General features: G+C 72.3%; 52 protein-coding genes, 3 tRNA genes and 1 pseudogene (1 of these 56 only partly in view). 26 read left to right on the top strand and 30 right to left on the bottom strand.

Annotated features, from left to right (window positions below):
* From ACFWRO_RS31070 to ACFWRO_RS31060, 3 genes are all read left to right on the top strand, one after another.
* Positions 1–914 carry the 3' portion of an AMP-binding protein gene (locus ACFWRO_RS31070; protein WP_384516054.1) on the top strand. It extends 778 nt beyond the left edge of the window, so 914 of the gene's 1,692 nt are visible here — the last part of the coding sequence; the start codon falls outside the window, past its left edge; its stop codon occupies positions 912–914.
* Positions 915–985: 71 nt separating this feature from the next.
* A complete protein-coding gene (locus ACFWRO_RS31065) occupies positions 986–2,329 on the top strand; it encodes a sensor histidine kinase (protein ID WP_384516051.1) in 1,344 nt (447 codons plus the stop codon).
* On the top strand, positions 2,218–2,922 hold the full coding sequence (locus tag ACFWRO_RS31060) for a response regulator (protein ID WP_384516049.1): 705 nt from the start codon (positions 2,218–2,220) through the stop codon (positions 2,920–2,922). The genes ACFWRO_RS31065 and ACFWRO_RS31060 overlap by 112 nt, the downstream gene beginning before the upstream one ends.
* A gap of 55 nt (positions 2,923–2,977) precedes the next feature.
* On the opposite strand, the gene ACFWRO_RS31055 is transcribed toward ACFWRO_RS31060, so the two are convergent.
* The 6 genes from ACFWRO_RS31055 to ehuB all read right to left on the bottom strand — a co-directional run bounded on the left by ACFWRO_RS31055 (position 2,978) and on the right by ehuB (position 7,003).
* Positions 2,978–3,051, bottom strand: a tRNA-Lys gene (locus tag ACFWRO_RS31055).
* A 105-nt stretch (positions 3,052–3,156) separates the two neighbouring features.
* Complete coding sequence (locus tag ACFWRO_RS31050) at positions 3,157–3,915, bottom strand: IclR family transcriptional regulator (protein WP_384516046.1); 759 nt, start codon at positions 3,913–3,915, stop codon at positions 3,157–3,159.
* Between the two features lie 167 nt (positions 3,916–4,082).
* The gene (gene ehuA / locus ACFWRO_RS31045) at positions 4,083–4,844 is read right to left on the bottom strand and encodes an ectoine/hydroxyectoine ABC transporter ATP-binding protein EhuA (protein WP_384516044.1); all 762 of its coding nucleotides are present in this window, start codon (positions 4,842–4,844) and stop codon (positions 4,083–4,085) included.
* The gene (gene ehuD / locus ACFWRO_RS31040; protein WP_384516041.1) at positions 4,834–5,484 is read right to left on the bottom strand and encodes an ectoine/hydroxyectoine ABC transporter permease subunit EhuD; all 651 of its coding nucleotides are present in this window, start codon (positions 5,482–5,484) and stop codon (positions 4,834–4,836) included. The genes ehuA and ehuD overlap by 11 nt, the downstream gene beginning before the upstream one ends.
* Positions 5,481–6,140 carry an ectoine/hydroxyectoine ABC transporter permease subunit EhuC gene (gene ehuC / locus ACFWRO_RS31035; protein WP_384516039.1) on the bottom strand — a complete coding sequence of 220 codons (660 nt, stop codon included), beginning with the start codon at positions 6,138–6,140 and terminating at the stop codon, positions 5,481–5,483. Before ehuC ends, ehuD begins: the two co-directional genes overlap by 4 nt.
* Positions 6,137–7,003 carry an ectoine/hydroxyectoine ABC transporter substrate-binding protein EhuB gene (gene ehuB, locus ACFWRO_RS31030; protein WP_384516037.1) on the bottom strand — a complete coding sequence of 289 codons (867 nt, stop codon included), beginning with the start codon at positions 7,001–7,003 and terminating at the stop codon, positions 6,137–6,139. The genes ehuC and ehuB overlap by 4 nt, the downstream gene beginning before the upstream one ends.
* 121 nt (positions 7,004–7,124) lie before the next feature.
* On the opposite strand from ehuB, the gene ACFWRO_RS31025 reads away from it, so the two are divergent.
* Both ACFWRO_RS31025 and ACFWRO_RS31020 read left to right on the top strand, forming a co-directional pair.
* Positions 7,125–8,192, top strand: a complete 1,068-nt coding sequence (locus tag ACFWRO_RS31025; RefSeq protein WP_384516034.1) for an LLM class flavin-dependent oxidoreductase — start codon at positions 7,125–7,127, stop codon at positions 8,190–8,192.
* Positions 8,193–8,473: 281 nt separating this feature from the next.
* Positions 8,474–10,177 carry a glycosyl hydrolase family 18 protein gene (locus tag ACFWRO_RS31020; RefSeq protein ID WP_384516032.1) on the top strand — a complete coding sequence of 568 codons (1,704 nt, stop codon included), beginning with the start codon at positions 8,474–8,476 and terminating at the stop codon, positions 10,175–10,177.
* Between the two features lie 120 nt (positions 10,178–10,297).
* On the opposite strand, the gene ACFWRO_RS31015 is transcribed toward ACFWRO_RS31020, so the two are convergent.
* Positions 10,298–12,229, bottom strand: coding sequence for a putative bifunctional diguanylate cyclase/phosphodiesterase (locus ACFWRO_RS31015; protein WP_384516030.1), 1,932 nt, complete (start codon positions 12,227–12,229; stop codon positions 10,298–10,300).
* A gap of 354 nt (positions 12,230–12,583) precedes the next feature.
* Here ACFWRO_RS31015 and ACFWRO_RS31010 point away from each other — a divergent pair, with 354 nt between their 5' ends.
* Complete coding sequence (locus ACFWRO_RS31010) at positions 12,584–13,837, top strand: M6 family metalloprotease domain-containing protein (protein ID WP_384516068.1); 1,254 nt, start codon at positions 12,584–12,586, stop codon at positions 13,835–13,837.
* A gap of 57 nt (positions 13,838–13,894) precedes the next feature.
* On the opposite strand, the gene ACFWRO_RS31005 is transcribed toward ACFWRO_RS31010, so the two are convergent.
* The 4 genes from ACFWRO_RS31005 to ACFWRO_RS30990 form a co-directional block, all read right to left on the bottom strand.
* Positions 13,895–13,968, bottom strand: a tRNA-Lys gene (locus ACFWRO_RS31005).
* Positions 13,959–14,630 carry a bifunctional DNA primase/polymerase gene (locus tag ACFWRO_RS31000; RefSeq protein ID WP_384516027.1) on the bottom strand — a complete coding sequence of 224 codons (672 nt, stop codon included), beginning with the start codon at positions 14,628–14,630 and terminating at the stop codon, positions 13,959–13,961. Before ACFWRO_RS31000 ends, ACFWRO_RS31005 begins: the two co-directional genes overlap by 10 nt.
* Before the next feature lie 155 nt (positions 14,631–14,785).
* On the bottom strand, positions 14,786–15,142 hold the full coding sequence (locus ACFWRO_RS30995; RefSeq protein ID WP_384516025.1) for a hypothetical protein: 357 nt from the start codon (positions 15,140–15,142) through the stop codon (positions 14,786–14,788).
* 118 nt (positions 15,143–15,260) lie between these two features.
* Positions 15,261–15,875, bottom strand: coding sequence for a TetR/AcrR family transcriptional regulator (locus ACFWRO_RS30990; protein ID WP_384516022.1), 615 nt, complete (start codon positions 15,873–15,875; stop codon positions 15,261–15,263).
* 97 nt (positions 15,876–15,972) lie between these two features.
* Here ACFWRO_RS30990 and ACFWRO_RS30985 point away from each other — a divergent pair, with 97 nt between their 5' ends.
* Positions 15,973–16,551 carry a peroxiredoxin-like family protein gene (locus ACFWRO_RS30985; protein WP_384516019.1) on the top strand — a complete coding sequence of 193 codons (579 nt, stop codon included), beginning with the start codon at positions 15,973–15,975 and terminating at the stop codon, positions 16,549–16,551.
* Positions 16,552–16,561: 10 nt separating this feature from the next.
* Here ACFWRO_RS30985 and ACFWRO_RS30980 read toward each other — a convergent pair whose 3' ends face one another.
* Genes ACFWRO_RS30980 through ACFWRO_RS30970 form a run of 3 tightly spaced genes read right to left on the bottom strand, consistent with a single transcriptional unit; the run spans position 16,562 to position 20,615 of the window.
* Complete coding sequence (locus ACFWRO_RS30980) at positions 16,562–17,890, bottom strand: AAA domain-containing protein (protein WP_384516017.1); 1,329 nt, start codon at positions 17,888–17,890, stop codon at positions 16,562–16,564.
* The gene (locus ACFWRO_RS30975; RefSeq protein WP_384516014.1) at positions 17,887–19,476 is read right to left on the bottom strand and encodes a hypothetical protein; all 1,590 of its coding nucleotides are present in this window, start codon (positions 19,474–19,476) and stop codon (positions 17,887–17,889) included. The genes ACFWRO_RS30980 and ACFWRO_RS30975 overlap by 4 nt, the downstream gene beginning before the upstream one ends.
* Entirely contained in the window at positions 19,467–20,615 is a 1,149-nt protein-coding gene (locus tag ACFWRO_RS30970) for a hypothetical protein (protein WP_384516012.1), read from the bottom strand. Before ACFWRO_RS30970 ends, ACFWRO_RS30975 begins: the two co-directional genes overlap by 10 nt.
* A 198-nt stretch (positions 20,616–20,813) precedes the next feature.
* Here ACFWRO_RS30970 and ACFWRO_RS30965 point away from each other — a divergent pair, with 198 nt between their 5' ends.
* Complete coding sequence (locus ACFWRO_RS30965) at positions 20,814–21,407, top strand: histidine phosphatase family protein (RefSeq protein WP_384516009.1); 594 nt, start codon at positions 20,814–20,816, stop codon at positions 21,405–21,407.
* Positions 21,408–21,436: 29 nt separating this feature from the next.
* On the opposite strand, the gene ACFWRO_RS30960 is transcribed toward ACFWRO_RS30965, so the two are convergent.
* Positions 21,437–22,729, bottom strand: coding sequence for a tetratricopeptide repeat protein (locus tag ACFWRO_RS30960; RefSeq protein WP_384516006.1), 1,293 nt, complete (start codon positions 22,727–22,729; stop codon positions 21,437–21,439).
* 222 nt (positions 22,730–22,951) lie between these two features.
* Between ACFWRO_RS30960 and ACFWRO_RS30955 the strand changes: the two genes are divergently transcribed.
* Together ACFWRO_RS30955 and ACFWRO_RS30950 are read left to right on the top strand one after the other, a co-directional pair.
* On the top strand, positions 22,952–23,389 hold the full coding sequence (locus ACFWRO_RS30955) for a hypothetical protein (RefSeq protein WP_384516003.1): 438 nt from the start codon (positions 22,952–22,954) through the stop codon (positions 23,387–23,389).
* 55 nt (positions 23,390–23,444) lie between these two features.
* Positions 23,445–24,320, top strand: a complete 876-nt coding sequence (locus ACFWRO_RS30950) for a spermidine synthase (protein ID WP_384516000.1) — start codon at positions 23,445–23,447, stop codon at positions 24,318–24,320.
* A gap of 6 nt (positions 24,321–24,326) precedes the next feature.
* Here the strand turns inward: ACFWRO_RS30950 and ACFWRO_RS30945 are convergent, their stop codons facing one another.
* Positions 24,327–24,863, bottom strand: a complete 537-nt coding sequence (locus ACFWRO_RS30945) for a hypothetical protein (protein WP_384515997.1) — start codon at positions 24,861–24,863, stop codon at positions 24,327–24,329.
* Positions 24,864–24,941: 78 nt separating this feature from the next.
* On the opposite strand from ACFWRO_RS30945, the gene ACFWRO_RS30940 reads away from it, so the two are divergent.
* A complete protein-coding gene (locus ACFWRO_RS30940) occupies positions 24,942–25,643 on the top strand; it encodes a response regulator transcription factor (RefSeq protein WP_362011615.1) in 702 nt (233 codons plus the stop codon).
* Positions 25,640–27,037 carry an ATP-binding protein gene (locus ACFWRO_RS30935; RefSeq protein WP_384515994.1) on the top strand — a complete coding sequence of 466 codons (1,398 nt, stop codon included), beginning with the start codon at positions 25,640–25,642 and terminating at the stop codon, positions 27,035–27,037. Before ACFWRO_RS30940 ends, ACFWRO_RS30935 begins: the two co-directional genes overlap by 4 nt.
* A gap of 104 nt (positions 27,038–27,141) precedes the next feature.
* Here ACFWRO_RS30935 and ACFWRO_RS30930 read toward each other — a convergent pair whose 3' ends face one another.
* Entirely contained in the window at positions 27,142–28,143 is a 1,002-nt protein-coding gene (locus ACFWRO_RS30930) for a transcriptional regulator (protein ID WP_384515991.1), read from the bottom strand.
* Positions 28,144–28,350: 207 nt separating this feature from the next.
* Between ACFWRO_RS30930 and ACFWRO_RS30925 the strand changes: the two genes are divergently transcribed.
* Positions 28,351–28,977, top strand: a complete 627-nt coding sequence (locus ACFWRO_RS30925) for a TetR family transcriptional regulator (protein ID WP_384515988.1) — start codon at positions 28,351–28,353, stop codon at positions 28,975–28,977.
* Positions 28,978–28,983: 6 nt separating this feature from the next.
* On the opposite strand, the gene ACFWRO_RS30920 is transcribed toward ACFWRO_RS30925, so the two are convergent.
* The 5 genes from ACFWRO_RS30920 to ACFWRO_RS30900 all read right to left on the bottom strand — a co-directional run bounded on the left by ACFWRO_RS30920 (position 28,984) and on the right by ACFWRO_RS30900 (position 33,485).
* A complete protein-coding gene (locus ACFWRO_RS30920) occupies positions 28,984–29,757 on the bottom strand; it encodes an SDR family NAD(P)-dependent oxidoreductase (protein WP_384515985.1) in 774 nt (257 codons plus the stop codon).
* A gap of 55 nt (positions 29,758–29,812) precedes the next feature.
* Entirely contained in the window at positions 29,813–30,718 is a 906-nt protein-coding gene (locus tag ACFWRO_RS30915) for an NAD(P)H-binding protein (protein ID WP_384515983.1), read from the bottom strand.
* A complete protein-coding gene (locus tag ACFWRO_RS30910; RefSeq protein WP_384515980.1) occupies positions 30,715–31,335 on the bottom strand; it encodes a ScbR family autoregulator-binding transcription factor in 621 nt (206 codons plus the stop codon). The genes ACFWRO_RS30915 and ACFWRO_RS30910 overlap by 4 nt, the downstream gene beginning before the upstream one ends.
* Positions 31,336–31,448: 113 nt before the next feature.
* Positions 31,449–32,018 (bottom strand): nitroreductase family protein, encoded by a 570-nt coding sequence (locus ACFWRO_RS30905; protein WP_384516065.1) that lies wholly within the window; start codon positions 32,016–32,018, stop codon positions 31,449–31,451.
* Positions 32,019–32,153: 135 nt separating this feature from the next.
* Positions 32,154–33,485, bottom strand: a complete 1,332-nt coding sequence (locus ACFWRO_RS30900; RefSeq protein WP_384515977.1) for an aminotransferase class V-fold PLP-dependent enzyme — start codon at positions 33,483–33,485, stop codon at positions 32,154–32,156.
* Positions 33,486–33,870: 385 nt separating this feature from the next.
* Between ACFWRO_RS30900 and ACFWRO_RS30895 the strand changes: the two genes are divergently transcribed.
* The 8 genes from ACFWRO_RS30895 to ACFWRO_RS30860 all read left to right on the top strand — a co-directional run bounded on the left by ACFWRO_RS30895 (position 33,871) and on the right by ACFWRO_RS30860 (position 42,650).
* Complete coding sequence (locus ACFWRO_RS30895; protein ID WP_384515974.1) at positions 33,871–34,911, top strand: NAD(P)/FAD-dependent oxidoreductase; 1,041 nt, start codon at positions 33,871–33,873, stop codon at positions 34,909–34,911.
* Entirely contained in the window at positions 34,908–35,207 is a 300-nt protein-coding gene (locus tag ACFWRO_RS30890) for a 2Fe-2S iron-sulfur cluster-binding protein (protein WP_384515971.1), read from the top strand. The genes ACFWRO_RS30895 and ACFWRO_RS30890 overlap by 4 nt, the downstream gene beginning before the upstream one ends.
* Positions 35,208–35,278: 71 nt before the next feature.
* Positions 35,279–36,031, top strand: coding sequence for a hypothetical protein (locus tag ACFWRO_RS30885; RefSeq protein WP_384515968.1), 753 nt, complete (start codon positions 35,279–35,281; stop codon positions 36,029–36,031).
* Positions 36,032–36,102: 71 nt separating this feature from the next.
* Positions 36,103–37,458, top strand: a complete 1,356-nt coding sequence (locus tag ACFWRO_RS30880) for an acetyl-CoA carboxylase biotin carboxylase subunit family protein (RefSeq protein ID WP_384515965.1) — start codon at positions 36,103–36,105, stop codon at positions 37,456–37,458.
* A complete protein-coding gene (locus tag ACFWRO_RS30875) occupies positions 37,455–38,795 on the top strand; it encodes an acetyl-CoA carboxylase biotin carboxylase subunit family protein (RefSeq protein WP_384515962.1) in 1,341 nt (446 codons plus the stop codon). The genes ACFWRO_RS30880 and ACFWRO_RS30875 overlap by 4 nt, the downstream gene beginning before the upstream one ends.
* Complete coding sequence (locus tag ACFWRO_RS30870) at positions 38,792–40,099, top strand: acetyl-CoA carboxylase biotin carboxylase subunit family protein (RefSeq protein ID WP_384515959.1); 1,308 nt, start codon at positions 38,792–38,794, stop codon at positions 40,097–40,099. Before ACFWRO_RS30875 ends, ACFWRO_RS30870 begins: the two co-directional genes overlap by 4 nt.
* Positions 40,096–40,995 (top strand): EamA family transporter, encoded by a 900-nt coding sequence (locus ACFWRO_RS30865; protein WP_384515956.1) that lies wholly within the window; start codon positions 40,096–40,098, stop codon positions 40,993–40,995. Before ACFWRO_RS30870 ends, ACFWRO_RS30865 begins: the two co-directional genes overlap by 4 nt.
* A complete protein-coding gene (locus ACFWRO_RS30860; protein ID WP_384515953.1) occupies positions 40,995–42,650 on the top strand; it encodes a DUF885 domain-containing protein in 1,656 nt (551 codons plus the stop codon). Before ACFWRO_RS30865 ends, ACFWRO_RS30860 begins: the two co-directional genes overlap by 1 nt.
* A gap of 4 nt (positions 42,651–42,654) precedes the next feature.
* On the opposite strand, the gene ACFWRO_RS30855 is transcribed toward ACFWRO_RS30860, so the two are convergent.
* Entirely contained in the window at positions 42,655–43,116 is a 462-nt protein-coding gene (locus ACFWRO_RS30855; RefSeq protein WP_384515950.1) for a winged helix-turn-helix transcriptional regulator, read from the bottom strand.
* Positions 43,117–43,203: 87 nt separating this feature from the next.
* Between ACFWRO_RS30855 and ACFWRO_RS30850 the strand changes: the two genes are divergently transcribed.
* Both ACFWRO_RS30850 and ACFWRO_RS30845 read left to right on the top strand, forming a co-directional pair.
* Positions 43,204–44,424, top strand: coding sequence for an MFS transporter (locus tag ACFWRO_RS30850; protein ID WP_384515947.1), 1,221 nt, complete (start codon positions 43,204–43,206; stop codon positions 44,422–44,424).
* A gap of 309 nt (positions 44,425–44,733) precedes the next feature.
* Positions 44,734–46,227, top strand: a complete 1,494-nt coding sequence (locus ACFWRO_RS30845; RefSeq protein ID WP_384515944.1) for a cellulose binding domain-containing protein — start codon at positions 44,734–44,736, stop codon at positions 46,225–46,227.
* A gap of 286 nt (positions 46,228–46,513) precedes the next feature.
* On the opposite strand, the gene ACFWRO_RS30840 is transcribed toward ACFWRO_RS30845, so the two are convergent.
* From ACFWRO_RS30840 to ACFWRO_RS30820, 5 genes and pseudogenes are all read right to left on the bottom strand, one after another.
* A tRNA-His gene (locus ACFWRO_RS30840) sits at positions 46,514–46,586 on the bottom strand.
* A 142-nt stretch (positions 46,587–46,728) separates the two neighbouring features.
* On the bottom strand, positions 46,729–47,331 hold the full coding sequence (gene orn, locus ACFWRO_RS30835) for an oligoribonuclease (RefSeq protein ID WP_384515941.1): 603 nt from the start codon (positions 47,329–47,331) through the stop codon (positions 46,729–46,731).
* A 126-nt stretch (positions 47,332–47,457) separates the two neighbouring features.
* A complete protein-coding gene (locus ACFWRO_RS30830) occupies positions 47,458–47,856 on the bottom strand; it encodes a helix-turn-helix domain-containing protein (RefSeq protein WP_384516063.1) in 399 nt (132 codons plus the stop codon).
* 261 nt (positions 47,857–48,117) lie between these two features.
* Positions 48,118–48,288 (bottom strand): annotated as a pseudogene (locus ACFWRO_RS30825) (DJ-1/PfpI family protein); the annotation flags it as partial.
* 737 nt (positions 48,289–49,025) lie between these two features.
* Entirely contained in the window at positions 49,026–49,382 is a 357-nt protein-coding gene (locus ACFWRO_RS30820; protein ID WP_384515938.1) for a hypothetical protein, read from the bottom strand.
* Positions 49,383–49,803: 421 nt separating this feature from the next.
* On the opposite strand from ACFWRO_RS30820, the gene ACFWRO_RS30815 reads away from it, so the two are divergent.
* Positions 49,804–50,325 carry a universal stress protein gene (locus ACFWRO_RS30815; protein WP_329120266.1) on the top strand — a complete coding sequence of 174 codons (522 nt, stop codon included), beginning with the start codon at positions 49,804–49,806 and terminating at the stop codon, positions 50,323–50,325.
* A 174-nt stretch (positions 50,326–50,499) separates the two neighbouring features.
* Positions 50,500–51,063 (top strand): GPR1/FUN34/YaaH family transporter, encoded by a 564-nt coding sequence (locus ACFWRO_RS30810; RefSeq protein ID WP_384515935.1) that lies wholly within the window; start codon positions 50,500–50,502, stop codon positions 51,061–51,063.
* A gap of 207 nt (positions 51,064–51,270) precedes the next feature.
* Here ACFWRO_RS30810 and glmS read toward each other — a convergent pair whose 3' ends face one another.
* Both glmS and ACFWRO_RS30800 read right to left on the bottom strand, forming a co-directional pair.
* Entirely contained in the window at positions 51,271–53,088 is a 1,818-nt protein-coding gene (gene glmS / locus ACFWRO_RS30805) for a glutamine--fructose-6-phosphate transaminase (isomerizing) (protein ID WP_384515932.1), read from the bottom strand.
* Between the two features lie 54 nt (positions 53,089–53,142).
* The gene (locus tag ACFWRO_RS30800) at positions 53,143–53,418 is read right to left on the bottom strand and encodes a hypothetical protein (RefSeq protein WP_384515929.1); all 276 of its coding nucleotides are present in this window, start codon (positions 53,416–53,418) and stop codon (positions 53,143–53,145) included.
* A 227-nt stretch (positions 53,419–53,645) separates the two neighbouring features.
* Between ACFWRO_RS30800 and ACFWRO_RS30795 the strand changes: the two genes are divergently transcribed.
* Complete coding sequence (locus ACFWRO_RS30795) at positions 53,646–55,268, top strand: beta-N-acetylhexosaminidase (RefSeq protein WP_384515926.1); 1,623 nt, start codon at positions 53,646–53,648, stop codon at positions 55,266–55,268.
* The last annotated feature ends 31 nt before the right edge of the window (positions 55,269–55,299 follow it).

Here is a 55,299-nt window from a genome sequence, read left to right as displayed (position 1 = left end):
CCGTCCAGTACCTGCTGGCCACCCCGCCCCACCCGGACGACCGCGCGCACCCGCTGCGGCTCGGCTTCGGTACGGAGGCGGGGGCGGTGGACGCGGCCCGGTTCGAGGCCCGCTTCGGGGCCCGGCTCGTCGAGGGCTACGGCTCCTCGGAGGGCGGCGCGGCGATCCCGCGGACCCCGTCGACCCCGGCAGGCGCGATCGGGCGGGCCGCGCCGGGCGACGACCTGGCGGTGGTGGACCCGGCGACGGGGGAGGAGTGCGCGCCCGCCGTCCTCTCGCCCGAGGGCCGGCTCCTCAACGCCTCCGCCGCGATCGGCGAGCTCGTCAACCGGGGCCGGAACCCCTTCGAGGGCTACTGGCGCAACCCCGAGGCGGAGGCCGCGCGGCTGCGCGACGGCTGGTACTGGACCGGCGACCTCTTCTACCGGGACGCCGACGGCTTCCTCTACTTCGCGGGGCGCACCGACGACCGGCTGCGGGTCGACAGCGAGAACCTCGCGGCGGCCGTGATCGAGCAGATCCTCTCCCGCTGGGAGCGGGCGGCGGGCGTCGCCGTCTACGCGATACCCGACCCCGTCGCGGGGGACCAGGTGATGACGGCCATCGCCCTGCGCGAGGGCGCTGCCTTCGACCCGGCGGCGTTCGCGGAGTTCCTCGCCGCCCAGCCGGACCTGGGCACGAAGATGCCGCCCCGCTTCGTACGGATCGTCCCGAGGCTTCCGCTGACCGCCACCAACAAGATCCACCGCGTGGGCCTGCGCCGGGAGTCCTTCCTCTGTACGGACCCGGTCTGGTGGCGCCCGGCGCCGGGCGACCCGTACACGCCCCTGACCCCGGAGGCGCTCACCGGCCTCCGGGCCGCGTACGAGTCCCATGACCGCTCGCCCCAAGGCCCCGGCGGCAGCGGGGGGTAGGGCCAGGCCTACCTCCGTACACCCACCAGACCGATGGCCGCGCCCGGTGGCCCCCGCCTACCGTGAACCCCATGACGCCCCGAACCCCCTGGCAGGCCCTCACCCGGGCCCGGTATCCGCGGACCGGCTGGCCCTGGCGGTCCGCCGGTTACCTGGCGACCGGGGTGGCGACCGGCGTGGCCGCGCTGCTCGTCCTCGTGGTGCTCGTCGCCTTCTCGCTGGTCCTGGTCGGGCTTCCGCTGCTGCTCCTCGCCGGGGTCGCCCTCGGCGGCCTCGAACGCCGGCGGCTCCGGCTCGTCGATCTCGATCCGGCCGCCGACCCGCACCGGGTCCCCGACGCCCCCGGGCTCGGGGCCTGGCTCCGGGTCCGCGTCCGGGAGCAGGCGACCTGGCGGGAGTTCGCGTACGCCGTCCTGCACGCCACCGTCCTGTGGCCGCTCGACCTGATCGTCCTCGCGGTCGCCCTCGGGCTGCCCGCCGCGCTCATGGCCACGCCCCTCCAGCTCGCCGCCGACGGCCACGAGGCCAAGGTCGTCAAGACCGTCCTGGTCACCTCGTATCCGCAGGCCTTCGCCGCCGCCCTTCTCGGGGCGGTGCTCCTCGTTGCCCTCCTCTACCCGCTGGGCGCGCTCGCCGGGGCCCGCGCCGCGCTGAGCCGGGCCCTGCTCGCGCCCCGCGAGGCCGAGCTGCGCGAGCGGATCGGCGAGGTCACCGCCTCCCGGGCCCGGCTCGTCGACGCCTTCGAGGCCGAGCGGCGACGGATCGAACGCGACCTCCACGACGGCGCCCAGCAGCGCCTGGTCGCCCTCGCCATGACCCTGGGGATCGCCCGGCTCGACGTCCCGCCCGGGCCGCTCGCCGACCAGCTCGCCAGGGCCCACGACGAGGCCGGCCGGGTCCTGACCGAGCTGCGCGAGCTCATCCACGGCATCCACCCGCAGGTCCTCGCCGACTACGGCCTCGGCGCGGCCCTCACCGACGCCGCCGACCGCTCGGCCGTCCCCGTCACCACCGACGTCGACCTGCCCCGGCTGCCCACGGCCGTGGAGAGCGCCGGCTACTTCGCCGTCTGCGAGGCCCTCGCCAACGTCGGCCGGCACAGCGGCGCCACCCGCGCGACCGTCACCGCCCGGTACGGAGACGGCTCGCTGATCGTGAGCGTCGAGGACGACGGGCGCGGCGGGGCCGACCCGGGCCGCGGCACCGGGCTCACCGGACTCGCCGACCGGCTCGCCGTCCTCGATGGCACACTGACGATCATGAGCCCCCCGGGTGGGCCGACCGTCCTACGAGTGGAGATCCCGTGCCGACCGCTGCCCGAGACGGAGACAGGGACCGAGACAGGGGCCGAGACCGAGACCGGGCCCTCCGGGTCGTCCTCGCCGAGGACAGCGTCCTCCTCCGCGAGGGCCTGATCGGGCTGCTCGCCCGTTTCGGCCACGAGGTCGTCGCCGCCGTCGGCGACGCGGACGGCCTGCGCGCGGCGGTCACCGCGCACGATCCGGACATCGTCGTCACCGACGTCCGGATGCCGCCCGGCTTCCAGGACGAGGGGCTCCGCGCCGCCGTCGCCCTGCGCGCCGAACGCCCGGGCCTGCCCGTCCTCGTCCTGAGCCAGTACGTGCAGCGGACCTACGCCGCCGACCTCTTGGACGCGGGCGACGGCACCGGGGTCGGCTATCTCCTCAAGGACCGGGTCGGCCAGGTCGAGGAGTTCCTGGACGCCCTGGTCCGGGTCGCCGACGGCGGCACGGTCGTGGACCCGGAGGTCGTACGGCAGCTGCTGCGCCGCCGCCGCGATCCGCTGGCGGCGCTGACCCCGCGCGAGCGCGAGGTCCTCGGACTGGTCGCCGAGGGGCTTTCCAACGGGGAGATCGCCCGCCGGCTCGTCGTCACGGAGGCGGCCGTGGGCAAGCACATCGGCAACATCCTGGGGAAGCTGGACCTGCCGCCCGCGCAGGAGACCCACCGCCGGGTCCTGGCGGTCCTCACCTACCTCAGGGCGTGAGATTCCTCGGGACACGAAGAAGCCCCCCGCTTCCGCGAGGGGCTTCTTCCGTCTGTGCGCCGCCAGGGACTCGAACCCCGGACCCGCTGATTAAGAGTCAGCTGCTCTAACCAACTGAGCTAGCGGCGCCTGCTGACAGAGAAAATACTACCTGGTCCTCGGGGATGGTTCTGACCACCGCTCCTGAGGACCGGGTCACCCGGCTCCGATCCGCTCTGTCCGGCGCTGACCTGCTCAGATCGCCAGGGAGAGCACCACCGGAGCCGCTCTGCGGTTCAGCGTGTCGGCCGCCGAGCGCAACCGGTGGGCGTGCTCGATCGGCAGCGAGAGAGCCAGGCAGCCCACGGCCGCGCCGGCCGTCAGCGGCACCGCCGCGCAGACCGTGCCCACCGCGTACTCCTGGAGGTCGAGCATCGGGACCGTCGGCGGCTGGCTGTCCAGCTTGGAGAAGAGCACCTTCTCGTTGGTGATCGTCCGGGAGGTGAGCCGGGCGATCTTGTGGCGCGAGAGGTGGTCCCTGCGGCCGTTCTGGTCCAGCTGGGTCAGCAGGCACTTGCCGACCGCGCTGGCGTGCGCGGCCGAGCGGAAGTCCACCCACTCGTTGACCTTGGGCGTGTGCGGCCCGTCGGCGAACTGGGTGATCTTCACCTCGCCGTCGATGTACCGGCTGATGTACACCGCCGCGCCGACGGAGTCGCGCAGTTCGGTCAGCGTCTCCTGGAGCTTGCCCTCCAGTGCCTCGCGGCGGGTGAGGCCGGAGCCCAGGAGGACCAGGGAGTCGCCGATCACATAGGCGCCGTCGGCGACCTGCTCGACGTACCCCTCGCGTCGGAGCATGAGCAGCAGAGAGGACAGATGGGCGACGGGCAGACCGGTCTCACGAGCGATCTGGACGTCCGTCACCCCGCCACCGTGCCGTGAGACCGTCTCAAGGACGCGCAGGGCGTATTGCACCGAGTGGAACGGCGCAGTGGGCTCGGGCTTCAGCGCCACGGTTTCCCCCTACCAGGTTGTGACCGCAAGCTTCCGTACCACGATAGCCGTCAAGCTCCCTTTTCGGGGCGGCTGTTGGCGAGATTGATGCGGCGCCCCAGCGCCGTACGCTGGGGCGCATCACCTTGGCATATGCCATAGTCAAAGAACCTTACGAGAGCCTCAGGTCAGAGCACCGCGCCGAGAAACTCGCGAGTACGCGCGTGCTCCGGAGCCGAGAAGATTTTTTCCGGAGAACCGGACTCGATCACCCGTCCCGCGTCGAACATCAGGACCTCGTCCGAGATGTCCCGGGCGAAATTCATCTCGTGCGTCACACAGATCATGGTGATGTCCGTCGTCGACGCGATCTCCCGGAGCAGATCGAGGACGCCGGCCACCAGCTCCGGGTCGAGCGCGGACGTCACCTCGTCGAGCAGGAGCACCTTCGGCTCCATCGCGAGCGCCCGCGCGATCGCGACCCGCTGCTGCTGCCCGCCGGACAACTGCGCGGGCCTGGCCTCGCACTTGTCCGCCAGACCCACCATGTCGAGCAGCTCCCGGCCGCGCGCCTCGGCCTCCTCGCGGCTCTTCCCGAGCGTCCGGACCGGCGCCTCGGTGATGTTGCGCAGGACGGACATGTGGGGGAAGAGGTTGAAGTGCTGGAAGACCATCCCGATCTTCTTCCGCACCTCGCGCCGGTGCTTCTCGTCGGCCGGGTAGAGCTTCCCGCCGTTGACCCGGACGGTCCCGGCGTCGGGCTTCTCCAAGGTCATCAGGAGCCGCAGGATCGTCGTCTTACCGGAACCGGAGGGTCCGATCAGCGTGACGTGCTTGCCCGTACGGACCGAGAAGTTGAGATCGTCGAGGACCGTCTGGTCCCCGAATCGCTTGGTGACGTTCTCGAAGCGGATGAGGTCGTGAGCGGGTTCGTTGGCTTCAGTGGGCAAGGCGGCGCTCCAGAGTGCGGACGAGGAGGGAAGCGGGATACGCGATCAGGACAAAGGCCACCCCGACCACCGTGAGCGGCTCGGTGTACTGGAAGGTGGCGGCGGACTCGAGCCGGGTCTGCTGGAGGAGTTCGAGGACACCGATTCCGGCCAGGATCGGGGTGTCCTTCAGCATCGCGATGACGTAGTTGCCGAGCGCGGGCGTGATCCGGCGCAGGGCCTGCGGCAGGATCACCGTCAGCCAGGTCCGGTGGCGCGGCAGGCTCAGCGCCTTCGCCGCCTCCCACTGCCCGGCCGGTACGGCGTCGATGCCGGCCCGGTAGACCTGCGCGGTGTACGTCGAGTAGTGCAGCCCGATCGCGAGCGTGCCCGTGGTCAGCGCGGAGAACTGCACGCCCCACTCGGGCAGTACGAAGAAGAGGAAGAAGAGCTGCACGAGCAGGGGAGTCGTACGGACGAACTCGGTCACCGCGTGCACCGGCCAGCGCACGAACCGGCTGCGGGCCCGGAAGCCGAGCGCCCAGACCAGGCCGAGCGAGAACGAGATCAGCGAGCCGAGCACCAGGACCTGCAGGGTGACGAGCACCCCGTCCCAGAAGCGCGGCAGGAAGTCCACCACCGCGGACCAGTCCCAGTTCACTTGACCACCACCCCCAGGTTCGCCTTGGTGCGCCGCTCCAGCGCCTTCATGGAGCGGGTGATCGCGAGCGCGATCACGAAGTACACGAGCAGGGTGACCGTGTAGATCCCGCCGCTCTCCTGGGTCGCGAGCCGCACCAGGTACGCGGCGAAGGAGACGTCCCCGACGCCGAGCAGCGAGACCAGGGCGGTGCCCTTGAGCAGCTCGACCAGCAGGTTGCAGAAGGACGGGATCATCTCGGGCACGGCCTGCGGGAGCAGCACGAGCCGGAGCCGCTGCCAGGGCGTGAGGCTGAGCGCGACCCCCGCCTCGCGCTGCGCGTCGGGTACGGCGTTCAGGGCGCCGCGCACGATCTCGGCGCCGTACGCCCCGTAGGAGAGGCCGAGCGCGAGGATCGCCGCCCACATCGGGACGAGCTGCCAGCCGACCAGCGGCGGCAGGACGAAGAACAGCCAGAACATCAGGATCAGCGCGGACGTGCCGCGGAAGACCTCGGTGTAGAGCCCGGCCAGGAAGCGGACGGCGCGGGAGCGGTGCGTACGGGCGGTGCCGACGGCGAAGGCGACCACGGCGGCGAGCGCGGTGGAGGCGATCAGGAGCTGGAGGGTGATCCAGATGCCGGGCAGGACCCAGTTCTGCCAGAGTCCGGCGGTCATCGGCACAGCTCCTCGGCGGTCAGCGTGGTCATCTCGGCCTCGGTGAAGCCGAAGCGCCGCAGGATCCGGAAGAGTTCGCCGCTCTTCTTCATACGGTGCAGCTCGGTGTTGAAGGCGTCCCGCAGGGCGGTGTCGGTGGGGCGGAAGGCGAAGCCGCCGCCGTCGACCTTCCGCCTGCCGTCGACGACGGCGGCGAAGGGCGCGGTGGCCTCGGCCTTGGCGGACTTGCGGACCACCGAGCGGGCGGTGAGCGCGGTGCCGGCGAAGACGTCGACGCGGCCGGACTCGACCGCGTTCAGGCCGGCGACCTGGTCCTGGAGGATCACGATGTTCTTCTCCGGGTAGCCGGCGGCGACCGCGTAGGCGATCTCGGCGTACCCGCTGCCGGTCGCGAAGCGGGCCTCGGCGCGCACCACGTCCTCGTACGAGCGGAGGTTCTTCGGGTTGCCCTTGCGGACGATGAAGGAGTCGAGCATCTGGTACTCGGGGTCGGCGAAGAGGACCCGCTCGCAGCGCTCCTTGTTGATGTACATCCCGGCCGAGACGACGTCGAACTGCTGCGAGCCGAGCCCGGGGATGAGCGAGGCGAAGTCGGTGGCGACCGGCTGGACGTCCGGGACGCCGAGCCGCCCGAAGATCACCCGGGCCAGCTCGGGGGCCTCGCCGGTGAAGGCGCCCTGCTCGTCGACATAGCCGTACGGCACCTCGCCCGCGATGCCGAGGCGGACGGTGCCCTGGGATCTGAGCCGGCCGAGGGTGTCACCGGAGGCGACCCGGGCGCACCCGGCCGCCGCGGTCGTCGCGGCGGCCGCCGTTCCCCACAGCACCGTCCGCCGTCGTATCTGGTTCGTTGATCGAGGCATGGGCGCGCGGCTACCCGAAGCCGAACGGGTCAATCCTGCGGAATAACCGGAGACCGCCTCCTGTTCTGGTCCTGAGTACGTACGTCATGAGGTACGTCATGAGCAGAAGGGTCGGCACACGGTGAGCGACGCGATTCGGGGCACGGCACACGGGGACTCGCCCGTACCGCTGTCCGTACTGGACCTGGTGACCGTCGGCAGCGGCCGGACCGCGAGCCAGGCGCTGGCCACCAGCGTCGAGATCAGCAAGCTCGCCGAGCGCCGCGGCTACCACCGGCACTGGGTCGCCGAGCACCACTCGATGCCCGGCGTCGCCTCCTCCTCGCCCGCCGTGATCCTCGCCCACCTCGCCGCCCACACCCGCCGCATCCGGCTCGGCTCGGGCGGCGTCATGCTGCCCAACCACGCCCCGCTGGTGATCGCCGAGCAGTTCGGCACGCTGGAGGCCTTCGCCCCCGGCCGGGTCGACCTCGGCCTCGGCCGCGCGCCCGGCACCGACGGCTCCACGGCCGCCGCGCTCCGTCGGACCAGGACCCTGAACGAGGGCGCGGACGACTTTCCGCAGCAACTGGCCGAGCTGACCCGGTTCCTGGACGACGACTTCCCGGACGGACACCCGTACTCCCGCATCCACGCCGTGCCCGGGCCGGTGCAGGGCCCCAAGGGGCGGCCGCCGATCTGGCTGTTGGGCTCCTCCGGCTTCAGTGCGCGCCTCGCCGGCACGCTCGGGCTGCCCTTCGCCTTCGCCCACCACTTCTCCGCCCAGAACACGATCCCGGCGCTCGACCTCTACCGGGACTCCTTCCGCCCCTCGGCGGTCCTCGACGCGCCGTACGCGCTCATCGGCGTCGCCGCGCTGGCCAACGAGGACGCCAAGGAGGCCCGCCGCCAGGTCCTCACGGGCGCCCTGTCGATGCTGCGGCTGCGCACGGGCCGGCCCGGTCTGATCCCGACGCCCGAGGAGGCGGAGGCGTACCCCTTCAGCCCGACCGAGCAGGAGTTCGTGGACAGCTGGCTCGCCAACATCGTGCACGGCACGCCGGACGAGGTACGGACCGGTCTGGACGATCTGCGCAAGCGCACCGGGGCCGACGAGCTGATGATCACGGCCAACGCGCACGGCGGCGATGTCCGGCTGCGGAGCTACGAGTTGATCGCCGACGCGTACGGGATGCCGGATCTCGGCTGACGTCCCGAGGCGCCTCCGGCGCGCCGCGCGGCCGATTTCCTTGGCCGGCTGGTTCGGTCCGGAACCGTCGACTCCGTTCCCATAAAGGAACCTTAAACCGCTCGTCACCCATGGTGGCGGGCGGTTCGTCTTTGTGCTGCACGGCTCTGACAAGGGTTTTCTCCCGCCAATTGGTCTAGTCCTTAATCTGGTTCAGACCATTGACGCGCTGTTCACGCAGCGGCTATCAATTCTCCAACCGCCGTACCACGTACCCCTCGTATCCCCCTCGGAGGCCGCACGTGCACCCCCGTAAGCCCTTGATAGCCGCGCTCGTGAGCACGGCCCTCGCCGCAGGCGCGCTCGCCGCGACCGTCGGCATCGGCTCCGCCTCGGCAGCCGGCTCCGCCACCACCGCCACGGCGGCCGCCGACGGCAACGTCCGCATCGCGTACTACGACCAGTGGAGCGTGTACGGGAACGCCTTCTACCCCAAGCACCTCGACACCCGGGGCATCGCGGGCAAGCTGGACATCATCAACTACTCGTTCGGCAACATCCACCCCACCGAACTCACCTGTTTCGAGGCCAACAAGGCCGCGGGTGACGACAACAACCCCAACGCGGGTGACGGTGCGGGCGACTCCTACGCCGACTACCAGAAGTCCTTCGGCGCGGCCGACAGCGTGGACGGCGTCGCCGACACCTGGAACCAGCCGATCGTGGGCGTCTTCAACCAGTTCAAGGAGCTGAAGGCGAAGTACCCCCACCTGAAGATCAACATCTCGCTCGGTGGCTGGACGTACTCCAAGTTCTTCCACGACGCGGCGAAGACCGACGCCAGCCGCAAGAAGCTGGTCTCGTCCTGCGTCGACCAGTACCTCAAGGGCAACCTCCCGGTCGAGGGCGGCTTCGGCGGGCCCGGCACCGCCGCCGGCATCTTCGACGGCATCGACATCGACTGGGAGTACCCCGGCTCCGCCAACGGCCACCTCGGCAACCACTACGGCCCCGAGGACAAGCAGAACTTCACGCTCCTGCTCGCCGAGTTCCGCAAGCAGCTCGACGCGTACGGCGCGGCCAACGGCGGCAAGAAGTACATGCTGACCGCGGCTCTCCCGGCCGGTCAGGACAAGATCAAGTACATCGAGACGGACAAGATCGGCGCGTACCTCGACTACGCGAACATCATGACGTACGACATGCACGGCGCCTGGGACGGCGACGGGCCGACGTACCACCAGTCCCCGCTCTACTCCGGCTCGAACGACCCGACCGACCCCATCGCGCCGGGCACCGAGAAGTACTCGATCGACAACGCGATCGACTCCTGGATCGACGGCAAGCCGGCCTACGGCATCGCCGGCGGCTTCCCGGCCAACAAGCTGACGCTCGGCTACGAGTTCTACTACCGCGGCTGGAAGGGCGTCCCGGCGGGCTCCGCCAACGGCCTCGCCCAGTCCGCGACCGGCGGCTCCAACGCCCGCCCGCTCAGCCAGCAGGCCGGCATCGCCCACTACAAGGAGCTCGGCGGCGTCGTCGACAACGCGGCGAGCACCTTCTGGGACGACCAGGCCAAGTCCTCGTACTTCTACAAGGACGGCGAGTTCTTCACCGGCCTGAACCAGAAGTCGATCCAGGCCCGGGTGGACTACGGCAAGCAGCGTGGCCTGGCCGGCGCGATGATGTACTCGCTCCTCGGCCTGGACAACAACATCACCCTGCTGAACCAGATCAGCGACGCCCTCGGCGGCACCACCGTCCCGCCGACCACGCCGCCCACCACCCCGCCCACGACGCCTCCGACCACCCCGCCCACGACCCCGCCGACCACGCCGCCCACCGGCTGCGGCTCGGTCCCGGCGTACGTCGCAGGCACGGTCTACACCGGCGGCACCGTCGTCTCCCACGGCGGCCGCAAGTGGCTCGCCCAGTGGTGGACGCAGAACGAGACGCCGGGCACGACCGGCGAGTGGGGCGTCTGGAAGGACCAGGGCGCCTGCTAGCACCCCGCTGAACCACCCATGAACCGCTGCCCCCGCCCGGAATGTCCCTCCGGCCGGGGGCAGTTCCATGCCCGGCCGCTGTAGGTCCTGCCAGGACGCGACAGGTCCCGCCGCGCGCCGTCAGACCGCTAGCGGCGAGGCCCCGATCAACTCCGCGATACGGTCCGGGGACACCGCCCGCGAGTAAAGCCAGCCCTGCCCGGTGTCACAGCCGATCCGCCGCAGCCGGGTCGCCTGCCCCGAGGTCTCCACGCACTCGGCGGTGACCGTCAGACCGAGCCGGTGCGCCAGCTGGACCAGCGCCTCCACGATCAGCTCGTCCGCCGGATTGGCGTGCGCCTCGTCCTGGAAGCCGCGGACGAACGACCCGTCGAGCTTGAGGACCGAGACCGGGAGCCGGCTCAGATACGCCAGGTTCGAATAGCCGGTGCCGAAGTCGTCGATGGCGATCCGCACACCCATGTCGCTCAGCGCCTGGAGCGCCTGGAGCGGCCGGCCCGCCGAGCCCATCACCGCCGACTCGGTCAGCTCCAACTGCAGCAGATGCGGCGCGAGTCCGGTCTCCGCGAGGATGCCCGCCACGTCCGCCACCAGGTCGGAGTCCCAGACCTGCCGTACGGCCACGTTGACGCTCACGAACAGCGGCCGTTCGCGCGGATGGTCCTTCTGCCACTGCCGCGCCTGCCGGCACGCGGTCCGCAGCACCCACCGCCCGAGCTCGACGATCGACCCGTCCTCCTCGGCGATCCCGACGAACCGATTCGGCGCGAGCGTGCCGAACTGCGGGTGGTTCCAGCGCACCAGCGCCTCCACTCCGCGCACCGCGCCGTCCGCGAGCCCGACCAGCGGCTGGTACTCCAGGCCGAACTCCCCGCGCTCCACGGCGGGTCGGAGCGTGGAGGAGAGCGCCTGCCGGGTCATCCGGTGGGCGTTGCGCTCGGGGTCGAAGAGCGTCCAGCGGGCCTTGCCGTCGGCCTTCGCCCAGTACAGCGTGGTGTCGGCGGCCTGCATCAGACCCGTCGCGGTCGTCCCGCGCGCGCCCCGCTCCACCACCCCGATCGAGGCCGAGACGGAGAGCCGCTGCCCGGCCAGGTCGAAGGGCTGCTGGAGCGCCGAGAGCACCGACTGGGCCAGATCCGCGAGCTGTTCGGTCCCCGTGGAGTCCTCGACGAGGATCGCGAACTCGTCGCCGCCCAGCCGCGCGACCAGGTGCCCGCCGCTCCTGGTGTACCCGTCGTTGTCCGCGCACTCCGTCAACCGGGCGGCCACGGCGGCGAGCAGGCGGTCCCCGACGCGGTGGCCGAGGGTGTCGTTGACCGCCTTGAAGCCGTCGAGATCGAGGTAGCAGAGACCGATCCGCCCTGTTCCGCCATGCCCGTACGACTCGTACGAAGATCGGAACTCGCCGGACTCGTCGTCCTGTCCCGCGGCCGCCTCCAGGGCGGCCGAGAGCCGCTCGAAGAACAGGGTCCGGTTGGGCAGCCGGGTCACCGGGTCGTGCATCTGCAGGTGGCGCAGCCGGGCCTGGAGCTCGCGCCGGTCGCTGATGTCCGCGATGGAGAGCAGGACGCGGCGGCTGTCGGGCACGGGCGAGACGGTGACCTCGGCCCAGAGCGAGCGCCCGTCGGGGTGCTTGAGCCGGCGTGTGCAACGGAAGCGCGAGCGGCGGCCGCGCAGCACCTCGCGGTACGCGTGCCAGGTGCGGCCGTCCGAGGCGAGGTCGACGAGGTCGGCGGCGGCCTGCTCGCGGAGCGCGGCGCCCTCGGTGCCGAAGAGGGTGCCGAGGGCGTCGTTGGCGGAGACGACGAGACCGTCCTGGTCGACGACGGCCATGGCGAGCTGCGCGGCGCGGAAGGCGGCGCGGTAGTCGCGGAGTTCGGCGTCGCAGGGGTGGGCGGGCGCGCCGTCGGGGCGATCGGGCTCGGGGTGGCCTTCGGGGTGCGCGTCCGGGTGGCCGTCCGGGTGTTCGTGGTGACGCTCCGTGATCGCCGGCGCGGGCTCCCGTGCGACTGAGAGCCGGGTGTGCACCGGTCCTTCGGGGGTTCCGCTCACCGCTCGCTCCCGTTGTGCAGTCGGGCCGTACAGACGTGGTCGGGATGGTCGGCCAAGGAAAGTGTGCCGATCATAGAGGCACGCCCGGGGGCCGTTCCAGCTTCATGGGCGGCCGGCGGCCCGGTGGACGCCCCGAGCCGCCCCCCGACGCGACCCGGCCGATCGTTTCTGCGCGGGTCTGACGCGGGACGGCGGGGGCCTGACCGATTGTGACGTTCCGTGAGCCGTTGAGGGCGCGTGTCGCGTCGACCCCGTGTCGCGCGCTCACCCGACTGGGGCAGCGGAAAAGTGCGAAACACCGCAAACCATCACAAGGTGGTTGAGGTGTCCCGCATTCCGCAGCCGGAGGTCCACGTGAGGGGTCAGCAGCCACCCGAGGGAGTGGACCGCGCACGGCTTCGTGCCTCCGCCGCGGCCTTCACCTCCCTCGTGGCGCTCGCCGCGACCGGGCTCGTGGCGGGCCCCGCCGTGGGCGCCGCGGCGGCGGGCCCGTGCGCCCTGCCCCGTACCGCCGCGCACCACTCGCTCGGCCTCGACACCTGGAACGGCGCGTACCCGAAGCCGGTCCGCTCCCTCGACGCGGTCATGGTCTTCCTGTCGTTCCCCGACTCCGAGCCGCTGACCACGACCGAGGAGCTGGCCGCCGACCACTTCCCCGGTACGAGCGAGTTCTTCCGGAGCGCCTCGTACGGCCGCTTCGCGCTGCGCGCGGACACCCGGGCGGAGTGGACCGAGATGCCGAAGGCGTCGACGGCGTACGCCATACGGCGTGACTGGGACGCGGCGAAGCGGACGGAGTATCTGCGCGACGCGCTGGCGGCGGCGGACGACAAGGTCGACTTCGCGCGGTACGACATCGTCTATCTGGTCGCCGACCCCGACGCCCCGGGGGTGGACTCCGACGCCACCAAGGTGGTGAACCTGGAGCGGCCGCTCACGATGGACGGCAAGGAGATCGAGCGGGTCGTCACCGTCTTCGAGCGGCACCCGCCGGACCGCAACGTCCTCGCGCACGAGACCGGGCACGTCTTCGACCTGCCGGACCTCTACCACCGGCCCGTGGACGGCAAGGGCGACTGGGACACCCATGTGGGGGACTGGGACGTCATGGGCAGCCAGTTCGGCCTCGCCCCGGAGCCCTTCGGCTGGCACAAGTGGAAGCTGGGCTGGCTCGACCGGCGCCAGGTGACCTGTGTCCAGGGGCCGGGCAGTCGGCTCTTGAGCCTGGAGCCGCTGGCGGCGGCGCCGGTGGCCGGCGGCTCGCTCGGCAACCGGCTCGTGGTCGTCCGTACGGGCGTGGGGACCGCGCTCGCGATCGAGGCGCGCGGCGCCACCGGCAACGACCGGGACACCTGCGCGGAGGGCGTGCTGATCTACCGCGTACGGAACGAGGCGGCGTCCGGCGACGGCCCGATCGAGGTCGTGGACACCCATCCGCGCACCGAGGCCTGCTGGGACCGTTCGGTGTACCCGCCGCTCGCGGACGCGCCGCTGGGCGTGGGCGAGACGTTCACGGTGCCGGGCGAGGGCACGCGGGTGGAGGTCGCGGACCGGACGGCGGCGGGGGCGTGGACGGTGAAGGTGACGGTGCCGCCGACGTCGTCGTAGTGAGGTCAGGGCACGACAAGAAGGCCCCCCGCTTGCGCGAGGGGCCTTCTTCGTCTGTGCGCCGCCAGGGACTCGAACCCCGGACCCGCTGATTAAGAGTCAGCTGCTCTAACCAACTGAGCTAGCGGCGCTTGCTGACGTCGTAGACCTTAGCACCCTGATCGGCGCCAGGAAAAATCGAAATACGCACGTCGGCGGCGGAGGCCGCGCGGACCGCGCGGACGCAGGCCCAGAGCATGACCTCGGGGCCCGGCAGCCAGGGGTGCCGGGTGTCGGGGGCGACGACCCAGCGGGGGCCGGTGGCCGGGGCGGGAGTGAGCGGGGGGATCGTCACGGCGTCCCCGAGGCCGTGGCAGAGCGGGGGCGGGACGGAGTCGCCCCACTCCTCCCAGTGCAGCAGGGCCGGTAACCGCTGGGCGGTGCCGGGCGCGGCGAAGAGCAGCATCCGGCCCCGGTGGACGGCGACGGGCCCGGAGCCGGGGCCCTCGGCCCAGAGCTGGTCGAGCATCCGGCGGCCGAAGATGCTGTCCACGTTGACGACGTCGAAGACCGCCCCGCAGGGCAGGACGGCGGGGGCGGCGGGCCGGCCCTCCCAGAGTGCGAGCGTGGAGCGCGGGAACGCGGCGGCGGAGGCGAGCCAGTCGGCACCGGCGGCGGTGACATGGGCGGAGTGGTGGCGCCGCTCGTCGGGGTCCCGGAGGAACCGGAAGATGTCCTGCCGCTCGCTCCGCCGCTCGTCGGTGTCGCTCTGGGCGGGGCTCAGCGGGGTCTCGTCTCGTAGCCATGCACTCATGACCCAAGATCTACCGGCAGTGACGGAACTGTTTCCCAGTGTTGCCAAAAACCCGGACAGGGCACGTGCCGGGGGAGTATCTTTCGCCCCGGCATATGCCAGACGAGTCAGTGGCCGGACGAGCCAGTGACCGGACGAGCCAGTTGTCAGGCGAGTCAGTCGTCGGTCGGTGTCCCGCCGGCGCGGAGCAGATCCCGCCCGAAGTCGATCATGCGGCGGGCGTAGTCCTCGGTCCACTCCGCCCGCTCGGCGACGTCCGCCGCCGTCAGCCGGTCGAAGCGGCGCGGGTCGGCCAGCTGGGCCGCCGCCATCGCCTGGAACTCGATCGCCCGGTCCGTCGCCGCGCGGAACGCGAGCGTCAGCTCGGTCGCGCGCGCCAGCAGCTCGCGGGGGTCGTCGAGCGACTCCAGGTCGAAGAAGTGCTCCGGGTCCGCGGTCGCCTCGGCGGGCTCGAAGACCAGCGGCGCCGGCCGGAGCCGCCGTTGCCCGTTCCGCTCCGCGGATTCCGCCATGGTCCTTCTCCTCCTCGCACACACACGGCCCGGACTCCCGGGCCTCCTTCCATTGTCCCGCGCCGCGCAAGAGGGCGCGGCGCGGGGCGGATGCGGGTGCGGCCCGCGGCGGGCGCGATCAGCCGTCGAGGCCGCGCAGGTACACCGCGAGTCCGCCGAAGAACTCACGTTCGGCGTCGACCCCGGGCGCGTCCCGGGCCGCCTCGGTCATGAACGGGAAGCGCTCGTGCGGCAGCTCGGCGATGGCGCTCGTGCCCGCGCCGGCGAGGGAGCCCAGGTGTTCGAGCTGGATGGCGCCGACGACGTACGCGATGAGGCCGCGCAGGGCGACGACCCGACGCTCGCCCTCGATGCCCGCCTCGGCGAGGAGCCCGAGGACCGACTCCGACCAGCGCAACAGCCCGGGCAGCCGGTGCCGGTGGCCGACGGTCAGCGGAACGGCGGCCGGGTGCTCGATCGCGCTCGCGCGGAGCCGGGCGACCATGACGACGACCCGGTCCCGCCAGGGCGGTCCCGCGGGGGGCGGGGTCGGGTCGACGGAGCTCAGGACCCGCTCGGCGACGAGGCCCTCCAACTCGTCGCGGTCGGCGACGTACCGGTAGAGCCCCATGGTGCTCATGCCGAGTTCCTTGGCGACCGTGCGCATCGACAGGCCGGGGAGCCCGTCGCGGTCGATGACGGCGAGGGCGGCGGCGGCCAGGTGGTCCGGGGTGAGGGAGCGGGGGCGCGGCATGGGTTGACAGCGTACGCCATACGCCTATGGTGTTAAGAGTACGCCGTACGCCTACGTGTGTGGGGGTGCGCCGTACGCCTACAAGGAGGTATCACCCGTGCTCACACCTGGCGCCCGCGTTCCCGTCAGCACGCTCGACCCGGTCCTCGGCCCCCCGGTCGCCGTCCCGGACCCCGACCCCGGGCGGCTGGTCCATCTCCAGTTCCGGCGCTTCGCCGGCTGCCCCATCTGCCACCTCCACCTGCGGTCCTTCGTCCGCCGGTACGAGGAGATCGAGGCGGCCGGGATCCGCGAGGTCGTGGTCTTCCACTCCCCGCCGGAGGAGCTCCACCCGCATCTGGACGGCCTGCCGTTCCCGGTCGTCGCCGACCCCGGCAAGCGGCTCTATGAGGCCTTCGGGGTGGAGTTCTCGCCCCGCTCACTGTTCTCCCCACGAGCCTTGGCGCCCGTGGCGCGGGCCATCGCCCTCGGCACCGGAGACATACTGCGCGGCCGTCAGCGCCCGCCGCGCCTGAGGCCGCGGGGCGGACGATTCGGCCTCCCCGCGGACTTCCTGATCGGCGCCGACGGCCGCGTGGCCGCCGTGAAGTACGGCGTCCACGCCGACGACCAGTGGCCCCTCGACGAACTCCTCACCCTGGCCACCACGACGAGGCGCCCCGCAGCGAAGCCCTGACCTCAGGGCCTCACGGCCGCCAGGACACGCGGTGTTCGGCCAGATGGGAGAGGACCGCGTGATTGGCCTCCCAGCCGTCCGGGAACTTCACCGTGACGCCCAGCTGGACCGGTTCCGTCGAGGGGTGGTCGTCCAGGAGGTCGGCGATGCCCGCGCGGCAGACGACGATGCAGGCGTGGCGGTGGCGGGAGGCCAGGACGCAGAGGCGGCCGGTCTCCAGGTGGAAGGCCGTGGCGTCCGGGCGGCCCGACAGGGGGTGGAGGACGACCGTCACGTCGTACTCGCGGCCCTGGAGGCGGTTCGCCGTGTCCACGGTCACGCCCGCGACGCCCAGCTCCGCGAGGGCCGCGCGGACCGCCGCCGCCTGATCGCGGTGGGCCGTGCCGACCGCGATCCGGTCCGGGGTCAGCGGCACCGGCTCCGGCCCCCGCTCGCTCACCGCCGCGCCGCCCCGGTCGAGGAGGCGGCGGACCACCAGTGCGACCGCGCGGACCGCCTCGGGGTCCGTGCGCGGGGTGTGCCGGGCCGGCAGTTCGAGGAGGCCCCAGCCCGACTCCGCCGCCTCGTCCAGGACCCGGTCAGGGCCCGAGCCGTCCGACGGCACCCCGAACGCCAGCCGCCGGTCACCGTGGTCCGTACCGCTGCGGAACCGGGTGTACGGGTAGAACGCGTCGGACACCAGCGGCGCCGCCGACGCCGGCAGCCGCCAGGACACCGGCAGCCGGTGCTGCGGCAGCTCCGGGTTGTGCGCCAGGAGCGTGGAGACCGCGGACGCCGACGGGTCGTACGACAGGCCCGCCCACTGCTCCGCGCCCACCACCGAGAACGGGTCCAACTGGCCCGGGTCGCCCACGAACAGCGCCCGCTCGAACAGCCCCGCCACCGCGAGCAGCGCGTCCGAGCGCATCTGGTACGCCTCGTCCACGATCGCGTGCGCCCACGGCTCGACGTTCTTCACGTGCGCCCACTTCGCGGCCGTCGAGATCGTCACCGGAAGCCCCGCCAGGTCCCCCACCTTCGCCGACTTCCGTACGTTCTCCAGGTCGTCGAGCGCCTTGTCGTACGGATCGCTGTCGTTCGAGTGCAGCCGACCCACATCCAGGCCAGGCTGCTTCTCCGCGAGCCGCAGCACCAGGTCGTCCACCTGGGCGTTCGTCTGCGCGACCACCATCAACGGGCGGCCCGCCTCGGCCAGTTCCAGCGCGGCGCGGACCACGAGCGTCGACTTGCCGGCGCCCGGCGGGGAGTCCACGACGACGCCCCGGGCGTTCCCGTGCAGGGTGTCGGCCAGGATGCCGGCGGTGGCCTTCGCGGCCTCCGCGGAGGGGTCGAACGTCACAGCAGGTCCTCCGGCGTCGGGGCGTCGGGCAGTTCGGCGGCGTCCGAGCGCGGGGGGCCGCCGTGCGTCCAGGGTGTCTCCTCCGGGTCGGGCAGCTTCGCGCCCACCCGCTGGTCGTGCTCGAAGAGCGTCCAGGCGATCCGCTCGCCCTTCTCCGGCACCGACCCCTCCGCGGGCTCCTTCGAACGGCCCATCCGGTCGGTCACCCGCAGCACGAGCGAGCCGTCCTCCTCGTACCGCACGAACTCCGCCGTCTGCGGCTTGCCTTCGAGCGAGCGGAACACCTTGACCCCCGCGCCCAGGTGCGGCCGGTCGTCCGTACGGACCGTCAGGAGCGGGCGCGGCGAGGGGCGCTTCGACTCCGACCAGGCCATCGTCACCTCCGCCACCTCCGCGACGAACGCCTCGCCCGACAGCCGCCGCCCCGCGAGCACCAGCGGATCGTCCAGGGCCTCCTGCGCCTCCAGCTGGCCCTGCGCCGACTCGCGGGCCGCCAGCTTCTGCGCCGCCGTCACCGCGTCGTCGCGGCGTGGCTGCGGCGGCTCACCGGCGAGCACGCGGTCGCGGTGGCCGGTGAACGACCAGCGGTCGCGGGTCCACCGGTCCGGCACCCGCACGCCCTCCGGCAGCTCCCGCACCAGGTCGAGCGCGCGCCACACCGCGTCCCAGGTCGGCTTCAGCTGGGAGACGATCAGCCGGCGGATCTCCCGCTCGGCGCGGTGCAGTTCGGCGAGCCGCTCGTCGGCGCTCTCGCCGTCCTCCGCCGAGGCCAGCGACTGCCGGGCCCGGTCGAAGCGCTCGATCGCGGGCGCGAGCAGCCGGTTGTCGAAGGCCGGGTCGGTCGCGGGCCCTGCGGGCGGGCAGAGCAATTGCCCGTCCCGGTCCCGGCCGAGCTCGGCGCGGAGCGCGGCCTCGGGCCCGGACGCGCCGTCGTCGGCGTCGATCCAGGCCAGGAGCGCGCCGAGGTGCTGGTCCTCCAGGGAGGACTGGCCGGTCGCCCAGTGCCGGTTCAGCAGGTCCGTCGCGGAGAGCAGCAGCGAGGAGCCCGGTACGCGGGCCCGCTCGCCGAGGTGCGTCAGCCAGCGGCCGAGCAGCGGCACGCGCGGCGGCGCGGGGAACGGCGTCTCCGGGTCCTGCTCCGCCGTCCGCCGGAACCGCATCGAGCGCCCGAGGAGCCGTACGTACTCGATGCCCGCCCGGCTCGGCACGACCAGCTGCGGCGCGTCCGCGCACAGGTCGACCTCGACCTTGACCTTCTTGCCCGTCTCCGGGTCGGTCTCGTTCCGCTCCGCCGCCTCGACGACGTCCGCGAACGAGTCGATGTACGGCAGGACTTCCTCGGCCAGGTCCGCCAGGAACGCGAACCGCAGGTCACGGTCGCGCGGCTGCGCGACGACGAGGAGCCGGGGCTCCTCCCGGTCCGTCCCCACGAGCGCGCCGAGCGGCGCGCCCGCCTCTCCCGCCGTCGTCAGCGGTACGAGGACCAGCGGCCGCTCCGACACGTGCCGGTGCCGCACCGTGGCCAGCGGCTGCGCCCGCCCGGACTCGACGGCCTCAAGGCGGGCGAGGGTGGAGATCAGCGACATGAGGAGCCTCCCGTCGCCAGCGCCTCGGCGCGCAGGGCCTGTGCGCGGCGGAGGGCCTCGACCGTCGGGTCGTCCGGGTCGTCCGGGTCGCCGTGCTCGCCGCGGGCGGCCGCCAGGACCGCGCCGACCGTCGTCAGGCTGCCCAACTCGCCCCGTACCGAACGGCCCAGGGTCTCCACCGCGCCCGCGTCCCGGGCGCGGTCGCGGCAGTGGAAGGCCAGCTCGCACGCCGAGAGGCACTCAGGGGCGTACGCGTGCGGGACGGACTCCACCGCCTCCGCCAGCTGCTCCGCCGAGCAGCTCTCCACGTCGAAGGTGACGCCCTCAGGCAGCGCGGCCGCGATGTCCTCGATCCGGGTCAGCCGGGTCAGTTGACGGCGGGTCACCGACAGCTGCTTGCGCACGTCGACGACCGAGGCCGTCGGCAGGTTGGAGAAGTCCTTCGGGCAGACGAGGAGGACGTGCGGGGCCACCTCCGCGCCCTCGGTCACCGCCGCGACCCGCTCCAGGGCCAGGACGTACACCGCGGACTGGCGGGCCGCCGCGCCCACCTTGGACGCGTCCGCCGAACCGTCGATCATCGGGAAGGACTTGATCTCCACGACCGTCCACCGGCCGTCGGGGTGCACCACGACGGCGTCGGGCTCCAGATAGGCGGGGGAGCCCGCCACCTCCAGGGCCAGCATCGGGTGGTCGAGCAGCGACCACGCCCCGGCGGCGGTCGCCTCGCGCAGCGCGAGGGCCGTGCGGGCGGCGCGGCCCTGGGGCCCGGCCGCCGTCAGGTCGGGGAGCTGGACCGCGCCGGGCTCCTCGATGCCGAGCAGCCGCAGCAGCTCGCGCCCGCCGTCCGCCTTGACCTTCGCCTCGAAGGCGTTCCCCCGCATGAACGCGAACTGCGACTGCCCGAACGCCGCCGGCGAGCCGAGCTTCGACGCGAGCGCGGTCTTGTCCACCCCCGCGCCGTCGAGCAGCGCGCGCCGCCGGCAGCCGGGGTTGGCGGCGAGCGCCGCCAGGGCGCGCGCGTCCAGCGGGCGCGGCACCACGGCCGGCCCGCGCAGCTCTGCGAGCCGCTGCCACACCCGCGGCTGTCGTGTCGTCTGCGGCGGAAGAGAGGCTCCGCCGTCGAGGGAATCGCTCACCCGCGGAAGTCTCCCATCCGCCACTGACATCCGACCGCGGTTCCCCGCGAACCGCAGGTGAGGGGCCGCCCGCAGGCCACCGGGAATTCAGGTGGGAGATGATGGAGGTACACCGAACGGGTCACCTGCCGGATCACCGACCGGGTCACCCGAGAACGTGCTCCTTACCCTGCTCCGTCGAACATTCAGGGAGCCTTCATGGCACCGCGCATCCTGCTCGCCCGGCACGGGCAGACCGAATGGTCGCTGTCCGGCCGCCACACCGGCAGGACGGACATCCCGCTCCTCGAAGAGGGCCGACGCGGCGCGAAGCTGCTCGGCGAGCGGCTGCACCGGGGGTTGTGGAACGGCCTGCCGAACGTGGTGGTCCGTACGAGTCCGCTGGTGCGCGCCCGGGAGACCTGCGACCTCGCGGGCTTCGGCGAGCGGGCCCAGGACTGGGACGCGCTGATGGAGTGGGACTACGGCGCGTACGAGGGGCTCACCCCGGCGCAGATCCACGAGCGTCAGCCGGGCTGGCTGCTGTGGCGGGACGCCGTGCCGGACGGGGAGAGCCTGGCGCAGGTCTCGGCCCGGGCCGACGAGGTCGTGGAGTGGGCGCGGTCGGAGGACCGGGACGTCCTGGTCTTCGCGCACGGACACATCCTGCGGACGCTCGGCGCGCGCTGGCTGGGTCAGGACATCTCCTTCGGGGCGAAGATCCGCCTCGACCCCACGAGCCTGTCGATCCTCGGCTGGGCCTACGGCGAGCCGGCCGTGGAGCGCTGGAACGACACGGGCCACATGGAGTAGCCCGCGCGGCCCGCCTCGGCGGAGGGCGCTCAGTGGGCGTTCGCCAGGACCTGGCTCGTCTCCGTGAGGATGCGGCGGATGCGGGAGGACTGGACGTCGCCCAGGGTGTCCACCACGCGCCGGGCCTCCGCCGACGCCTCGTCGCGGCGGCCCGCGTGGGCCAGGTTGCTCGCCAGCTGGGCGCGGTAGAGGGCCAGGTTGCGGGCGAAGTGCGGGTTCTGCAGAACGGTCGCGCGGTGGGCGTGGCGGGCCGCCCGGCCCCAGTCGCCGAGCGCCGCCCAGCAGTGGGCCTCCTGCGCCTCCAGCTCCGGTTCGCCGAAGAACGACATCCACTCGGGGTCCCGGTCGCCCGGCCCCTTGGCGAAGTGCCCGTGCGCCCGGCCGAGGGCCTGCTCGCAGGCCGACCGGTCGCCGAGCGCGGCCCAGGCCCCCGCCTCCCGAAGGGAGAGGAGGGCGAGCAGCCGGGCGGAGGCCAGCGGCTGCGCCGCCCGCAGCCCGGCCTGCGCGGCCCGGACCGCCTCGCGGTACCGTCCCGCGTCCCTGGCCAGGAACGACGTGTTGCAGAAGGCGTGCGCCTCCAGGGCGGGATCGCCCGCCACGCGCGCGGTGGCCAGGGCCTCCGCGTAGTGCGAGCGGGCGTCGTCGATGCGGCCCGAGTCGTGGGCGAGCCAGCCCACGGAGATCGCGAGCTCGCCCGCGCCCGCGTGCAGCCGGTCCTCGGTGGAGCGGCGGGCCGTCGTGCCCGCGTCGAGCAGGGCGTACGCCGCGCGCAGCGGCTGGGCGGCGGCCTTGTAGAGGCCCTCGGCGCCGTGCCGGTCGTCGAGCAGCCGGATCTGCCGTACGGCGTCCTCGACGGCGCGGACCTCGGCCTCGCCGATCCTGTGGGGCCCGCGAGGGGCGGGGATCGCGACGGCCGTGCCGCCGAATCCCATCGAGACGGCCGCCACCGTGGCGGTACCGCTCGTCATGAATGCGCGACGCAGCACGTCGCTCTCCTCATCGTTACGGGTGGTGAGGGCGGGTCCTGGCGGTGCCCCGGCCGGGACGGCGGCCGGCCTTCGGCCGCGTACCGCCTCCCGGGCCGAGAAGCCCAGGTCCGCCAGGGAGAGGCCGGGGAACATGTGCAGGAACACCCGCTCGTACGCGTAGTTGGGACAGCGGATCTCGCCCGCCTCCACGCGCCCGATGTAGCGGGCGTCGCACGCGACCTGCTCGCCGATCTCCCGTGCCGCCCGGCGGACCGTCGCGGCGAACTCCGCCGGCGAGTGCTGTCCGCGGAGCCGGCGGAAGGCGAGATTGGGAACTGCCCCTGACACCGCCATGGCCGAGCCCTCTCCTGTGCTGCCGGTGTTCCGGCGGGGCAAAACGTACCTGCTGTGACCGGTCGCTCACGCAGGGTTTTGCCATAAATCGGATATCTCGCTCGCGATCTGCCATGAACTGCCATCCTTTGCGGCGGCGTGCCGCCGTAGCCGTTGACGCGCACGGGCGTTGAACCATGTGGAGAGACGGAACGTGTCTTCTCAGGAGCGAGGAGGGGTCTCATGTTGGAGATCGGATCGCAGTCCACCGCACTGCACGCACCCACCCCGGACGCCAGTGCCCCGTGCACCGCACCCTGCGACCTGGTGACCGTTCCGGTCCGCCAGGGCCTGGAAGCCGTGGACATCCTCCGTCGCGGCGGGACCCCGGTCGTCGGCCCCGTGCTGCACGACGGCGCCTGCGACACCCTCGGCTTCCTCGTGCCGCCCGGCACGGCGGCGGCCTGGGACATGCCGGGCAGTGCGTGTACGCAGACCTCCGGGCGGGGTCTGCGGATCCCCGAACTTCCGGAGCTCCCCGAGCCCGCCGGCGACGCCCCGCGCCCGGCCGGCTGGCTGCTGCCGCCCGGGGACACCGGCGAGGTCACCGACCCGGCCGTGCTCCGCGAGGCCCTCGGCCAGGCCGCCCGCCTGATCGAGGCCGCCGACGGCTGCCACTAGCCGGCCACCGGCCCCCCGAGCCTCGTCGGGCGGGGACCTGGCGTGCGTGCCGATAATGGAGCACGTGGCAAGGAACAAGCAGCGTGAACGAGCGGCCGCGGCCGAAGCCGTCGTCGAGACCGTCGACGGCGGGCTCGCCGAGCTCATACCCGACCGGGAGCGGCCCCGCGGCTGGACGCTGCTGATCGACGGCGCCCCGCAGTCGCACGTCGACCTCGACGACCCGGCCCATCTCTCCTTCGAGTACCAGCGGCGCCTCGGCCACATCGCCGATCTCGCCGCCCCGCCGAACCGGCCCCTCCAGGTCGTCCACCTCGGCGGCGGGGCCTTCACGCTCGCCCGCTACATCGCCGCCACCCGGCCCCGCTCCACGCAGCAGATCGTCGAGCTCGACGGCCAGCTGGTCCAGCTCGTCCGCCGCGAGCTGCCCCTCGACGCGGCCGCCCGCATCCGCGTCCGCTCCACCGACGCCCGCGCCGGGCTCGCCAAGGTGCAGGACGGCTGGGCTGACCTGATCATCGCCGACGTCTTCAGCGGCGCGCGCACCCCCGCGCACCTGACCACCGCGGAGTTCCTCGCCGAGGTCCGCCGGGCCCTGAGGCCGGGCGGCTTCTACGCGGCGAACCTCGCCGACGGGCCGCCGCTGGCCCATCTGCGCGGCCAGATCGCGACCGCCGCCACCGTCTTCCCCGAACTCGCGCTGACCGCCGACCCGACCGTGCTGCGCGGCCGCCGCTTCGGCAACGCCGTGCTCCTCGCCTCCGACCGCGAGCTGCCCGTCGCCGAGCTGACCCGCCGGGTGGCGACCGACCCGCACCCCGGCCGGGTCGAACACGGCCGGGAGCTCGCCGACTTCACCGGCGGCGCGAGCCCGGTCACCGACGCGAGCGCGAAGCCCTCGCCCGTACCCCCGGCGTCGGTCTTCCGGTAGAAAACGTCAGCGGTCCTCGATCTCCACGCGGGGCGCGGTGTCGTGCCAGACGCAGAAGACCGACAGCTCGCGGCCGTCCCTGGTGAACGTGACCCGGATCCAGGTGGGTTGCTTCCACACCTGCATCTGCCAGCCCGAGGACGGGGTGGCAGAGACCAGCTCCGCCGAGCTCTCGCCGAGGTCGAAGACGACCCGGCCGCCGTCCACCGCGTAGGACTTCACGCTTCCGCCGCCCTGCGGCGGCTTCGTGGCGGGCGGCTTGGAGGGGGTGGTGGGCTTGCGCGAGGGGGTCGCGGGGGCCGAGGACGGCTTCGTGGTGGACGGGTCCGCCGACGGTGTGGCGGAGGCGGTGGGGTCCGGACCGTGCGTGGACGAGGCACGGGTCTCGTCGGTGGTCCCGGCCGGAATCGGCAGGGCGCGCGGCGGGTCGTAGACCGTACCGGCCAGTACCGTATGGACGCCCCACCAGGACAGAGTGACCGCCGCGCCCGTGGCGAGCGACCACGCCATCGCGTGAACAAGTCCTCTATGCATCCGGGCCATACTGCACCACCTTGTAGACGGCGGTCCCACAGGGTGGACCTTGCTTCGGGTTCGCCCGTATGGCGTACGGTGCGGGCCATGGCAAGTGTGCTCGTGGTCGAGGACGACCAGTTCGTGCGCTCCGCCCTCATTCGGCATCTGACCGAGGCCTCCCACACCGTACGGAGCGTCGGAACGGCCCTGGAGGCGCTGCGCGAGGTCGCCCATTTCCGTTTCGACGTGGTCATCCTGGACCTCGGACTGCCCGATCTGGACGGGTCAGAGGCGCTGAAGATGCTCCGCGGCATCACCGATGTGCCGGTGATCATCGCGACCGCGCGGGACGACGAGGCGGAGATCGTCCGGCTGCTCAACGACGGCGCGGACGACTACCTGACCAAGCCCTTCTCCGTGGAGCACCTGTCCGCGCGGATGGCCGCCGTGCTGCGGCGTTCGCGGGCGGCCGCGGGCGAGGTCCCGCCGTCGCGGGTGATCCAGGTCGGCGGCCTGTCCATCGACCCGCTGCGCCGGCAGGCGGAGCTCGACGGGGCCGGGCTCGACCTGACCCGGCGGGAGTTCGACCTGCTGGCCTTCCTGGCGGGCCGGCCCGGTGTGGTCGTGCCGCGCAAGGAGCTGCTCGCCGAGGTGTGGCAGCAGTCGTACGGGGACGATCAGACCATCGACGTACATTTGTCATGGCTGCGGCGGAAGTTGGGCGAAACGGCCGCCCGTCCCCGTTATCTGCACACCCTGCGCGGGGTGGGCGTGAAGCTCGAACCGCCCCGGGAGCAGCAGCCGTGAGATGGGCCCTCGTCAAGGTGTCGCTGGCCGTCACCGCCATGGTCGTCATCGCCTTCGCCGTACCGCTCGCTCTCGTCGTCAAGGAGATGGCCAACGACCGGGCCTTCTCCAACGCCGAGCGGCGCGCCGCCGGGCTCGCGCCCGTGCTCGCCATCACCACCGACCGCGACGAGCTCGACCGGGCCGTGGCCACCACCGAGGACGGCGCCGCCGGGCGGATGGCCGTCCATGTCCCGGCCGGCGACGAACCGGGCGCCGAGGGCCTGGAGATCGGCACCCGGCGGGCCACGGAGGAGGACCTGCGAACCACCCGCGAGCTGGGCCGGGCCACCATCGCCGAGGTGGACGGCGGCTCGGTGCTGCTCCAGCCCACCGCGCTCTCCACCGGCCAGGTCGCCGTGGTCGAACTCTTCGTCCCCGAGGGCGAGGCCACCAACGGCGTCACCACCGCCTGGCTCGTCCTCGCCGGTGTCGGCATCGCCCTGATCGTCGGCTCGGTCGCGGTCGCCGACCGGCTCGGCGTACGGATGGTCCAGCCCGCGCAGCGCCTCGCGGGCGCCGCGCACGACCTGGGCGAGGGCAAGCTCGGCGCGCGGGTCCCCGAAGAGGGGCCGCCCGAGCTGAAGTCGGCCGCGATCGCCTTCAACTCCATGGCCGACCAGGTCGTCCAGCTGCTCGCCAACGAGCGCGAGCTGGCCGCCGACCTCTCCCACCGGCTGCGCACCCCGCTGACCGTGCTCCGGCTGAACGCCGCCTCGCTCGGCTCGGGCCCCGCGGCCGACCAGACCCGGGCAGCGGTCGAGCAGTTGGAGCGCGAGGTCGACACCATCATCCGTACGGCGCGGGAGGCCAAGCCGCAGACCCAGGCGACCGGTCCGGGCGCGGGCTGCGACGCCTCCGATGTCGTACGGGACCGGATGGACTTCTGGTCCGCGCTCGCCGAGGACGAGGGCCGCAAGGTACGGGTCGCGGGCATCGACCGGCCGGTCCGCATCCCGGTCGCCCGGCCCGAACTCGTCGCCGCGCTCGACGCGCTGCTCGGCAACGTCTTCCGGCACACCCCGGAGGGGACGGCGTTCTCGGTGGACGTCCACAACGGCGACGACGCGGTCATCGTGCTCGTCTCCGACGCGGGGCCCGGCATCGCCGACCCGGCCGCCGCGCTGACGCGCGGCAACAGCGGCCGGCAGGCCGGCTCGACCGGTCTCGGCCTGGACATCGTCCGGCAGATGGCGGAGGCCACCGGCGGTGACGTCGCTATCGGGCACTCGGTGCTCGGCGGTACGGAGGTCCGGATATGGATCGGTCTGGACGGGCGCCGCTCCGGCGACACGGGCGGCCGGCGCGGCCAGCGGGGCCGCCGCAAGAAGCCGGCCGCGCAGCGCGCCCGGTGACCGGAGGGGCTCCGCCCCGTACGGCCTAGGGCCTGTCCGGCGGATCAGGGTCGGATAGGCCGTGCCAGGCGTCGCGGCCCCGGCCATGATCCGCCGGACAGGCCCTAGTGCTCCACCATGTCGCCCAGGGCGCGGTCGAGGTCGCTGGCGAAGCGCTGCCATTCCCGGGCGTAGGAGTTGGCCAGGTCGGCGACCGCGACGGCGCAGTGCACCGGCACCGCGGCCATCAGCTGCTGCCCGGCTTCGAGATCCGGTGCGCGCTTGTTCAGCCAGCGCAGCAAGGCGCGCCCGGACTCGGTGAACCGGAGCGAGGGGTCCTTCGCCAGGGTCTCGATGCGCTGCTCGCGCAGGTCGCCCGCCGGCGGCCCGGCGGGCCGCTCGCAGCGGCCTGCCTCGCGTACGAGGCCGGGGCCCGGCGGCGGTGGCGGGGCCTGCTCGTCTCGGCGTAGCCGCTGCCGGATCGCGCCCGCGGTGCTGATGGACACGCCCGCGCTGGCGGCGACCTCGCTGAGCGTGGCGCCGGGGTGTTCGGCGAGGAAGGCGACGGCCACCTCGCGGCGCCGGGCCGCGTCGAGCGGGCGGGCGCGGCCGTCCGCCCCGACCCGGAGCTCCGGCTGCGCGACCTCCTCGGTCGACGTACGGCGGACGGCGCTCACGGTCTTGGGCGAGAGGCCGGCGATGCGCGCGATCGCGCGGTCCGACAGATCGGGGTGCGAGGTCAGGATCCGCCCTGCGGCGGCCTTGCGGTCCTTGAGCGTCAGGGGCAGGCCGTGGGAGACGTTGGCCGACACGGAGTGGATGAAGACCTCGCCGGCCGGTCCTTCCAGGAACCGGACCGGGATCTCCGTCTCGCCCCGGAGCCGGGCGGCGTGGAGGCGGTGCATTCCGTCGACCACGCGCATGGTGCCCCGGTGCACCAGGACCGGCTCGATGGCGCGCTGCGCGAGCACCTCGACGTGCTCCCGGCTCAACCCGCCGAGGCGGGGCGAGTCGGCGGCCAGCAGGGAGTCCGTCGGTACCAGGTGGACGTCCGAACACGCGCCGCCCCCGGTCATGGCCTCAAGATCACTGTCCGTCGCCTCTAATACGTCCCTCAATTCCTCCACCACCCTTTCCTCACGCGAGCGCATGGGCATGACAGCCCGCCGCGAGGCCGCGGCGGGGCACGGTTCCGGGCACGGTTCGACCATAACAAAAATAGCGTTCTTTATGTTCTGTAGAGTGGGCAAACACCTCCCCAACTCGCGGGGAGACGCCGGTCGTTCGGATCGACACCAGGGGGCCAGCCGAAACATGACAGAGGGATCGACAACGTGGCGCAGACACGAGCCGCGCTCACCCGAAGCCGGGTACTATCCGCCGCCGCCCTGGAGCTCGCCCGGTACGGCTACGCCGGCACGTCGCTGGCGCGCATCGCCTCGCAGGCCGGGGTGACGCAAGGGGCGCTCACCTTCCACTTCCCGACCAAACCCGAACTGGCCCGGGGCGTCTACGAGGAGGGTGCGACCGCCACGCGCACGGCCGTCGAACGCGCCCTGGAGCGCTCGCCGCTGCCGCTGCAGAACATCATCGACCTCACCCATGAGGTGGCCCGGCTGCTGCGCTCCGACACCGCCGTGCAGGCGGCCGCACGGCTCAGCCGCGAGACCGCCTGGACGGGGTGTTTCTGGCACCGGCTCTGGCTCGCCGAGGTCGAACGCCTCGCCGACCGGGCGTACGCGCGGGGGGAGTTGGCCGAGAGCTGTACGGCGGGGCTGCTGTGCTCCCTGGTGGTGTGCATGCTCGCCCGGTTCGACAGCCCCTCGGTCCCCACGACCGGCACGGTACGCGAAGACCTCGAAGCCCTCGCGCAGTTGTGGTGCCTGGCGCTCGGCGCGGTGGCCGCGACCCGCCCTCCCGGCCTGCTGCCGGGCGGAAGCCCCGACGGAAGTCAGGGCTGAGGGGAGTCACCGCGCCGTCCAGCCTCCGTCCACCGGGACCGCGGCCCCGGTGGTGAACGAGGAGCGGTCGGAGCAGAGCCACAGCGCGGCCTGCGCCACCTCGGAGGGGTCGGCCAGGCGGCGCTGGATGGCGCGGCTGGTGAACGGCTCGTACAGCGAGGGCGTACGGGTGAGGACCTCGTCCATCAGCTCGGTGCGGGTGCTCCCCACCACCAGGGCGTTGACCCGGATGCCGTGCGGACCGTACTCGTCGGCGGCGGCCCGGGTGAGGCCGAGCACGGCGTGCTTGGCCGCGATGTAGGGGGCGGCGGTGCCGGTGGCGCGCAGGCCCGCGACGCTGGAGGTGTTGACGATGGCGCCGCGGGTTCCGGATTCGAGCATCGCGCCGATCTGGGCGCGGAGGCAGTTCCACACACCACGGACGTTGACGTCCATGATCCGGTCGTAGTCGGCGTCGTCCGTCTTGTGCAGGGGGGTGCCCGAGGAGGCCCAACCGGCGTTGTTGAAGGCCGCGTCGAGCCCGCCGTAGGTGTCCAGGGCCCGGTCGACGGCGCGCTGGACGGCGTCGGCGTCGGTGACGTCGGCCGGTACGCAGAGGGCTTCGGCGCCGGTCTCGCGGATGAGCCGGGCGTGGTGTGCGAGCCGGTCCTCGCGCCGCGCCACGAGGACCACGGCCGCGCCTTCGGCGGCGAAGGCGTGCGCGGCGGCGGCGCCGATGCCGCTGGACGCGCCGGTGATCATGACGGTCCTGCCGTGGAGGAGCGGGGTGGGTGAGGCCACGGCACGGGGTCCAATCGACGGGCGGGCAGGGCGGGGGCTTTCCGTACGAGAGGCCCTACGCGCCGACGTGGGTGAGGAAGGCCGGCGCGTGCTCGGTCGCCCACGTGCGGAACGGCCGGGGCGCGTGGCCCGTCGCCTCGCGCACCCCGTCCGTCACGGCGGCCTTGGACCCGCGGTTCTGCCGCTCGGCGCTGAGCGTGCGCGCGTCCACCAGGATCTCGGGCATGCGGCGGCGCCACTCCTGGCGGGCCTGGTCAAGGGAGATCTCCTCGAAGACCAGCGGCCGGCCCAGGACCTCGGACAGGGTGGCGGTCTTCTCCCGGGCGGAGATCGCGCGCGGCCCGGTGAGCGCGTACGTACGCCCGACGTGGCCGGTGCCCGTCAGCGCCTGGACGGCGGCGTCGGCGATGTCGGCCGGGTCGACACAGGAGTTGAGGGAGTCTCCGTGGAGACCGCGCACGATGCCGTGCCGGGCGATGCCGTCCCGCCAGTCCAGGGCGTGCGACATGAAGGAGCGGGGCCGCAGCAGGGTCCACGGAAGGCCGCTCGCCCGCAGCCGCTCCTCGTTCTCGCGCTGCCGGCGGGTGATGACGTCGTCGGCGTCCGGATCGGTCACGGCCTGGGCGGACAGCTTGACGACGTGCGGGGTGCCGGCCGCGGCGGCGGCGTGGAGGAGGTTGATGTCGTGCTCGGGGCTCAGCGGGTCGTTGGTGATCAGGAGCAGCGCGTCCGCCCCGCGCAGGGCGGGCCGGAGCGTGCCGGGGGAGGCGAAGTCCGCGCCGACGAGCCGGCCGGGCAGGCCCAGGGCGGCCGCCTTCGCCGGGTCTCTGGTCAGCAGGGCCACGTCGTACGTTCCCGCCGCGGCCAGCCGCACCGCGGTGAGCCGGCCGACCGTTCCGGTGGCGCCGGCGAGGACGATACGGCGGGCCGGTTCCTGCGGTCCGGGGGGAGAGTCGTTCATGGGGCCCTTCCGAGGTCGGGGTCGACAACGACGGTGGCGGCGCCGGGTGCCGCGATGCCCGGCAGCAGCAGCCGCCACATGGAGCAGGTGCGCTCGGTCAGGTCCGCCCGGCCGGTGACCAGTTGGGAGTAGAGCTGTACGCCCGTACAGGCGCCGACGACGAACTGGGCGACCTCCTCGGGCGAGACGCCCTCGCGGAGGCTCCCGTCGGCGCGGGCCACTTCGAGGTGGCCGACCATGATGTCCTTCCAGCCCTCGAAGGAGTCGCTGTCGCGCATGCCGAAGCGGCTCTGCTCGACGGCCAGCCGGACACCGGCGCGCAGCATCGGGTCGGTCTGCAGCCGGTGGGCCCAGACCAGCGTGATGTCGACCAGGCGCTGGAGTCCGCTGGACTCCAGGAGCGGCTCGATCACATAGGGCTGGGCGTTCATCACCTCGTGGGCCAGGTCCTGCTTCGAGGGGAAGTGGAAGTAGAGCGCGCCGAGCGTGACGCCCGCCCGCTTGACGATGCGGGTGACGCTCGCGCCTTCGTAGCCCTCCTCGTCGAAGAGCTCCGCCGCCGCCTTGATGATCAGGTTGCGCGTGCGGACGGCTCGCTCCTGCTTCAGATCAGTCACCCGTGCGTCCGATCACCCTCGTCGACTCACTCTCGACTCGCCCCCGACATCGCTCTCGGCTCGCTCTCGAAAGGAAACCGAACGTATTTTATGTTAGCGCGAGTGACGGAGTCTCAGGGGGTGAACACGGAGATCCGGTCGGTCACGTCCTCGGGCACCCGTCGCTGCGAGGCCCTGCTGCGCGGCGGGGTGCCGATGCACAGCCAGCCCAGCAGGCGTTCCTCCTCGCGCAGGCCGAGGACGCGGCGGATCCGGCCGGACTTGGTGAACGCGCCGGTGCGCCAGACGCTGCCGAAGCCGCGGGCGTGCAGCAGCAGGGTCAGGGAGTCGGTCATCGCGCTGGTGGCGGCGAGCTGCTCCCACTCGGGGACCGGCGGACCGCCCCGGCCGGTCCGGTCGTGCGGCACGGGGGAGAAGACCAGCGTGGCGAGGAGCGGCGCGCCCTGGATCTCCTCCAGCCACTCCGGCCCCGGCCCGGGCCCCGTGGGGCCCGCGCTCTCGTCGGCGAGGCAGCGCTCCAGGGCGGCGCGGCCCTCGTCGCGTATCAGGATCAACCGCCAGGGCCGCAGGCCGCCGTGGTCGGGGGCGGTGGCGGCGGCGCGCAGGAGATACGCGAACTCCTGGTCGTTCGGGGCGGGTTCGACGAGGTGCTGTTCGCTGCGGCGGGACAGCACGGCCGTCATGACATCCACGGGTGTTCCTCCTCTGCGTTCTCGGGCGTCGCGACGGTCGTGCCGGCCTCACCGCGCGGCCTCACGGGGCGGCCTCACCGCGCGGCCTCACGGGGCCGTCTCACGGGGCGGTCTCACCGGGCGGCCTCACGCCAGGGACCGGACGACCCTCAGCGCCCTGTCCACGTCCTTCGGGAAGTTGACGATCCCGGCCGACAGGCGCACGTGCGGGACCGCGTACGGGGTGCCGCTGGCGATGACCCGGTGGTCGCGGAAGATCTGCACGACGTCCTGCGGCTTGTAGCCCTCCACGTCGAAGATGACGAAGCCCGCGGAGCGCCCGGCGTCGACCGGCGTGTGCAGCGTGACGTGCTTCATGCGGGCCAGACCCTCCTTGATCTGCCCGTTCAGCTCGGCGATCCGGCCGTGCACCCGCCCGCGGCCGATCTGCCGGTGGAAGCGGAACGCCTCGACGACGGCCCACTGGTGCTCGTACGCGAAGAAGCCGCCCGGGCTGACCCACGCGGCCTGCGTCGGGCCGGCCGGCGGGCGTTCCTGCCGCCAGGCGTCGGTGGTCTCCTTCGCCATCAGGCTGGGGATCGTCGGCCGCAGGAGCGCCCAGCTCTCCGGCTTGCCCCAGATGATCCCGGTGCCGTGCGGACCGAGGATCCACTTGTGTGTCCCCGCGGCGAAGAAGTCGCAGCCCATCTTCGCGACGTCCTCGTCCACCACGCCGAAGCCGTGGACCCCGTCCACCACCAGCAGGACGCGGTCCGCCTCGTCGCGATGGCGGTTCAGCTCCTTGATGGCGGCCGCGAGCGGGGCGATCGGCAGCCGCACGCCGGTGCCGGAGTGGACCCAGGTGACGCCGACGACCCGGGTGTGCGGGCGGATCGCGGCGCGGATCCGCGCCACGGCCTCGTCGGCCGAGAAGTTGAGCGACGATTCGTAGAGAGGGATCTTCCGCATGCTCCCGCCCCACTTCTCGACGGCGAGCCGAATCGATTCGTGGTGCGGATAGAACTCGTGCGTGGTGGTCAGCACCTCCTGGCCGGGCTTCAGCCGCAGGCCGTTGTAGATGAGGGCGAGCCCCATGGTGGTGCTGCTGGTGAGGGCGATCTCCTCGGGCTTCCCGCCGACGTATTCGGCGGCGGCCGCGCATACGTCACGCCACAGCTTGTCCTCGTCGCGCTGGAACATGTTGTCGTCGAGGAAACTGTACGGATTCTCGTCGAACGCCTTGCGGTATTTGCTGATCGCCTCACGTACCGGAGCCGGGTTCGAGGCGAAATAGAAGTTCGACAGATGCGCGTACTCGGGCGCGAGCAGGAACTGCGCGCGGACGGATTTCCAGTCGTGCGGCCGGAAGGGCTCGGGAGTCGCCTCCTGTGCGGCGGCGGCCTTTCCCAGCGGGCCCAACGACAGCGCGGAAGCCGCGATACCGGAACCGGCCAGAATCCTGCGGCGCGAAAGAGACACGATCACTCCATGGGGTGGGGTGGATTGTGCGATGCCGGACAGGAAAGAGTGAAGGATCGTCGTCCTGTTCCGTCAAGTCCGGGCCGGTTCCGGGCCGTTTCCGCGCCGGAGGGCCGCCCGTCGCGGGCTTCGACGGCTTAGGCGGCTTCGACTGAGGAAGTTCCACACTCGGAACTCGGGCCCGTACGGTCCGCGGGCCGGCCGCCGCTTCCGGTCGTCCGGCGGCGGGAGTGCGGAGTTCCGACCCCATTCGTTGACGGTCCATCTCGGGCCGCTCAATGATGAATTCGAACTCGCCGGAGTGAATTCCCTCCGGCCGAAGAATCCGAACTATGTGAATGGCAGAGCTGTTTCCATCGGACGTTGGAAGGGCCTGGGGTTCAGAATGCATCAAGCGAGCGCGGACGTGGCCGTCGTAGGAGCGGGTCCGGCCGGCCTGTACGCCGCCTACTGCGCGGGATTCCGAGGGCTTTCCAGCGTGATCGTCGACGCGCTGCCCGAGCCGGGCGGCCAGATCGCGGCCCTCTACCCGGAGAAGAAGATCCATGACGTCGCCGGCCATGTCGCCGTACGTGGACGGGAGTTGATCGAGCGCCTGGTCGCCCAGGCCGCGCCGTTCGACCCGCGCTACCTGCTCGGCAGGACCGCGGCCACCCTGACCAGGGACGCGCATGGGACGGGCTGGGAGATCGGCCTGGAGGGCGGCGGGCGGGTGCGGGCCGGCGCCGTCGTGATCGCGGCCGGACTCGGCCGCTCCGTCCCGCGCACGCTGCCCTGTCTGCGACCGTACGAAGGGCGGGGCGTCGCCCACCACGTGCCGCGCCTCGACGAACACCGGGACCGTGACGTGGTGATCGTCGGCGGCGGCGACAGCGCGGTCGACTGGGCGCTCGCCCTCGCGCCGATCGCCCGCTCCGTCACCGTCGTCCACCGCCGCTCGGCCTTCCGCGCCCACGAGCACGGCGTCAGGCAGCTGTACGCGGCCGACGTACGCGTGCTGACCGACGCACAGGTGACGGCCTGTCATGGCGTACGGCAGCTGGAGGAGGTACGTGTCAAGGCGGGCGAGGAGGAGCTGCGGCTGCCCGCCCAGGCCCTCGTCGGCGCCCTGGGCTTCCTCACCAGCCTCGGCCCGGTCGCCGACTGGGGGCTCAAGGTGGAGAACCGGCTGATCGCGGTCGACCGGGCGATGCGGACGAACCTGCCGCGCGTGTACGCGGTCGGCGACATCTGCGCGTACGAGGGCCGCGTCCCGCTCATCTCGGTGGGCCTCGGCGAGGCGGCGACCGCGGCGAACCACGCGGCGGTCGAGCTGCGCCCCGGCTCCCGCCTGGCGCCCGAGCACTCCACCGACCATTCCACCGGCCACTCCAAAGACCACGCCTCAGACCACTCCACCGACCTCGACGCCGTGCCGGTGCCATGACCCTGAGGAAACTGACGATCCTCCCGACCGGAACCGAGATCCTGCTGCCCGCCGGATCCCCCCTCACCGAAGTCGAGTACGAGACCCCGCAGCGGCTCATCCCGTTCGGATGCCGCTCCGGCGCGTGCGGCGCGTGCGTCGTCGAGGTCCTGGAGGGCTTCGACGCCCTCGGCGCCCCCGACGACGACGAGCTCGACTTCCTCGAAGACCTCGGCCGGACCGGCGGCGACCACCGTCTGGCCTGCCAGTGCCGGCTGCGGGGCGACGCGACCATCCGCGTCGTCGACGACATCTGAACCGCTCGCACCCGAGCGTCCGAGATACCCGACCAACGAGCACCCGACCACCCACGAGAAAAGGTGACACCATGCCGAACCGCGTGACCAACGTCGGCTACGGGAACAGCTCCACGTTCCTCAACGCCGCCGCCTCTGCGGAGCTGCGCGCGAAGATCGACGAGCAGATCGACCAGCAGGTCCTCGAGTGGTACGCCAACGTGCCCGAGGCCGCGCACCTCGAAGGCAAGAACGTCGACTCCGACTACTACAAGCGCCACCTGATCGAGACCGCCTGGCGCATCCGGCTGCTCCGCGTCGCCGAGGCCAAGGCGCTCGTCGAGATAGCCAAGCGCAGCCCGGAGGCGGCCCAGGTGTGGGCCAACTACGAGCAGGAGGAGATGCTCCACGACGAGCTGTTCATCACCGACCTGGCCAAGGTGGGCGTCTCGCGCGAGCAGTTCCTCGCCACCGAGCCGTACCTCTCGACCAAGCTCCTGACCGGCTACTTCTCCTACCTCCTGGACCACGAGGGCCCCCTCGGCGTCGTCGCGTACTCCTACCTCGTCGAGTACGTCAACGTGAAGCTGGAGCCCCGCAAGCTGGAGGCCCTGAAGGGCTCGGTCGGCGAGGGCAGGATCGGCGGCCAGATCAGCCACTCGCACACCGACATCAACGACGACCACCCCGGCGAGGTCTGGGCGGCCGTCCGGCACCTGCTCCACGACGAGGACGACGTCGCCGCGTTCAAGCGGTACCTCAAGGAGCACCAGGCGCTCCTGGCGCAGTACTTCGAGGAGCTCTACCTGGACACCATCGCCAAGGCCGAGAAGCAGCCGGCCTGAGCCCAGTCCTCAGTGGGGCGCGGCGCGACCGCGCCGCGCCCCACCCGCCGGTGAGGAGGCCGGAATTGAGCATGGAAAACGCCAGGGGAGTGCTGCTGCTCAGCCATGTCGGGTTCTCGTTCCTGGAGGACCTCGCCCGCACGGTCACGGCGCGGGGGCTGAAGGTCTACGTGCTCAGCTCACTGCCGGAGCCGCAGCACCAGGGATCAAGGCCCGGGGCGCTCGCGGACCTCGCCGACGACGTCCGGGTGACCGGCGAGCACGTACTGACCCCGCACGACGTCGAGGAGCACCTCGACCGGCTCCGGGCCGCGGGCGCGGACGTGGCCTGCTGTCTCACGGTCTGGGAGGGCTACCGGCACCTGATGGCGCTGGCCAACGCCCGGCTCGGGGTGCCGGACCTGGACGAGAAGCAGGTCCCCGAACTGCGCGACAAACTGGCCCTGCGCAACCGCCTCGCCGACGCCGGCCTCAGCCGCAGCCGGGCGGCCGCGCTCACCCCCGAGACCCTCGCCGCCCGCCGAAGCGACGGCGGCCGGCACTTCGTGAAGCCGGTCAGCGGCATCGCCTCGTTCGGCACGTTCCCGCTCACCCCCGACACGACCTGGGCCGACCTGGAGCGCATCGCCGCCGAGGCCGCCTCCGACACGGTCTACGCGAGCGCCTTCACCGCGCACCAGGACCCCGGCGACCGGGGCATGGAGTTCCTCGTCGAGGACTACGTACCGGGGCGGGAGTTCAGCTTCGAGGTGATCGTCGTCGACGACGAGCCGCACGTGGTGGCCGTGCACGAGAAGTGCGAGGTCACGGAGACGGCCGGCACCGTCCTGGAGAACGCCTGCGTCAGCCCGCCGACGAGCCTGTCGCCGGAGGAGACCGCGGCCGGCCTCCGCTGGGTGTCGAACGTCCTGTTCGTCCTCGGCCTCCGCTGGGGCTGCTTCCACGTAGAGGCGCGGCACGACGCCCTGTCCGGCTGGGACCTGATCGAGGTCAACCCGCGCGTCGGCGGCAGCCTGATCTCGCCCAGCGTGGCAGCCCTCACCGGCGGCCCCGGGCTGCTCGACCTCTGGCTGGACGCCCTGCTCACCGCCGCCGACGGGCAGGCCGCGTTCGCGGAGACCCTGAAGGGGCTGTCGTACGCCTCCGACGGCACCACGCCGAGCGGGAACGCGACGTTCTTCCGCGTCTTCTTCGCCGACCCCGGCACCATCCGCGCGGCCGGACCCGGCGGCGAACTCCCGCTTCAGCCGGTCCTGTCGCAGATCCTCCTCAAGCCCGGCGACGTCGTGGAGTCGTCCTCGCGCGAGGTCTTCCTCGGCCAGGTGCTCTGGAGCATGGACCGCGCCGACCGGGACGCGATCCTCCCCGGGCTGCTGACCGCCTCCGAGCGCGCGATCGAGATCGTGTACGAGACGGAGCACGCATGACGACCGGGCCGATCCTCCTCATCGTCGACTACAACCTGAGCCGCATCGACGAGGTCCGCCACCTGCGGGAGTACGCCCGCGAGCGCCACGGCGCGACGGTGGTCCTCGTCCGCGCCGAGCCCACCGAGGCCGACCACGGCATCGCCGACGAGGTCATCGACCTCGATCCGCTCGGCGACCGCTTCCCCGAGCTCGGCGAGAAGCTGCTCGGCGACCGGCGCGAGCGGATCCGGGCGGGCATCGTCTTCTCCGACAACGCCGTCCACAGCGGCGCCGAACTCCTCCACCGGCTCGGCGTCCCGGTGGACTCGCCGCCCCTCGCCGCCGGCGCCTTCTCCAAGTACCGCTACCGGCTCGACGAGGCCCGCGTCGCCGAGCTGCTCACCGCGCAACGGATCATGGTGCCCGCCTTCGCCGAGATCGCCTCGCTCGACCAGCTGCGGGAGTTCGGGATCGCCCACCCCGAGGGCTTCGTCGTCAAACCGGCGGCCGAGGGCAACAACCGGGGCGTCGTCGTGGTCCGCCCCGGGGACGACCTGACGGCGGCGTTCGCCGAGGTCCTCCCGTACCTGGAGGGCGGGGTCATCTGCGAGGAACTCATCCCGTACGGGCGCGAGTTCTCCTACGACGGGCTCGGCTCGCTCTCGTTCCTGACCGAGAAGGTCAGCGCGCGCGGCCGGTACCCCGTCGAGATCGCCCAGGTGCTGCCAGCAGGTCTGGACGAGCACGAGCGCGCGACCCTGGAGCGGGCCGGCCGGCAGGCCAACTGGCTGGTGGGCCAGTGCGACGGGCCGTTCCACAACGAGATCAAGCTGAGCGACGACGGGTTGCGCGCCGCGATCGTGGAGCCCAACCGGCGACCGGGCGGGATGAAGATCTGGGCCCTGGCCCGCTGGGTGTACGGGATCGACCTGCACCACCGCTGGATCGACACGGCCTTCGGCACGGCCGCCGACGCGGGGCGGCTCGTGCCCGGCTGCGCGGCGGCGACGGTGATGCTCGGCGTCGGCGGCGACCGCTCGTTCGCCCCGGACGACGTCGCGGCCGGCGCGGACCCGTTCGCGGACGCCGTCAGGGTCACCGCCGAACGGTTCGGCCTGGCCGAAGGGGAGCTGACCGTCAGGGAGTTCGCCTGGATGTCGGCCGAGCGGCGCGACCTGCACGCCGTCGCCCGCGACAACGCGGACTTCGCCGCCCAGGGCTGCGTCGTCCTGCGCGGCGACCGGGCCGACATCCGCACCGTCGTCCACGCCCTGCGCGAGGCCTGGTCGGAGGCCCTGGACCGGGCCGTCGCCGTACAGCCCCGCGTGCCCACTCCCGTGAGGAAGGCCCGATGAAGATCCTCATCCTGCACCGCGTGCCCTACTTCAAGATCGAGTACGACCGGGGGATCTCCCACGACCTGCACGACGTCACCTACTTCGGCACCGACACCGCCCTCGCCACCCTGCCGCCCGGACTGCGCTGCGAGCGGGTGAGCCGCCCGGGCGCGCGCCCGGCCTTCGAGGAGGCCAGGGACTGGCTGGCGGAGCGGCCCCGCGCCTTCGACCGGGTCATCTCGATGTCGGAGTACGAACTCCTCGACGCGGCCCGGCTCCGCGAACACCTGGGCGTCCCGGGCGCGCCCGTCGACCAGGTCGCGCTCGCCCGCGACAAGGTCCTGATGAAGCGGGCGGTCGAGGAGGCGGGCCTGCGCGTGCCGCGCTTCCTGCCCCTGCCGAGCTTCCTCCAACTGGGCGGCCGGGCGCCCTGGGACGGCCGTACCGTCCTCAAGCCGCACCGCGGGGCCTCCAGCGAGGACGTGCTCGTCTTCGCCACCCCGCGCGAGGCCGCCGAGGCGGTCACCGAGGGCCGCACCGGCGTCGCCCGGCTCGACGCCCCCGACGCCGGGCGTGAGCTCGCGGACTTCCAGGTCGAGGAGTTCGTCTCCGGGCCGATCCGGCACTTCGACGGACTCGTGCAGGACGGCGAGGTCCTGGCCCTCACCGCGAGCGAATACCTGGGCACCTGCCTTGAGTACGCGCAGGGCCGGCCGATGGGCTCGTTCCAGATCGGCTTCTCCGCGGAGACCCGCGCCTGGGTGTCCCGCGCCCTGGCCGCCGTACGGATCGAGGACGGCACCTTCCACCTGGAGGCGATCGTCCACGACGGGGAGCTCGTCTTCCTGGAGGTCGGCAACCGCGTAGGGGGCGCCGACGTGGTGGCCACCTTCGAACTGGCCACCGGCGTCCACCTGCCCTCCTGCGAGCTGCGCGTCCTGCTCGGCGAGCCCGTCGCCGGGACGCTCCCGGAGCCGGACGCCGACGGGCTCCGGTACGCCTGGTTCGTCCACCCCGGCCACCACCTGGCCGGGCGGGAGTACCGCGGCCTGGAGGGCGCGGGGGCGTTCCGTTCCGGGCCGCGCGTGGTCACGTGGCATGAACTGCCGCCCGGCGCGCCGCTGCCCGACCACATCACCTACCAGGCCGGAGAGACCGTCCTCGCCGGGATCGTCGCGGGCGACACCCCCGAGGAGACCCGCGAGTGGATGGCCGCCCTCTTCGGCTCCCTCTCGGTCGCCACCCGCCCGGCCGCCGCACCCCTGACTCCACCCCTCACCCCACCCCTCACTCCCGAAACTCCCGAACAGGTCCCCGCATGAAGAAGCAGCACATCCTGATCGCGGTGGCCGTCACCGCGATCTGGGGTCTCAACTTCTCGATCATCAAGATCGGGCTCAAGAGCGTCGACCCGCTGATCCTGGCCGGGATCAGGTTCGCGCTCTGCGCGCTGCCGGCCGTCTTCTTCCTGAAGCGGCCGCAGGTGCCGTGGCGCCACCTCATCGGCTACGGCCTGGTGTTCGGCGTCGGCCTGTGGGGCGTGGTGAACCTGGGCATCGAGGCCGGGGTGTCGTCCGGGATCGCCTCCCTGGTCCTGCAGTTCAGCGCGTTCCTGACGATCGTGCTGGGGGCCGTGGTGTTCCGCGAGTCGCTGTCCCGGTTCCAGTACCTGGGGATGGCGGTCGCGCTCGCAGGCCTTTTCTCGATCACGTTCGTCACCGACGGCACGGTGACGATCGCCGGCGTCGCGCTCGTCCTGGTCGGCGCGGTGTCGTGGAGCGTCGCCAACGTGATCCTCAAGAAGGCCAAGCCCAAGGACACGCTTGCGTTCCTGGTGTGGGCGAGCCTGTTCGCGCCGATCCCGCTCTTCCTGCTCGACCTGGTCGTGAACGGCACCGAGGGGTACGTCGCGCTGCCGCAGCAGCTCGGCTGGTCGGCGATCCTGTCCATCCTCTTCCAGGCGTACCCGAACACCCTGCTGGGGTACGCCGTGTGGAACTGGCTGCTCCGCGAGTACCCGGTCTCGACCGTCGCCCCACTCTCCCTGCTGGTGCCGGTCTTCGGCGTCCTCGGCTCGGTGCTGATCTTCGACGAGACGCTGCCCGCGCTCAAGCTGGTGGCCGGGGCGCTGATCGTCGCGGGCCTGGTCATCGGCCTGTACGGCAAGCGGCTGACCGAATCCGGAGTCGCCCGGCTCCCGTCGTCGGTGAGCCGCTGATGAGCGCGCTGAACGAACTCGCGGACCGGTACGTGGACGAGCTGGCCGTCCTCGACCCGTGCCTGGCCGCGGTCATGGGCATCGCCGGGCAGGAGGAGCGGCTGACCGACCACGGCCCGGGCGCCGCGTGGGAGCGGGCGGAACTGGCGCGCCGCACCCTGCGCGCGCTCGACGCCACGCCCACCGCCGGGGACGCGGAGCGGATCGCGGCGGCCGTGCTGCGCGAGCGGCTCGGCACGGAGGTGGCCCTGGCCGACGCCGACGCGTACGGCACGCTCCTCGACACCCTCGACGGGCCGGTCCAGCGGCTGCGCCACGCGGTGGGCCTCCTCGACCAGGGCGCCGACACCGCCGTGGACGCGCTCCTCGCGCGGCTGCGGGCCGTCCCCGAGGCGCTCGCGGGGCTGAGCGAGGGCCTGGACGACGCCCGGCGCCGAGGGCGGGTCGCACCGTACCGGCAGGTCGTACGGAACGCCCGGGAGTGCCGCGACATGCGGCCGTACCTCGTAGGGCTGCCCGCCGGGCACGGCGACGGCGCCCTCCGGAGCGCCCTCGACGAGGCCGCGGCGGCCGCGGACGAGGCGCTGACCGGCTTCGCGGCGTACCTCTCGGAGGAGCTCGCGGCGGTCGCGCCGGAGCGGGAGCCGGTGGACCGGGACCGCTACCTGCTGGGCGTACGGGAGTTCCTCGGCACCCGGCTCGATCTGGAGGAGACCTATGCGTGGGGCTGGGAGGAACTGGCCAGGGTGCGGCGGGAGACGGCCGAGGCCGCGGCGGCCGTCGCGCCCGGCGAGCCGGTGCCGGCGGTGCTTGCGGCGCTCGACCGCGACCCCCGCCACCTGGTGAAGGGCGCGGCGGCGTTCCGCGACCGGCTCCAGGAGCTCGCCGATGGCGCCATCGCCGACCTCGACGGCACGCACTTCGCGATCCCCGCGCCGCTGCGACGGATCGACTGCCGGACCGCCCGCACCGACGGGCCCGCCTCCTACCTCGCGCCCAGCGAGGACCTGTCGCGCCCCGGGACGGTCTGGTGGCCGGTGCCGGCCGACCCGGACGCGCCGATCCCGACCTGGACGGTGCCGAGCACGATGTTCCACGAGGGCGTCCCGGGCCACCATCTCCAGCTGGGCGTGACGACCCTCAACACCGCGGCCCTCAACCGGTTCCAGCGCCTTTCGAGCGAGCTGCACGTGGGGCACTGCGAGGGGTGGGGCCTGTACGCCGAGCGGCTCATGGACGAGCTGGGGTACCTCGCCGACCCGGCGCACCGCCTCGGCATGCTGGCCGGCGGGCAGCAGTTGCGCGCCGCGCGGGTGGTCCTGGACATCGGCCTGCACCTGCGGCTCCCGATCCCGGCCGGTACCGGGTACCACGAGGGCGAGCGGTGGACGCCGCGCCTCGCCCGGGAGTTCCTCGCGGAGCACTGCGGGGTCGGCCCGGCGGGGTTCGTCGCGTTCGAGATCGACCGGTATCTGGGGCGCCCCGGGCAGGCCCTCGCCTACAAGCTGGGCGAGAAGGCGTGGCTGGACGCCCGGGACGCGGCCCGCCGCCGGGACGGGGCCACGTTCGACCTGAAGGGCTTCCACCAACAGGCCCTGGATCTCGGGCCGATGGGCCTGGATCTGCTGCGGGCCGAGCTGACCCGCGTGAACTGAGCTGTTACGGCGTCGTCTTCAGCACGTGCGTGGTGTCCGTGCCGAGGATGGCGCCGTCGGCGTCGGCGGGCACGAACTCCGGTACCGGGATGCCGTGTTGGTCGACCAGGACGGAGTGGGTCTCCCCGGGGTCGAAGGCGTGCCGTTCGCCCCACTGCCGCAGCGTGAGGATGACCGGGAAGAGCGCGCGCCCTGCGTCGGTGAGGACGTACTCCTGGCGCCGGCCCGTCGGCGCGGTGCGCTGGGCGAGGACCCCGTGAGCGGTCAGCTTGCGGAGGCGGTCGGTGAGGATGTTGCGGGCGATTCCGGTCCGTCGCTGGAACTCGGTGAACGACCGGGCCCCGTCCATCGCGTCGCGCACGACGAGCAGGCTCCACCGGTCACCGACGAGGTCGAGCGTGCGGGCGACGGGGCACTCGGGATCGGTCCAGTCGAGGTTCGGGGCGCTCATGGTGGTGCGTGTCATGACACCTCCCATTGGGTTGCGGATTGAAACCATCATGCCGTACCGTCAAAACGGTTGCAATCTGCTACCGATCTCGATGGGAGCGCTATGAACATGTGGCGGCGGTTACTGCTGGCGGTGATCTGCGGTGTCGCGGTGGCGAGCATCTACGCCGCGCAGCCGGTCCTCGAACCGATGGGCCGCGATCTCGGCGTCTCGGCGGAGCTCGCCGGCTGGATCGTCGCGACCAGCCAGTTCGGCTACCTCGCGGGGCTCCTGCTGCTCGTGCCGCTCGGCGACGTGGTCGACCGGCGCCGGCTCATCGCCGTCCACCTGGCCGTCACCGCCGTGGGCCTGGCCCTGACGGCCGTGGCGTCGGCCGCGTGGCTGGCGTTCGTGGGGCTCGCGACGGCCGGGTTGTTCGCGGTCGTCGTGCAGACCACGGTGGCGTACGCCGCCTCCGTCTCGCCCCTCGCCGAACGGGGACGGAACATCGGCGTCGTCACCTCGGGCGTCGTGGTCGGCATCCTGGGCGCCCGGGTCGTCACCGGCGCGCTCGCCGAGCTGTGGGGCTGGCGGAGCGTCTACGCGGTCCTCGCGGTGCTCTCCCTCGCCCTCGCGGCCCTCGTCCTCGTCGCCCTGCCGTCGGAGGAGCGCGTCCAGCCGCCGGTGGCGTACCGGCAGGTCGTGGCCTCACTGGGCGGACTGTTCACGGAGCGCGTCGTCCTGACGCGCGGGCTCATCGCCTTTTTCCTGTTCGCCTCGTTCGGAACCCTGTGGAGCGGTCTCTCGCTGCCGCTCGCGGACGCGCCGTGGGAGCTGAGCGAGAGCCAGATCGGACTGTTCGGCATCGCCGGCCTGGCCGGCGCGCTCGGCGCGGCCCGCGCGGGCCGGTGGGCGGACGCGGGCCGGGCGGTCCCGGTCACCGGGTTCGCTTTCGCCCTGCTCCTCGTCTCCTGGGCGGCGATCGCCCAGCTGCCGTGGTCGCTGTGGCTGCTCATCGTCGGGATCGTCGTGCTCGACTTCGCCGTCCAGGCCGTGCACGTGAGCAACCAGCACCTGCTGACCGCCACGCATCCGGACCGCGTCAGCAGCGTCATCGGCGGCTACATGGTCTTCTACTCGCTCGGCTCCGCCCTCGGTGCGGCCGCGACCACCGCGCTCTTCACCTCGTACGGCTGGACGGGCTCCAGCCTCCTCGGGGCCGGGTTCGCGCTCTGCGGCCTCGTCGTCTGGGCGGCGAGCAGGGGCGTGGCCCGAGAGGCGGCGCACGTCCCGACGGGCGTGGAGGAGGTACGGGAGGAGCCCCAGGGCGCCAAGGCCCTCTGAGCGCCTCCCGCGCCCCGCAGGGCGTCGCACAGTGGGCTGCGGCCCGGTTCCCGGTGTTCATCCCCCGTCGCCGGGAGCCGGACCCGAGCCCACTGTGCGACGCCTTTCCGCGTGCCCCCACCTGTGCGACGCCCTCCCGCGCGGGCCGTCGCGGCCCCGAACCTTTCCTCGTCCCGATGCCTCCCTTAAGCGGACCCTAAGAATCCCAACCCCCGTCCACTCGTGGGTGTTTGTCCGATTCCCTGTCGCTAGCGTGCTGCCGCACCCGAGTTCCACCCCCACCCCCGGCACACAGAGGCAGGCACCGCGATGAGCACCACCAGTTCGCACCGGCGCAGGACGAGCGGCAGGACGAAGGTCATCGGCGCGGTCGTCGCGGCGGCGGTGGTCGGCGGCGCGGCCTTCGCCCTCACCGGCACCGCGCAGGCCGCCGCCGTGGGCGCGGCTTACACCCGGACCAGCTCCTGGACCGGCGGCTACACCGGCCAGTACGTCGTCACCAACGAGACCTCCAGCGTCCAGTCGGGGGGCTGGACGCTGGAGTTCGACCTGCCCGCAGGGACGACGATCGGCTCCCTCTGGAACGGCGAGCACACCGTCTCCGGCCGGCACGTCACGGTGAAGCCCGCGAGCTGGAACAAGGCCCTTGCCCCCGGCCAGTCCGTCACCGTCGGCTTCGTGACCTCGGCGGCGGGGGAGGCGGGCGACCCCGCCAACTGCCTCATCAACAAGGCCTCCTGCTCCGTCGGCGGCGCCACCCCGACCCCGAGCGGCCGCCCGACCACGCCGCCCACCGCCACCGCGAGCCCCTCCGCCCCGGCGACCCCCACCGCGAAGCCGTCGACCAGCACCCCGCCGGCCCCGACGACCACGGCTCCCACCCCCACCCCGACCGGGACTCCGGCGGCAGGGGCCGCGAAGTTCGCCCCGTACGTCGACACCTCCCTCTACCCGGCGTACGACCTGCTCGCGACCGCCGACGCCACCGGGGTCAAGGAGTTCAACCTCGCCTTCATCACCTCCGGCGGCTCCTGCGCCCCGCTGTGGGGCGGCGTGACCGACCTGGCGAACGACAAGGTGGCCGCCAAGATCGGCGCCCTGCGGGCCAAGGGCGGCGACGTCCGCGTCTCCTTCGGCGGCGCCGCCGGTCACGAACTGGCCCTGAACTGCGCGAACTCCGCCGACCTCGCGGCCGCCTACGGCAAGGTCGTCGACCGGTACAAGCTCACCAAGGTCGACTTCGACATCGAGGGCGCCGCCCTGCCGGACACGGCCGCCAACACCCGCCGCTCCCAGGCGATCGCCCAGCTCCAGAAGTCCCACCCCGGCCTGAACGTCTCCTTCACCCTGCCCGTCATGCCCGAGGGCCTGACCCAGCCGGGCGTGGACCTGCTCGCCGACGCCAAGCGCAACGGCGTCCGCGTCGACGCCGTCAACATCATGGCGATGGACTACGGACCGGCCTACAGCGCCGACATGGGTACGTACGCCATCCAGGCCGCGACCGCCACCCAGGCCCAGATCAAGGGCGTCCTCGGCCTCTCCGACGCCGCCGCCTGGAAGGCCGTCGCCGTGACCCCGATGATCGGCGTCAACGACGTGACGACCGAGATCTTCAAGGTCGACGACGCCACCCAGCTGGTCGACTTCGCGAAGTCCAAGGGCATCGGCTGGCTCTCGATGTGGTCCTCGACCCGCGACAAGCAGTGCGCGGCCGGCGCGGTCAACTACGCGGACGCCACCTGCTCCTCGATCCTCCAGCAGCCCCTGGCCTTCACCAGGGCCTTCGCCGCCTACAAGTAACCAGCCCCCGGACCCCCCTGTCCCCCCACCACGCGCGCCCCGGCCCGAGCCCTACCCTCCGGCCGGGGCGCGCCCCATGCCCCTCCGAAACGCGCGGCTCACCCCTTCACCGCACCCCGCGATCACCGACTGGTTGAGAAGGCGAAACCGGCCGGGGCATGGTGACCGTCGTCACGCTGGGCACCGACCCCGCCCCGCACTCCGGGGGCGCTGCGCGTGCTCACCCGAAGGGCCCCGGAAAACGACCGAGGCCCCGGTTCTTTCGAACCGGGGCCTCGATCTTCAGGGTGAGTGACGGGACTCGAACCCGCGGCATCCTGGACCACAACCAGGTGCTCTACCAGCTGAGCTACACCCACCATGACCGGCGGTTTCCCGAGGGATTCCCCGACCGGCCGAGAAGAAGTCTACAGGGTCCGGGAGGGTGCTCGCGCCCGCATTCGACCCGGGGGCGTCAGGGGTGCGTCAGGGGCGCGAGCAGGGCATCCAGGGGGGTGTGGGCTACTCGGGGGGCAGGACGTGGCGGGCCGCGATCTGCTTCGCCGTGTCCGAGTCGGGTCCCGGCTGCGGGACGAAGACCGCCTCGCGGTAGTAGCGCAGCTCGGCGATGGACTCGCGGATGTCGGCGAGCGCGCGGTGGTTGCCGCTCTTCTCCGGGCTGTTGAAGTACGCCCTCGGGTACCAGCGGCGGGCCAGCTCCTTGACCGAGGAGACATCGACGATCCGGTAGTGCAGATGGCTCTCCAGGGCCGGCATGTCCCGCGAGAGGAAGCCCCGGTCGGTGGAGACCGAGTTCCCGCACAGCGGCGCCTTGCCGGGCTCCTTGACGTGCTCGCGCACGTAGGCGAGGACCTGCGCCTCGGCGTCGGCGAGGGTCGTGCCCTCGGCCAGGGCGTCGAGGAGGCCGGAGGACGTGTGCATCTGGCGCACGATCTCGGGCATGGTCTCCAGCGCCGCTTCCGGCGGCCGGATGACGATGTCCACGCCGTCGCCGAGCACGTTCAGTTCCGAGTCGGTGACCAGTGCGGCCACCTCGATGAGTGCGTCGTCCGTCAACGAGAGCCCGGTCATCTCGCAGTCGATCCACACCATGCGATCGTTCATGCGTCCTACCTTAGGGGGTTGCCCCGGCTTCGGACCCGCACGCCGACGGGCGCCCGGGAGAGGTCTCCCCGGGCGCCCGCCGGTTTTTCTCGGTACGCGGCTTGTGGCACGCGGTCTGGTCGGCCCCTAGGGGGCGCTGCGCTGGCCCGGGAGGGCCGGTCGCCCGGAGGCGTACGCGTCGGACTGCGGCTTCCCCTGGTCCAGCGGCCCGCCGGGCCGCCGGCCGACCGGCATGCCGCCCTGCGACGGCACCAGCGGGTCGAGGACCGTGACGGTCTCGGCCTGCGGGCGCCTGGCCCGGTAGGCCGCGCGGTACGCGGCCGGCGAGGAGCCGAGCTGGCGGCGGAAGTGCCCGCGCAGCGCGACCGGCGACCGGAAGCCGCAGCGTCCCGCGACCTCGTCGACCGAGTAGTCGGAGGTCTCGAGCAGCCGCTGCGCCTGGAGCACCCGCTGGGTGATCAGCCACTGGAGCGGGGCGGACCCCGTCAGTGAGCGGAAGCGCCGGTCGAACGTACGCCGTGACATGTACGCACGGGCCGCGAGCGTCTCCACGTCGAACTGCTCGTGGAGGTGCTCAAGAGCCCAGGCGACGACCTCGGCGAGCGGGTCGGCGCCGATCTCCTCAGGTAAAGACCTGTCGAGGTAGCGCTCCTGACCGCCGCTGCGCCGCGGCGGGACGACCAGTCGGCGCGCGAGCGCGCCGGCGGCCTCCGCGCCGTGGTCGGTCCGCACGATGTGCAGACACAGATCGATTCCGGCCGCGGTGCCGGCCGATGTCAGTACGTCCCCGTCGTCGACGAAGAGCTCCCGCGGGTCCACATGGACCGACGGATAGCGCTTCGCGAGCGTCGGCGCGTACATCCAGTGTGTGGTGGCCGGGCGGCCGTCGAGCAGCCCGGCGGCGGCGAGCACGAACGCGCCGGTGCACAGCCCGACGATCCGCGCCCCCCTCTTCGTGTGCTCGGCGCAGCGCTTCGAGTGCCTCCGGCGGTGGCGGCGAGGTGATCGACCGCCAGGCCGGTACGACGACGGTTCCGGCGCGACTGATCGCGTCCAGGCCGTACGGCGCGGTCAGTTCGAGGCCCCCTGTGGTCCGCAGCGGGCCTTCCTCACCGGCGCACACGAGCAGCCGGTAACGCGGTACTCCGGCGTCCTGCCGGTCGATTCCGAACACGGAGAGCGGGATGGAGCTCTCGAAGATGGGGCCGCCACTGAACAGCAGCACCGCGACTACTTCGCGGCGGCGGCGCCCGGACAGCTTCCGTGCGGCCTCCGATACTGCGGAGTCCTGGCTCATGACGCTAAGCCCCCCTCGGTGTTCGCGTCTCCCTGGTCCTGTCGCTCCTGCACGATTCCCCTCGGTTTTGCACGAGACCCCAGTCTTCGATACCCATGATCGAATCTACTGCGTTCCGTGGCGCCGGCGTGACAAGTTCTCCATCCGGCACATTGTCGACAAGGCAACTTGGCGCGAAGCATTCGATCACGAAGCGTTCCACCCGTGGGCCGCGCAGGGAAGTGCGCGTGGCTCGCATGGCCCGTCCCCGTAGGGTGCGGAGGCCCGGCGTAAGCCTTTCCGGCCTGGTGGCACGGGGGTTGAGGGGTCATTCCGCCAAGGACTCGCCGACATCTGGAACTTGGCTGAAAACATATGGGTGCGGGCGTGCGAATACGTCAACTTCGCGGGTGACGCGTCATCCGTGACGGTGGTTTCGGCCGCCGTGCGAGCGACGTGCGCGGGGTCCCGCCGCCTCGGCCCGCAGACCCCGCTCCGCGCGGCGCAGCAGCACCCGGCAGACCGCCGTCACGGCCGCGAGCCCGAGCGCCGTTCCGGCGGCCCCGCCGAGCGAGGTGCCGTAGACCACGAGGACGACCGGGACGAGGACGCAGCAGAACGCCGCCCACCGGACGACATCGTCCGCCGACTCCGCGGGGGCGGCCGACGCGGCCGACGCGGCGGGCGCGGGGCGGCCGGCGGGGTGGCCGCCCGGGAGGCGGTCGAGGGGAAGGTCGTCGGGGCGGGCGGTGGCGGCGGCCGTTGGTGCGGGCACGGGCGGGGCTCCCTGCGGCGGTGACTGGACCTGTGGCAACGAGAAGCGGAACGTTCCGGTCACTGCCCCGGGCCTCCGTTTGGCCCCCGTGCGGAACCCCCGTACGGAACCCCGGAGCGACCCTCGGAGGGACGCCGGCGCGGCACCGGAGGGACAGCTGTAGGGGACAGGCGGCATTGCCATAACGGGACGGGCTCGTGCATGCTCCCTGGAACGCCGTGCGAGCGCTGAGTGCGGGCCCTGGACGGCTCTGGGCAGGAGAGGAGTGTCGCCGTACCCTTGGGGGTATGGGCTTGGGAAGATGATTCCCGGACACTGCTCCGCCGCCGACCGCTGCTCCGTACGGCGTAGACGTAGGCGTATACGTATACGACGTTCTCCCGTTTCCCTTCCCACGAGGATCTTGTTCGCCGAGACACCGATGGCCGGTCACGAATTCCCCGAACCCGCGGACCGCAAGCGCGTCGCCGATTCCACGGTCGACCCCCTCGCGGTCGAACAGCCACGTCACTCCTGCGATCCCGCGTTCCGACACGGAGTGGTCGTCGGTTTCGACGGCTCGACCTCCAGTGAGCGAGCCCTCGCGTACGCCATCGGCATGGCCAAACGGTCCGGCTCCGGCCTGATCATCGTGCATGTCGCCAACCGGCTTCCCACCACCGTCTGGGCGGGCTGCGAGCCGCCGGTCTTCGTCGATGTCCCCGACCACCGCACCGAGGTGCTCGGTCTGGAGCTCGCCTGCGCGGACTATCTGGCCGAGGTGCCCTGGATCCTCGTCGAGCGCGGCGGCGACATCTGCCACGAGCTGGAGGAGGTCGGCCGGGAGTACTCCGCCGACGCGATCGTGGTCGGCTCGACGCACGGGATCGTCGGCCGGATCTTCGGCTCGGTGGCCGGCCGGCTCGCCAAGCGCGCGCAGCGGCCCGTGATCGTCATCCCCTGAGTCCCGCTGAGGCCCCCTGAGTTCCGCTTCACCTTCTCGACGCTTCGTCAACTCCCTTGGTACGGCGATAATTTCTGGCCACGAGAGGTGATTTGTGTGCTTGTGAAGGGTACTTAAATGTCACCGGAACAAGCAGCTCACGCAGCACACCTGCCCACTTGAAGGGAGCCCGCCGTGGACAAAGACGTCGCCGCGGGAAACACGACCTCCACTCTCGGCCACCTCGCGCTCGGACTGACCCTGCTGGCCTTCGGCATCGGCAGCACCGGCGTTATCGACAACGTCGCGGCGTCGGACGCCGCATCCCTCGCCACCTGGGTCGGCGGGGTGGCGCTCTTCCTCGTCGGCCTGCTCGCCCTGCGCGCCGGCAACGGCGGTGAGGGCACGGCCTATTCGGCGCTCGGCGCGTTCTGGTTCACCTGGGGGACCGGAGTCGGCGACGGCGGTTCGGGCGAGGCCACCGGTCTCTTCCTGCTGCTGTGGGCGCTCCTGGCGCTCACGCTGACCATGGCGGCCGCGGGCAGCGGTCTGTTCGGACAGGGTGTCTACGGGCTGCTGTTCGTCGCGCTACTGCTGCTCGGCATCGGCGCGCTCGCCGACAACGGCGGTCTGGCGAAGGCGGGCGGCTGGGTCGCCGCGCTCGCGGGCCTCGCGGCCTGGTACGGCGCGACGGCGGCGGTGGCCCACTGGCCCACCTCGCTGAGCCGCTCGGGCCGCAGCGCGGCCGCGGCGAGCTGACAGCAAGGGCAAGGCGGCAAGAGGCAAGGCAGCAAGAGGCAAGGCAGCAAGGCACCACGAAACAAGCGGTCCCCGCGCACAGTGTGCGCGGGGACCGCTCTGTGTGTCCGGCCGGGCGTCCGCCCTTCCGGGGACAGGTCCGGAATGCGGGCGGACGGGCTTTCCCGGCCGTGGTCGAGAGCTCCGGGTGACAGGCCCGGAACGCTGCTACTCGACCGTGACGGACTTGGCCAGGTTGCGCGGCTTGTCGATGTCGCGGCCCATGGCGAGCGCCGTGTGGTAGGCGAGGAGCTGGAGCGGGATGCCCATCAGGATCGGGTCCAGCTCGTCCTCGTTCTTCGGCACGACGATGGTGTGGTCGGCCTTCGCCTGCGGCTGGTGCGCGACCGCGAGGATGCGGCCGCTGCGGGCCTTGATCTCCTCCAGGGCGGCGCGGTTCTTCTCCAGCAGGTCGTCGTCGGGGACGATGGCGACCGTCGGCAGGGCCGGCTCGATGAGCGCGAGCGGGCCGTGCTTCAGCTCGGAGGCCGGGTACGCCTCCGCGTGGATGTACGAGATCTCCTTGAGCTTCAGGGAGGCCTCCAGGGCGACGGGATAGCCCCGCACGCGGCCGATGAACATCATCGACTGGGCGCCCGCGTACTCCGCGGCGATCTTCTTGATCTCTTCCTCGGTCTCGAGGATCTCGCTGATCTGGCCGGGCAGCTTGCGCAGACCCTCGATGATCCGCTTGCCGTCGGTGACCGACAGGTCGCGGATGCGGCCGAGGTGCAGGGCGATCAGCGCGAAGGCGGTCACCGTGTTGGTGAAGCACTTGGTGGAGACGACACAGACCTCGGGGCCCGCGTGCACGTACACGCCGCCGTCGGCCTCGCGGGCGATCGCCGAGCCGACCACGTTGACGACGCCGATGACGCGGGCGCCCTTGCGCTTCAGCTCCTGCACGGCGGCGAGCACGTCGTACGTCTCACCGGACTGGGAGACGGCGATGTACAGGGTGTCGGGGTCCACGACCGGGTTGCGGTAGCGGAACTCCGAGGCCGGCTCGGCGTCGGCGGGGATACGGGCCATGGACTCGATGAGCCCGGCGCCGATGAGACCGGCGTGGTACGAGGTGCCGCAGCCGAGGATCTTGATCCGGCGGATCGAGCGGGCCTCGCGGGCGTCCAGGTTCAGGCCGCCCAGGTGGACGGTGGAGAACCGGTCGTCGATCCGGCCGCGCAGCACGCGGTCGACCGCGTCGGGCTGCTCGGAGATCTCCTTGTGCATGTACGTGTCGTGGCCGCCCATGTCGTAGGAGGCGGCCTCCCACTCCACGGTCTCCGGGGTGGCCGTCGTGGTGGCGCCCGAGGTCGTGTACGTACGGAAGTCGTCGGCCTTGAGGGTGGCCATCTCGCCGTCGTCGAGGGTGACGACCTGGCGGGTGTGGGCGATCAGGGCGGCGACGTCGGAGGCGACGAACATCTCCTTCTCGCCGATGCCGAGGACGACCGGGGAGCCGTTGCGGGCCACCACGATGCGGTCGTTGAAGTCGGCGTGCATGACGGCGATGCCGTAGGTGCCCTCGATGACCTTGAGCGCCTCGCGGACCTTCTCCTCCAGGGTGGTGGCCTGGGAGCGCGCGATGAGGTGCGTGATGACCTCGGTGTCGGTCTCGGACGCGAAGACGACGCCGTCGGCCTCCAGCTTGGCGCGGAGCTCCTGGGCGTTGTCGACGATGCCGTTGTGGACGATCGCGACCTTGTTCTCGGGGTCCATGTGCGGGTGCGAGTTGATGTCGCTCGGCGCGCCGTGGGTGGCCCAGCGGGTGTGGGCGATGCCGGTGGTGCCGGTGAAGCGCTTGGGGACCCGGGCCTCCAGGTCACGGACCCGGCCCTTGGCCTTGACCATCTTCAGGCCGGTGGCCTTCGGGCTGGTGATGACGATGCCGGCGGAGTCGTACCCCCGGTACTCCAGCCGCTGCAGGCCTTCCAGCAGCAGCGGGGCGACGTCGCGCTTTCCGATGTAACCGACGATTCCGCACATAAAGGTGTTAACCCTCCAGGTTGGTGTGTGTGCCCGGCCGTGACCCGGTCGGGGTCACCCGTAGACGATGCGGCGCAGCTGCCGGAGCGAGAGTTCCGGTGGCGCCACGGCGCGGTGCGGCAGCTCGGCCGCTATGCGCTCGAAGATCTCGGCGTTCACCGAGCCACCGGACTGCAGCTCGCGGTGGCGGCGGCGGACGAAGTCCTCGGTCGACTCGTCGAAGTACGCCAGCACGTCGAGCACCACCCGGGTGGCCTCCCCGCGCTGGAGCGCGGTGCTGCGCACCAGGTGGTCGATGAGGTCGTCATGTGACGGGCGGCGATCGAGCACCTGAGAATACTGAGGGGTCACCCCCGTTCTTCGCAAGAATCCTGCCCGAATTCGGGCAGGCGACTTCATGATCGCCGCTGTGAGGGCGAAATTGGTCTACACCTTGACCGCGGAAGTGGTCCACGGTACGCATGGTGACTGTTCGGATACGCATATCCACAGCCGCGAAGCCCGACGAAGTTGATCGACGTTCATTGACCTTCATTGACGTTCATCGAAAGGGACCCATGTCTGTGAGACAGCGCAGAACGCTTCCCCGCCTGCTCGGCGCCGCACTGCTCCTGGCGGCGGCCGGCATCTCCTGCGTCGGAGCCGCCCCCCTCTCCCACTCCGCCGCCGACTCCACGACCCGCCCGCTCGGCCAGGTCGTCCCCGTCCCGGCCTCCGTGACCCCGGCCGGACAGCCGTACACGCTCACCTCCGCCACCCGCATCCGGATCGACGAGGACTCCCGCGACTCCCGCGCCGTCGCCGACTACCTCGCCGGCATCCTGCGCCCGTCCACCGGCCTCTCCCTCCGCGTCGTCGACCAGGACGAGGCGCGCGGTGGCATCCGGCTCCGCCTCAGCGGTACGGAGAAGTCCCTCGGCGACGAGGGCTACCGGCTCCAGTCGGGCCGCGACGGCGTCACCCTCACGGCGCACCGGCCCACCGGCCTCTTCCGCGGCGTCCAGACCCTGCGCCAGCAGCTCCCGGCGGCCGTCGAGAAGAGGACCAGGCAGCCCGGGCCCTGGAAGGTCGCCGGCGGCACCATCACCGACACCCCGCGCTACGCCTACCGCGGCGCGATGCTCGACGTCTCCCGGCACTTCTTCACCGTCGAGCAGGTCAAGCGGTACATCGACCAGCTCGCCCTCTACAAGATCAACAAGCTGCACCTGCACCTCTCCGACGACCAGGGCTGGCGCATCGCCATCGACTCCTGGCCCCGGCTCGCCACCTACGGCGGCTCCACCCAGGTCGGCGGCGGCCCCGGCGGCCACTACACCAAGGCCGACTACAAGGAGATCGTCCGCTACGCCGCCTCCCGCCACCAGGAGGTCGTCCCCGAAATCGACCTGCCGGGCCACACCAACGCGGCCCTCGCCTCGTACGCCGAGCTGAACTGCGACGGCGTCGCCCCGCCGCTCTACACCGGCACCGCCGTCGGCTTCAGCTCCCTGTGCGTGCCGAAGGACATCACGTACGACTTCGTGGACGACGTCATCCGCGAGCTCGCCGCGCTCACCCCCGGCAAGTACCTCCACATCGGCGGCGACGAGGCGCACTCCACGACCCACGAGGACTACGTGGCCTTCATGGAGAAGGTCCAGCCGATCGTCGCCAAGTACGGCAAGACCGTCGTCGGCTGGCACCAGCTCACCGGGGCCGTGCCCGCCAAGGGCGCCCTCGCCCAGTACTGGGGCCTCGACCGGACCAGCCCGGCGGAGAAGGAGCAGGTCGCGGCCGCCGCGCGGAACGGCACCGGGCTGATCCTCTCGCCCGCCGACCGGGTCTACCTCGACATGAAGTACACCAAGGACACCAAGCTGGGCCTCGCCTGGGCCGGCTACGTCGAGGTCCAGCGCTCCTACGACTGGAACCCGGCCGCCTACCTCCCCGGCGCGCCCGCCGAGGCCGTCAAGGGCGTCGAGGCGCCGCTGTGGACGGAGACCATCTCCGAGAACGCGCACATCGACCAGATGGCCTTCCCGCGCCTGCCGGGCGTCGCCGAACTGGGCTGGTCCCCGGCGGCCACGCACGACTGGGAGGCGTACAAGACGCGGCTGGCCGCGCAGGGGCCGCGGTTCGAGGCCCTCGGGATCGACTACTACCGGTCGCCGCAGGTGCCTTGGCCTGCGGCGCGATGACATAGGGACGGGCGCCCCCGGAGGACCGTAC

Source organism: Streptomyces sp. NPDC058579 (genome assembly GCF_042718575.1).
Taxonomy (GTDB): domain Bacteria; phylum Actinomycetota; class Actinomycetes; order Streptomycetales; family Streptomycetaceae; genus Streptomyces.
The sequence above is the reverse complement of the archived record's forward strand: the minus strand, read 5'-3'. Positions and strand labels throughout refer to the sequence as shown.

Excerpts from the sequence above, each read along its gene's own strand:
- ACFWRO_RS30870 (WP_384515959.1), top strand. The coding sequence starts at position 38,792 with ATGAAGATCCTCATCCTGCACCGCGTGCCCTACTTCAAGATCGAGTAC.
- ACFWRO_RS30865 (WP_384515956.1), top strand. The coding sequence starts at position 40,096 with ATGAAGAAGCAGCACATCCTGATCGCGGTGGCCGTCACCGCGATCTGG.
- ACFWRO_RS30880 (WP_384515965.1), top strand. The coding sequence starts at position 36,103 with ATGGAAAACGCCAGGGGAGTGCTGCTGCTCAGCCATGTCGGGTTCTCG.
- orn (WP_384515941.1), bottom strand. The coding sequence starts at position 47,331 with ATGAACGATCGCATGGTGTGGATCGACTGCGAGATGACCGGGCTCTCG.
- ACFWRO_RS30990 (WP_384516022.1), bottom strand. The coding sequence starts at position 15,875 with ATGCCGCGCCCCCGCTCCCTCACCCCGGACCACCTGGCCGCCGCCGCC.
- ACFWRO_RS30995 (WP_384516025.1), bottom strand. The coding sequence starts at position 15,142 with ATGGCGGAATCCGCGGAGCGGAACGGGCAACGGCGGCTCCGGCCGGCG.
- ACFWRO_RS30945 (WP_384515997.1), bottom strand. The coding sequence starts at position 24,863 with ATGGCCCGGATGCATAGAGGACTTGTTCACGCGATGGCGTGGTCGCTC.
- ACFWRO_RS30960 (WP_384516006.1), bottom strand. The coding sequence starts at position 22,729 with ATGGCGGTGTCAGGGGCAGTTCCCAATCTCGCCTTCCGCCGGCTCCGC.
- ACFWRO_RS30950 (WP_384516000.1), top strand. The coding sequence starts at position 23,445 with ATGGAGCACGTGGCAAGGAACAAGCAGCGTGAACGAGCGGCCGCGGCC.
- ACFWRO_RS30885 (WP_384515968.1), top strand. The coding sequence starts at position 35,279 with ATGCCGAACCGCGTGACCAACGTCGGCTACGGGAACAGCTCCACGTTC.
- ACFWRO_RS30905 (WP_384516065.1), bottom strand. The coding sequence starts at position 32,018 with ATGACGGCCGTGCTGTCCCGCCGCAGCGAACAGCACCTCGTCGAACCC.
- ACFWRO_RS30890 (WP_384515971.1), top strand. The coding sequence starts at position 34,908 with ATGACCCTGAGGAAACTGACGATCCTCCCGACCGGAACCGAGATCCTG.
- ACFWRO_RS30915 (WP_384515983.1), bottom strand. The coding sequence starts at position 30,718 with ATGAACGACTCTCCCCCCGGACCGCAGGAACCGGCCCGCCGTATCGTC.
- glmS (WP_384515932.1), bottom strand. The coding sequence starts at position 53,088 with ATGTGCGGAATCGTCGGTTACATCGGAAAGCGCGACGTCGCCCCGCTG.
- ACFWRO_RS30940 (WP_362011615.1), top strand. The coding sequence starts at position 24,942 with ATGGCAAGTGTGCTCGTGGTCGAGGACGACCAGTTCGTGCGCTCCGCC.
- ACFWRO_RS30845 (WP_384515944.1), top strand. The coding sequence starts at position 44,734 with ATGAGCACCACCAGTTCGCACCGGCGCAGGACGAGCGGCAGGACGAAG.
- ACFWRO_RS30830 (WP_384516063.1), bottom strand. The coding sequence starts at position 47,856 with ATGTCACGGCGTACGTTCGACCGGCGCTTCCGCTCACTGACGGGGTCC.
- ACFWRO_RS31065 (WP_384516051.1), top strand. The coding sequence starts at position 986 with ATGACGCCCCGAACCCCCTGGCAGGCCCTCACCCGGGCCCGGTATCCG.
- ACFWRO_RS30955 (WP_384516003.1), top strand. The coding sequence starts at position 22,952 with ATGTTGGAGATCGGATCGCAGTCCACCGCACTGCACGCACCCACCCCG.
- ACFWRO_RS30895 (WP_384515974.1), top strand. The coding sequence starts at position 33,871 with ATGCATCAAGCGAGCGCGGACGTGGCCGTCGTAGGAGCGGGTCCGGCC.
- ACFWRO_RS30975 (WP_384516014.1), bottom strand. The coding sequence starts at position 19,476 with ATGTCGCTGATCTCCACCCTCGCCCGCCTTGAGGCCGTCGAGTCCGGG.
- ACFWRO_RS30875 (WP_384515962.1), top strand. The coding sequence starts at position 37,455 with ATGACGACCGGGCCGATCCTCCTCATCGTCGACTACAACCTGAGCCGC.
- ACFWRO_RS30850 (WP_384515947.1), top strand. The coding sequence starts at position 43,204 with ATGAACATGTGGCGGCGGTTACTGCTGGCGGTGATCTGCGGTGTCGCG.
- ACFWRO_RS30795 (WP_384515926.1), top strand. The coding sequence starts at position 53,646 with ATGTCTGTGAGACAGCGCAGAACGCTTCCCCGCCTGCTCGGCGCCGCA.
- ACFWRO_RS30855 (WP_384515950.1), bottom strand. The coding sequence starts at position 43,116 with ATGACACGCACCACCATGAGCGCCCCGAACCTCGACTGGACCGATCCC.
- ehuB (WP_384516037.1), bottom strand. The coding sequence starts at position 7,003 with ATGCCTCGATCAACGAACCAGATACGACGGCGGACGGTGCTGTGGGGA.
- ACFWRO_RS30860 (WP_384515953.1), top strand. The coding sequence starts at position 40,995 with ATGAGCGCGCTGAACGAACTCGCGGACCGGTACGTGGACGAGCTGGCC.
- ACFWRO_RS31000 (WP_384516027.1), bottom strand. The coding sequence starts at position 14,630 with ATGAGTGCATGGCTACGAGACGAGACCCCGCTGAGCCCCGCCCAGAGC.
- ACFWRO_RS30965 (WP_384516009.1), top strand. The coding sequence starts at position 20,814 with ATGGCACCGCGCATCCTGCTCGCCCGGCACGGGCAGACCGAATGGTCG.
- ehuC (WP_384516039.1), bottom strand. The coding sequence starts at position 6,140 with ATGACCGCCGGACTCTGGCAGAACTGGGTCCTGCCCGGCATCTGGATC.
- ACFWRO_RS30815 (WP_329120266.1), top strand. The coding sequence starts at position 49,804 with ATGGCCGGTCACGAATTCCCCGAACCCGCGGACCGCAAGCGCGTCGCC.